53 protein-coding genes and 1 tRNA gene (2 of these 54 cut by a window edge) are annotated in these 57671 nt (G+C 39.7%); 26 read left to right on the forward strand and 28 right to left on the reverse strand.

Annotated features, from left to right (window positions below; translation table 11 throughout):
* The 9 genes from J2X77_RS17610 to J2X77_RS17650 form a co-directional block, all read right to left on the reverse strand.
* On the reverse strand, window positions 1-429 hold the 5' portion of the coding sequence (locus tag J2X77_RS17610) for a bifunctional 4-hydroxy-2-oxoglutarate aldolase/2-dehydro-3-deoxy-phosphogluconate aldolase (protein ID WP_209578347.1). It extends 219 nt beyond the left edge of the window; 429 of the gene's 648 nt are visible here — the first part of the coding sequence; it begins with the start codon at window positions 427-429; its stop codon lies off the left edge, out of view.
* A complete protein-coding gene (locus tag J2X77_RS17615; protein ID WP_310081830.1) occupies window positions 426-1451 on the reverse strand; it encodes a sugar kinase in 1026 nt (341 codons plus the stop codon). The genes J2X77_RS17610 and J2X77_RS17615 overlap by 4 nt, the downstream gene beginning before the upstream one ends.
* Window positions 1452-1456: 5 nt before the next feature.
* Window positions 1457-2857 carry a glucuronate isomerase gene (gene uxaC / locus J2X77_RS17620; RefSeq protein ID WP_209578351.1) on the reverse strand — a complete coding sequence of 467 codons (1401 nt, stop codon included), beginning with the start codon at window positions 2855-2857 and terminating at the stop codon, window positions 1457-1459.
* Window positions 2858-2870: 13 nt separating this feature from the next.
* The gene (locus J2X77_RS17625) at window positions 2871-4517 is read right to left on the reverse strand and encodes a UxaA family hydrolase (RefSeq protein ID WP_209578352.1); all 1647 of its coding nucleotides are present in this window, start codon (window positions 4515-4517) and stop codon (window positions 2871-2873) included.
* A 93-nt stretch (window positions 4518-4610) separates the two neighbouring features.
* Window positions 4611-6128, reverse strand: coding sequence for a tagaturonate reductase (locus J2X77_RS17630; protein WP_209578354.1), 1518 nt, complete (start codon window positions 6126-6128; stop codon window positions 4611-4613).
* Window positions 6129-6144: 16 nt separating this feature from the next.
* A complete protein-coding gene (gene pelA, locus J2X77_RS17635) occupies window positions 6145-7182 on the reverse strand; it encodes a pectate lyase (protein WP_209578356.1) in 1038 nt (345 codons plus the stop codon).
* Window positions 7183-7187: 5 nt separating this feature from the next.
* A complete protein-coding gene (locus J2X77_RS17640) occupies window positions 7188-9104 on the reverse strand; it encodes a glycoside hydrolase family 88 protein (RefSeq protein ID WP_209578358.1) in 1917 nt (638 codons plus the stop codon).
* Window positions 9105-9111: 7 nt separating this feature from the next.
* Window positions 9112-10782, reverse strand: coding sequence for a glycoside hydrolase family 28 protein (locus J2X77_RS17645; protein WP_209578360.1), 1671 nt, complete (start codon window positions 10780-10782; stop codon window positions 9112-9114).
* An 88-nt stretch (window positions 10783-10870) separates the two neighbouring features.
* Window positions 10871-11851, reverse strand: coding sequence for a pectinesterase family protein (locus J2X77_RS17650; protein ID WP_209578361.1), 981 nt, complete (start codon window positions 11849-11851; stop codon window positions 10871-10873).
* Between the two features lie 193 nt (window positions 11852-12044).
* On the opposite strand from J2X77_RS17650, the gene murF reads away from it, so the two are divergent.
* From murF to J2X77_RS17665, 3 genes are all read left to right on the forward strand, one after another.
* On the forward strand, window positions 12045-13346 hold the full coding sequence (gene murF / locus J2X77_RS17655) for a UDP-N-acetylmuramoyl-tripeptide--D-alanyl-D-alanine ligase (protein WP_209578363.1): 1302 nt from the start codon (window positions 12045-12047) through the stop codon (window positions 13344-13346).
* A gap of 331 nt (window positions 13347-13677) precedes the next feature.
* Window positions 13678-14433: a tRNA pseudouridine(38-40) synthase TruA gene (gene truA, locus J2X77_RS17660; RefSeq protein ID WP_209578365.1), complete on the forward strand. Its 756-nt coding sequence runs from the start codon at window positions 13678-13680 to the stop codon at window positions 14431-14433.
* 24 nt (window positions 14434-14457) lie between these two features.
* Window positions 14458-16221 carry an ABC transporter ATP-binding protein gene (locus J2X77_RS17665; RefSeq protein ID WP_209578367.1) on the forward strand — a complete coding sequence of 588 codons (1764 nt, stop codon included), beginning with the start codon at window positions 14458-14460 and terminating at the stop codon, window positions 16219-16221.
* Here the strand turns inward: J2X77_RS17665 and J2X77_RS17670 are convergent, their stop codons facing one another.
* The gene (locus tag J2X77_RS17670) at window positions 16222-16743 is read right to left on the reverse strand and encodes a hypothetical protein (protein ID WP_209578369.1); all 522 of its coding nucleotides are present in this window, start codon (window positions 16741-16743) and stop codon (window positions 16222-16224) included.
* A gap of 188 nt (window positions 16744-16931) precedes the next feature.
* Here J2X77_RS17670 and J2X77_RS17675 point away from each other — a divergent pair, with 188 nt between their 5' ends.
* Together J2X77_RS17675 and J2X77_RS17680 are read left to right on the forward strand one after the other, a co-directional pair.
* On the forward strand, window positions 16932-17414 hold the full coding sequence (locus J2X77_RS17675) for a DUF4293 domain-containing protein (protein ID WP_209578370.1): 483 nt from the start codon (window positions 16932-16934) through the stop codon (window positions 17412-17414).
* 66 nt (window positions 17415-17480) lie between these two features.
* Window positions 17481-17945 carry a hypothetical protein gene (locus J2X77_RS17680; RefSeq protein WP_209578371.1) on the forward strand — a complete coding sequence of 155 codons (465 nt, stop codon included), beginning with the start codon at window positions 17481-17483 and terminating at the stop codon, window positions 17943-17945.
* Between the two features lie 68 nt (window positions 17946-18013).
* On the opposite strand, the gene J2X77_RS17685 is transcribed toward J2X77_RS17680, so the two are convergent.
* Window positions 18014-18553 (reverse strand): DUF2892 domain-containing protein, encoded by a 540-nt coding sequence (locus J2X77_RS17685; protein ID WP_209578373.1) that lies wholly within the window; start codon window positions 18551-18553, stop codon window positions 18014-18016.
* A gap of 206 nt (window positions 18554-18759) precedes the next feature.
* On the opposite strand from J2X77_RS17685, the gene ung reads away from it, so the two are divergent.
* Entirely contained in the window at window positions 18760-19434 is a 675-nt protein-coding gene (ung, locus tag J2X77_RS17690) for a uracil-DNA glycosylase (RefSeq protein ID WP_209578374.1), read from the forward strand.
* A gap of 130 nt (window positions 19435-19564) precedes the next feature.
* On the opposite strand, the gene J2X77_RS17695 is transcribed toward ung, so the two are convergent.
* Window positions 19565-20035, reverse strand: a complete 471-nt coding sequence (locus J2X77_RS17695; RefSeq protein WP_046673117.1) for an Lrp/AsnC family transcriptional regulator — start codon at window positions 20033-20035, stop codon at window positions 19565-19567.
* A gap of 331 nt (window positions 20036-20366) precedes the next feature.
* On the opposite strand from J2X77_RS17695, the gene sufB reads away from it, so the two are divergent.
* The 3 genes from sufB (at window position 20367) to sufD (ending at window position 24007) form a co-directional block, all read left to right on the forward strand.
* Complete coding sequence (gene sufB, locus J2X77_RS17700; RefSeq protein WP_209578376.1) at window positions 20367-21818, forward strand: Fe-S cluster assembly protein SufB; 1452 nt, start codon at window positions 20367-20369, stop codon at window positions 21816-21818.
* Window positions 21819-21881: 63 nt separating this feature from the next.
* Window positions 21882-22640 (forward strand): Fe-S cluster assembly ATPase SufC, encoded by a 759-nt coding sequence (gene sufC / locus J2X77_RS17705; RefSeq protein WP_209578377.1) that lies wholly within the window; start codon window positions 21882-21884, stop codon window positions 22638-22640.
* A gap of 59 nt (window positions 22641-22699) precedes the next feature.
* A complete protein-coding gene (gene sufD / locus J2X77_RS17710; RefSeq protein ID WP_209578379.1) occupies window positions 22700-24007 on the forward strand; it encodes a Fe-S cluster assembly protein SufD in 1308 nt (435 codons plus the stop codon).
* 554 nt (window positions 24008-24561) lie between these two features.
* Here sufD and J2X77_RS17715 read toward each other — a convergent pair.
* Window positions 24562-24634 (reverse strand) — tRNA-Gly (locus tag J2X77_RS17715).
* A 58-nt stretch (window positions 24635-24692) separates the two neighbouring features.
* Window positions 24693-26237, reverse strand: a complete 1545-nt coding sequence (locus tag J2X77_RS17720) for an NAD(P)/FAD-dependent oxidoreductase (RefSeq protein WP_209578381.1) — start codon at window positions 26235-26237, stop codon at window positions 24693-24695.
* 166 nt (window positions 26238-26403) lie between these two features.
* On the opposite strand from J2X77_RS17720, the gene J2X77_RS17725 reads away from it, so the two are divergent.
* The 5 genes from J2X77_RS17725 (at window position 26404) to J2X77_RS17745 (ending at window position 30282) form a co-directional block, all read left to right on the forward strand.
* On the forward strand, window positions 26404-26982 hold the full coding sequence (locus tag J2X77_RS17725; RefSeq protein ID WP_209578555.1) for a LemA family protein: 579 nt from the start codon (window positions 26404-26406) through the stop codon (window positions 26980-26982).
* A 152-nt stretch (window positions 26983-27134) separates the two neighbouring features.
* A complete protein-coding gene (locus tag J2X77_RS17730; RefSeq protein WP_209578383.1) occupies window positions 27135-27563 on the forward strand; it encodes a TPM domain-containing protein in 429 nt (142 codons plus the stop codon).
* 140 nt (window positions 27564-27703) lie between these two features.
* The gene (locus tag J2X77_RS17735) at window positions 27704-28507 is read left to right on the forward strand and encodes a YgcG family protein (RefSeq protein ID WP_209578384.1); all 804 of its coding nucleotides are present in this window, start codon (window positions 27704-27706) and stop codon (window positions 28505-28507) included.
* A 74-nt stretch (window positions 28508-28581) separates the two neighbouring features.
* A complete protein-coding gene (locus tag J2X77_RS17740; RefSeq protein WP_209578386.1) occupies window positions 28582-29721 on the forward strand; it encodes a TlpA disulfide reductase family protein in 1140 nt (379 codons plus the stop codon).
* A gap of 114 nt (window positions 29722-29835) precedes the next feature.
* Window positions 29836-30282 carry a hypothetical protein gene (locus J2X77_RS17745; RefSeq protein WP_209578387.1) on the forward strand — a complete coding sequence of 149 codons (447 nt, stop codon included), beginning with the start codon at window positions 29836-29838 and terminating at the stop codon, window positions 30280-30282.
* A 193-nt stretch (window positions 30283-30475) separates the two neighbouring features.
* On the opposite strand, the gene pfkA is transcribed toward J2X77_RS17745, so the two are convergent.
* The 4 genes from pfkA to J2X77_RS17765 form a co-directional block, all read right to left on the reverse strand.
* Window positions 30476-31450 (reverse strand): 6-phosphofructokinase, encoded by a 975-nt coding sequence (pfkA, locus tag J2X77_RS17750; RefSeq protein WP_209578388.1) that lies wholly within the window; start codon window positions 31448-31450, stop codon window positions 30476-30478.
* Between the two features lie 201 nt (window positions 31451-31651).
* On the reverse strand, window positions 31652-33358 hold the full coding sequence (locus J2X77_RS17755) for a thioredoxin family protein (protein WP_310081840.1): 1707 nt from the start codon (window positions 33356-33358) through the stop codon (window positions 31652-31654).
* A gap of 86 nt (window positions 33359-33444) precedes the next feature.
* Window positions 33445-33894: a protein-disulfide reductase DsbD N-terminal domain-containing protein gene (locus J2X77_RS17760; protein ID WP_209578393.1), complete on the reverse strand. Its 450-nt coding sequence runs from the start codon at window positions 33892-33894 to the stop codon at window positions 33445-33447.
* Between the two features lie 157 nt (window positions 33895-34051).
* A complete protein-coding gene (locus J2X77_RS17765) occupies window positions 34052-34822 on the reverse strand; it encodes a biotin--[acetyl-CoA-carboxylase] ligase (protein ID WP_310081843.1) in 771 nt (256 codons plus the stop codon).
* 47 nt (window positions 34823-34869) lie between these two features.
* Between J2X77_RS17765 and rsfS the strand changes: the two genes are divergently transcribed.
* Genes rsfS through J2X77_RS17785 form a run of 4 tightly spaced genes read left to right on the forward strand, consistent with a single transcriptional unit; the run spans window position 34870 to window position 38703 of the window.
* Window positions 34870-35244 carry a ribosome silencing factor gene (gene rsfS, locus J2X77_RS17770; RefSeq protein WP_209578394.1) on the forward strand — a complete coding sequence of 125 codons (375 nt, stop codon included), beginning with the start codon at window positions 34870-34872 and terminating at the stop codon, window positions 35242-35244.
* A gap of 44 nt (window positions 35245-35288) precedes the next feature.
* Complete coding sequence (gene ftsH / locus J2X77_RS17775) at window positions 35289-37370, forward strand: ATP-dependent zinc metalloprotease FtsH (protein WP_209578395.1); 2082 nt, start codon at window positions 35289-35291, stop codon at window positions 37368-37370.
* Between the two features lie 53 nt (window positions 37371-37423).
* Window positions 37424-38071, forward strand: coding sequence for a lactate utilization protein (locus J2X77_RS17780; RefSeq protein WP_310081845.1), 648 nt, complete (start codon window positions 37424-37426; stop codon window positions 38069-38071).
* A gap of 8 nt (window positions 38072-38079) precedes the next feature.
* Window positions 38080-38703, forward strand: coding sequence for a rhomboid family intramembrane serine protease (locus tag J2X77_RS17785; RefSeq protein WP_209578397.1), 624 nt, complete (start codon window positions 38080-38082; stop codon window positions 38701-38703).
* Here J2X77_RS17785 and J2X77_RS17790 read toward each other — a convergent pair.
* The gene (locus J2X77_RS17790; RefSeq protein ID WP_209578557.1) at window positions 38700-40244 is read right to left on the reverse strand and encodes a YifB family Mg chelatase-like AAA ATPase; all 1545 of its coding nucleotides are present in this window, start codon (window positions 40242-40244) and stop codon (window positions 38700-38702) included. The two genes, J2X77_RS17785 and J2X77_RS17790, sit on opposite strands and share 4 nt — an antisense overlap.
* Before the next feature lie 235 nt (window positions 40245-40479).
* Between J2X77_RS17790 and J2X77_RS17795 the strand changes: the two genes are divergently transcribed.
* The 3 genes from J2X77_RS17795 to J2X77_RS17805 all read left to right on the forward strand — a co-directional run bounded on the left by J2X77_RS17795 (window position 40480) and on the right by J2X77_RS17805 (window position 41848).
* The gene (locus J2X77_RS17795; protein WP_070561440.1) at window positions 40480-40749 is read left to right on the forward strand and encodes a YtxH domain-containing protein; all 270 of its coding nucleotides are present in this window, start codon (window positions 40480-40482) and stop codon (window positions 40747-40749) included.
* A 186-nt stretch (window positions 40750-40935) separates the two neighbouring features.
* Window positions 40936-41355 carry a hypothetical protein gene (locus J2X77_RS17800; protein WP_209578398.1) on the forward strand — a complete coding sequence of 140 codons (420 nt, stop codon included), beginning with the start codon at window positions 40936-40938 and terminating at the stop codon, window positions 41353-41355.
* On the forward strand, window positions 41345-41848 hold the full coding sequence (locus J2X77_RS17805; RefSeq protein WP_209578399.1) for a hypothetical protein: 504 nt from the start codon (window positions 41345-41347) through the stop codon (window positions 41846-41848). The genes J2X77_RS17800 and J2X77_RS17805 overlap by 11 nt, the downstream gene beginning before the upstream one ends.
* Before the next feature lie 16 nt (window positions 41849-41864).
* Here the strand turns inward: J2X77_RS17805 and J2X77_RS17810 are convergent, their stop codons facing one another.
* Entirely contained in the window at window positions 41865-42800 is a 936-nt protein-coding gene (locus tag J2X77_RS17810) for a GDP-L-fucose synthase (RefSeq protein ID WP_209578400.1), read from the reverse strand.
* A gap of 203 nt (window positions 42801-43003) precedes the next feature.
* Between J2X77_RS17810 and trmB the strand changes: the two genes are divergently transcribed.
* The 5 genes from trmB (at window position 43004) to J2X77_RS17835 (ending at window position 51260) form a co-directional block, all read left to right on the forward strand.
* The gene (gene trmB / locus J2X77_RS17815; RefSeq protein WP_209578401.1) at window positions 43004-43660 is read left to right on the forward strand and encodes a tRNA (guanosine(46)-N7)-methyltransferase TrmB; all 657 of its coding nucleotides are present in this window, start codon (window positions 43004-43006) and stop codon (window positions 43658-43660) included.
* Between the two features lie 431 nt (window positions 43661-44091).
* Window positions 44092-47355 (forward strand): SusC/RagA family TonB-linked outer membrane protein, encoded by a 3264-nt coding sequence (locus tag J2X77_RS17820; protein WP_310081851.1) that lies wholly within the window; start codon window positions 44092-44094, stop codon window positions 47353-47355.
* A 12-nt stretch (window positions 47356-47367) separates the two neighbouring features.
* Window positions 47368-48900 (forward strand): SusD/RagB family nutrient-binding outer membrane lipoprotein, encoded by a 1533-nt coding sequence (locus J2X77_RS17825; protein WP_209578402.1) that lies wholly within the window; start codon window positions 47368-47370, stop codon window positions 48898-48900.
* 10 nt (window positions 48901-48910) lie between these two features.
* Window positions 48911-50437 carry a DUF5689 domain-containing protein gene (locus J2X77_RS17830; protein ID WP_209578403.1) on the forward strand — a complete coding sequence of 509 codons (1527 nt, stop codon included), beginning with the start codon at window positions 48911-48913 and terminating at the stop codon, window positions 50435-50437.
* 127 nt (window positions 50438-50564) lie between these two features.
* On the forward strand, window positions 50565-51260 hold the full coding sequence (locus J2X77_RS17835; protein ID WP_209578405.1) for a DUF937 domain-containing protein: 696 nt from the start codon (window positions 50565-50567) through the stop codon (window positions 51258-51260).
* A 127-nt stretch (window positions 51261-51387) separates the two neighbouring features.
* Here the strand turns inward: J2X77_RS17835 and J2X77_RS17840 are convergent, their stop codons facing one another.
* The 8 genes from J2X77_RS17840 to J2X77_RS17875 all read right to left on the reverse strand — a co-directional run.
* Window positions 51388-52374, reverse strand: coding sequence for a rhodanese-related sulfurtransferase (locus J2X77_RS17840; RefSeq protein ID WP_209578406.1), 987 nt, complete (start codon window positions 52372-52374; stop codon window positions 51388-51390).
* A gap of 95 nt (window positions 52375-52469) precedes the next feature.
* Window positions 52470-52685: a DUF3820 family protein gene (locus J2X77_RS17845; RefSeq protein WP_046673143.1), complete on the reverse strand. Its 216-nt coding sequence runs from the start codon at window positions 52683-52685 to the stop codon at window positions 52470-52472.
* Complete coding sequence (locus J2X77_RS17850) at window positions 52685-53440, reverse strand: glycosyltransferase family 2 protein (protein WP_209578407.1); 756 nt, start codon at window positions 53438-53440, stop codon at window positions 52685-52687. The genes J2X77_RS17845 and J2X77_RS17850 overlap by 1 nt, the downstream gene beginning before the upstream one ends.
* 6 nt (window positions 53441-53446) lie before the next feature.
* Window positions 53447-54361 (reverse strand): glycosyltransferase, encoded by a 915-nt coding sequence (locus J2X77_RS17855; protein WP_310081861.1) that lies wholly within the window; start codon window positions 54359-54361, stop codon window positions 53447-53449.
* A gap of 3 nt (window positions 54362-54364) precedes the next feature.
* The gene (locus tag J2X77_RS17860; protein WP_209578410.1) at window positions 54365-55237 is read right to left on the reverse strand and encodes a glycosyltransferase family 2 protein; all 873 of its coding nucleotides are present in this window, start codon (window positions 55235-55237) and stop codon (window positions 54365-54367) included.
* Window positions 55238-56698, reverse strand: coding sequence for a lipopolysaccharide biosynthesis protein (locus J2X77_RS17865; RefSeq protein ID WP_209578411.1), 1461 nt, complete (start codon window positions 56696-56698; stop codon window positions 55238-55240).
* A gap of 23 nt (window positions 56699-56721) precedes the next feature.
* Complete coding sequence (locus J2X77_RS17870) at window positions 56722-57465, reverse strand: DeoR/GlpR family DNA-binding transcription regulator (RefSeq protein WP_046673148.1); 744 nt, start codon at window positions 57463-57465, stop codon at window positions 56722-56724.
* A gap of 65 nt (window positions 57466-57530) precedes the next feature.
* Window positions 57531-57671, reverse strand: the final stretch of a protein-coding gene (locus tag J2X77_RS17875) for a hypothetical protein (protein ID WP_209578413.1). The gene runs 1170 nt beyond the window's last position; 141 of the gene's 1311 nt are visible here — the last part of the coding sequence; its start codon lies beyond the right edge, outside the window; its stop codon occupies window positions 57531-57533.

Raw genomic sequence — 57671 nt, forward strand, 5'->3', positions numbered from 1 at the left:
TAAAATATTTGCAGGAAACAATTTGATAAGTGCCGCCTCTTGTTCTTGAGCCGTATAGATTTCTGTCGGTGTCATACATCCGGGAATCCATAGCTTACGCTGTTCGTGCACTAACGAGCCAACCAACGGATTGACCAGTGGTGAAACGATAAAATCCGCACCAATTTGTAGAAATTGTTGTGCTTCGTTAACGGATTTAATCGTCCCAATACCTAAATAAAGATCTGGCATCTCCAGGTCTCTTGTGGCAACTAAGCGCTCGAAAACAGCCAAAGCTTCGGGACCTCGATTTGTAAATTCAAAAACACGTATTCCTGCTTGGTATAATGTGCGTAGAATCGCGATGCTTTCTGCTTTATCGTGATGGAAGAACAGGGGAAGCATCCCTTGTTCAATGATTTTATCTAATACAATCTCTTTTAAATTCATGCTGTCATTCTATTTTTTATATCGTCTACAGAACTCGTTGTTGCATCGCTTGCAATAAATAGTTTATCAAATGCGGCAAGTGTGGCAAACTCTATTGTCGCTTTTGGAGAAAGATTGGAGTATAGCCCATAAATCAGACCTGCCATAAAGCAGTCGCCGCTGCCTACTTTATCCAAAATCTCGTCCGCAATATATGGTGTTGATTTAATGAGGCTGTCTTTGTCAAACAGTGTTGTATAATACTTTATTCCTTTATTTTGATGGTCAAAACGAAAAGTATTGGCTACATATTGACATATCGGATTAGTGACAATGATTTCTCTGCTTGTACGATCCGCTTGCGCCAATAACTCTTCTTCTAAATAATCCGAAGAAGAGTTAAGAAACCTTTCATCTAGTGGGGTACCAAGCATTTGATGTGCTGCCCAGATATTTCCCATGATTAAATTGCAATACTTGGCAATCGCAGGCATAATCTCCTTCGGAGATTTTCCGTATTTCCAAAGCTTTGCACGATAATTCAGGTCTAGTGACACAAAAATACCCTTCTCTTGTGCTTTTGCTACAGCTTCTAAACAGAGGTCGGCAATATCTTGGTTGATTGCAGGGCATATCGCAGAAAAATGAAACCATTTGACGTCGACAAAAACTTCATCCCAATTGACACTGCCTACTTTAAGATTGGAAAACGATGAATTTGCACGATCATAAATTACTCCTGCATTTTTTAAATCCTTCCCTTTGGGAAGATAGTAGATGCCCAATCGTTCTCCACCCCATAGCATTGCTGATGTGTCGATATTTCTACGTTTTAGGTAGTTGTCAATACCCTCGCAGATGGCATTTTGGGGCACAGCAGAAAGATAGGCTGATGGCACATCCCACAATGCCAAAGCTGTGGCTACATTCAACTCTGCACCGCCCACATAGAACGGCAACTGATGTTGTTCGATCCAATCCTGTTCGATATCGGGGCAGATCCTTAGCAGCAATTCCCCAAAGCTTAAAACTTTACCCTGCATGTTCATTAAAATTCAAAATATTCTTTCGCATTATTATAGCTGATATCCTGTATGATTTTCCCTACCCATTGGATATCATTTGGTATTTCTCCCTTTTCGATGTCTTCCCCAAATATGTCACAGACTAATCTCCTGAAATATTCATGCCTAGGGAATGAAAGGAAACTTCTGGAATCGGTCAGCATACCCACAAGTCGGCTTAGTAGCCCCATATTTGATAGCGTATTGAGTTGTTTTGTCATGCCATCTTTTTGGTCCAAAAACCACCAAGCTGAGCCAAATTGAATCTTCCCTTTGATAGAACCGTCATTGAAATTACCGATCATGGTGGCAATAAGTTCGTTGTCTGCAGGATTGAGATTGTACAAGATGGTTTTGGTTAGCTTATCTTGATTGTCTAATTTATTCAAAAATTTTGACAATGCACGTGCCTGACTAAAATCTCCAATAGAATCCCATCCAGTATCTGGGCCTATCAAACGATGCATGCGCGCATTGTTATTGCGTAGTGCGCCCAGATGGTATTGCTGAACCCATCCTTTTTCATGGTCCCATTCGGCAAAATAAATCAGCATCGCAGATTTAAATTTTAAGCTTTCTGAGATAGAAATTTCCTTTTTTGTCCGAATCTTATCAAAGATCGCTACGATTTCTGCCTCGGTATAGTCTTCCGCGTAGATTTGTTCCAAACCATGGTCCGATACTTTACATCCATGGTCCGCAAAGAAATCATGTCTTGATTTTAATGCTTCTAAGTATGTTCCTAGGCTATTGATTTGAATGTCACTTACCTCTTCAAGTTTATCAATGTATTGATTTAAAGCAATAATATCGTCCGAGTTCATTGCTTTGTCGGGGCGAAATGCAGGTAGCATCTTGAACGATTCGTGTTCTTTTGCAAACTGTTGATGAAATGCTAGGCTATCGATCGGGTCGTCTGTTGTGCAGACAATTTCTACGTTCATCATTTTAAGCAGACCACGTACAGAATAGCTGTCTTGGCTCAATTTGGAAGCAGTATCTGCATATATTTTAGAAGCGGTTTTTGGCGATAAGATATCAGTAATTCCAAAATAACGCTGTAATTCAAGATGTGTCCAATGATAGAGTGGATTACGCAAAGTATAAGGTACTGTTTCTGCCCATTTCGCAAATTTTTCTTCATCTGGGGCATCGCCAGTGATAAAACGCTCATCGACCCCATTTGCGCGCATGGCCCGCCATTTATAATGATCACCATTTAACCAAACCTGGCTGATATTTTCAAATTTAACATCGTTTGCGATCTGCTCCGGAATCAAGTGATTATGGTAATCAATGATGGGCAGCTGTTTTGAATAATTGTGATACAGCTCAATCGCTGTATTCGTGTTCAATAAAAAATTGTCGTCTAAAAAAGTTTTCATGCTATATGCTGATTTATAAGCTTACACCTCTTTTCCAAGGTATAAAGTCATCCTGATTTAATAACACAGCTTTAGGAGTTACTTCCCCGCTGGCTGCCTTGATACAATATTCTAATATGTCTTCTCCCATCGTTTGGATCGATTTATCTCCATCTATAATAGGACCGGTATTGATATCGATAATGTCAGCCATTTTAGCTGCCAGGACATTATTTGTCGCCACTTTGATGACTGGGCATATCGGGTTACCAGTAGGAGTGCCCAAGCCTGTAGTAAACAGAATAAGTGTTGCACCTGCGGCAGCTTTTCCTGTAGTAGCTTCCACATCATTCCCTGGAGTGCAAACCAGATTAAGACCTGGCTTCGTCGCCTCTTCTGTATAGTCCAGAACATCAACCACGGGAGATGTCCCGCCCTTTTTTGCTGCACCATTGCTTTTGATCGCATCGGTAATAAGACCGTCACGAATATTTCCTGGAGAGGGATTCATGTAAAATCCAGAACCAACAGCTTCGGCGGCATGGCTATAGGCTGTCATCAGATCAATGAATTTATTCGCTGCTTTGGGGTCGATAGTACGGTCTATTAAATTCTGCTCGGCTCCGCATAATTCCGGAAATTCAGCTAAGAGAACTTTGCCGCCCAGCGCAACCAGAAGATCGGCTGTGTAACCAACGGCAGGGTTGGCAGAGATACCACTAAATCCGTCACTGCCTCCGCATTTTACCCCTAGGGTCAATTTACTCAATGGAACAGGCTGTCTTGAGAATTTATTGATTTCCGTCAGTCCAACAAAAGTCTGCAAGATCGCTTCTTTAATGAGCAGTTCTTCGCTTTTGGATTGTTGTTGTTCAAATACAAAGAGGGGTTTATCGAAGGCAGGATTGCGTAATTTGATATCCTTAACAAGGTCATTGAGTTGAAGGTTCTGACAACCCAAGCTCAAGATTGTCACACCGGCCACATTTGGATGATCAGCATAGGCAGCCAATAATTTGCTCAATATGGCTGCATCTTGGCGTATTCCACCACAACCACCTTGATGATTTAGGAATTTTATACCATCAACGTTTTTAAAAATGCGATCACTTTGATCTGTTGTACTATTTAGCCATTCCAGAGAGGCGACAGATAGCTCTTCTCCTTTTTCGTAGGCTGTTAATAACTGGTGAGTGAAGTTTTTATATTTTCCAGTCACAGAATACCCAAGTTCATTATACAGTGCTTCTTTGATCACATCAAGATTTCTATTTTCGCAGAAGACAGTCGGAATGAATAACCAGTAATTTGCAGTTCCGGCACGACCATCTGAACGTAAGTAGCCCTGGAAAGTTCGACCCTCGAACTTGGAAACATCTGGCTTTTCCCAATGATAATTTGAAGGTCTGAAATGATAGGGCTCCGCAGCATGTTTGGTATTGTCCGTATTCATGATACTTCCCTGCGGGATATCAAATTGCGCTTTCCCTACCAGTAAACCATACATGTAGATTTCATCACCAAAGTGCATGTCTTGCATAAAAAATTTATGCTTGGCAGGAATATCCTCCTGCAAAATATAATGATTTCCCTCAAACGAGATCGTATCACCCTTTTTAAGATCTTGTAAGGCAACTAAGACGTTGTCTTTGGGGTGTATTTTTAATACTTTATTTTTCATTAAAGCTTCTTTTTTTAAGTCCCCTTTGAAATACACGGTTGTTTTGAATAGCGTATTGGATTTTCAAGCGAGCGTATTTCATGGGGTAACTTGTTATACTTTCTTATTATCAAAGGCTAATGAAAGCTCAATTGCTTTTAATGCTCCTTTTTCAGCGATCAGTTGTAATTTTTCTTTAACTGTTTCTTCAAAACGTGCAAATTCCGTTAAATCTTCACCCCATAGGTCTATTGCAGAAAGTAGGGTATGCACAATCTGATCCTGATTCGCCCATGCGGCGTATATTTTTGGAGCCAACTCATCTTGAAGCTCGATGGTATGCCCATTGATTACACGGATATAATGATCATCTTTCTGCTCGGATTTTAACAAATAAAGATAGGCTGCAAAACCAAGCGCAAAAAGCTGCGGTGCTTCATGATGCTTCGCATACCATTTTTTTAATAAAGGGATATTCCGCATGGCCATTTTTGAACTGTAATTCAAAGCAATGGATTCCCATTTGTGTTCAAGATGTGGATTAGCGAAGCGATCAATCACTTTGGATGAAAAATCGTTAATATCTGAAACGGAGATAGTTTCGCTTACGATAGCTGGACCGATTTCATCGCGCATTAAGAAACTGACAAATTGATGGAAAGCGTAATTTTTCATCGCTTCTTTTACCGTATTGAAGCCTGAAAGAAGTGCAAGAGCACAACTCAATGTATGTGTCCCATTGAGCAGTCTAAGCTTGATTTCCTTGTATTTTTCAATCGACGGAACCAATAATACATTGGAGTCTGCTAAAGCGAAAGAAAGACGTTGATTCACACGCTCAGACAATGATTCGATTGCCCACAAGCGAAAGGGTTCTGCCATAATCATCAATTGATCCTCATAACCTAATAGCTCGCAGGTTTTCGCATACGCTGTTAAGGGGAGCGTTCCAGGAACGATACGGTCGACTAAGGTGTTGCAGAAATCGTTGGCGGTGTCAAGCCAATCCATAAATGAATCGGGTAACTCGTTAAGTTTCGCCAGCGCCGTGATAATAGATTTTAGTTTACTCCCGTTTTCGGTAATCAATTCGGTAGGAACTATAGTTAAACCCTTGTTTGTGTCGCCATTAAAATAGACAAATCTCCGGTATAGAACGGCGAGAAGTTTACCTGGAAAAGAGGGCGGCGGCATTGCATTGACGTTGTCGTCGCTCATGGTAATACCAACCTCCGTTGTGTTGGAAAAGACAATTTCAAGATCTGGATTTTCTGCGCTTTTCAATATTTCTTCCCAATGCTGATTTGCAGATAGCACTCGAGAAATAGCATTGTTGATTTCGTAATGAGCAACTTCCATCCCGTCTTCTATACCTTTGATACATAATGTATATAAACTATTCTGCTGTTCGAAGGCATCGGCGCCAGCGGATGCGGTCGACTTCACAACCAACACTCTTCCTTGGAACAAGTTCTGCTGATTGGCCTTATGAACAAAATAGTCAGGTAGACCCCTGAGCAATACACCCGTACCAAATTGTAGGATCTTTTCCGGATAGGAGAAAGAAATTGCTGTGGGCTTGTGCACCAGATCAGCATTAATCGTTTGTATAGTATGTTGCGTTAGTAACATGTGATGCTATTTTTATTTATTGAATGTGATGTTGTTTTTTCCACTTTGGATAATCTTTTTGTATAAGTTTTTCGGGCCAATTTCCAAACCATGCATATCCATTTCTCCGTTCTTCGGATACTTCATCGAAACGGTATTTGACCGTATTATCTCGATCACCAAAAAGTGGACGGTTGTCCTTTAGATGATAAAATCTGGCCCATATCGTGGACGAACTATCAGCGATAAGTTTACGTTCACTCTTGCCTGTCAACGTATTTTTAACGTGATCAAAACGGTAACCTTCGATATCATTTCGTTGAAACCAATTTATTGCCTGTTCAATGGCCTGTTGAATCTCGGGCGTTACAGGCTGCAGCATTAAAAAACGGACGATAGCAACCGATTCACTGGTACTCAATGAAGGGGGTTCGAATTTTCGGGCTTGGGCAGGTATTAATGTTTGCTCATCGTATTGGGCAGCCCATATACTCCGCTCTCCGTCTTGGATGACCTGAGTTTTTAGAATACATGCTATGCCCTTCGCTATGGCGTGTTGAGCTTTGGATATAAAGGTAGGATTAACAGCGTCAAAACCAGGCTGCTTATTGGCCACATGGTGTAGAACCATCAATGCATTGATCATCGCATTATCATTGTAGGTGATCTCAGCTCTATAAAGCGATTTATTGGGATAATACTGTGGGAACCCTCCGTTGTCATATTGAGCTGATAGGAGATATGAAATGCCTTTTTCAGCAGCCTTCAGGTAAACGTCGTTCCTTGTCTCCTTAAAAGCGTTTATTAACCCATTTATTTCCCGGGTTGTCGCACCATTGTCGAGCGTGGCATGATTAATATCCGTTTTTTTGATCTTTCGAAGCAGCTCTTTTGTAAGTGGAAGCTTATAGTCGACGACGCTTTTGTCGGCCAACTGCTTAGGCCAGGCACCATTTGTTAGCTGATATACAAGCATCTTCTCTGCAAGTGAATCTTTGGCAGCGAGGCCTTGTGCAACGTATGGGCTACCCAATAAGAAAGCCGCGATGGAACTTACAATAGCGATTCTTTTCATAGTCCTTATTTATTGACCTGTTTAAATAACCACTGTACTAAATCATTGGCCGCAGTAAAATTTTCGTATTCTTTCGGTAACTTCCGCCCGTCTGTATACTCGTTATACAACCAGGGATCTCCGATGGCAAATACCGTTCCTTTTCCATATTTTGCTGTAGCAATGATCGTGTCACCATGGTCTTGAATCAATGCCTGAGCGGGAGATTTTACCTGTAATGTTGAAATCTCCTTGATATATATTTTGGATGTATTTGGAAATACGATATTACCTTTCGGGATAGGTATTGCGCCTGTTTGAAATTCATTTCCTTTTACGCTATTACGGCTATCTTCATTGAATGTAATGCCGAACTTTTGCGCAAGCATATTGAATTTCTTAATCTCACAATTACCGCTATCATTTAAGAAAAGAACAAGTACGCCCCCCCTGTCCACCCATTGAGCAATCTGCTGTGCATGGGTTTCGTTCATAAAATGCGGCTTTTCGGTTTCTTTCTCTGTGTCAGGATCCACAATAATGTAAATATTGGATTTCAAGAGATTATTTAATGTAGGTGCTGTCTTTAAAGTATTTAACTTCCCTCCATTTTTTTCAAATATCCTGCCCAATAAGGAAAAACCGTTGTTGTCATCACCATCCCAAAGGTAGTGATAGGGTTTAAGCTCACCTGATGCCGTCTTTTTATACTCATTGTTGAAATAATTATCCAGTGTGACGACATGTTGTTTTTTGCCTTTTTTTCCCTGCGCAAATTCAACTTCTGATGCGGCAAGGATAAAGGCACCAATACCTTTTGGATCGTTAGTAACAACGGGTTCACTCATGTAATATGCAAAACTACCGTCGCGATATTTTTTTCCGCCTAAACCAGAAACCTGCACCGTTTTGTTGAGGTCTACACGGTTATCTCCAGCAACGCTAATAAATTCCTTTACGATCCCTTGATAGCCCCGATCCAAATACTTCTGAAACGATGTTCGAATATACCCCTTACGTAATGATTTCGCTAATCCAAATACGAACATACTGGAAGCTGAAGACTCTAAATAATTTCCCTTTCTCGTTCCCAAATCCACAATATCGTACCAAACACCAGTTTTGGTGTCCTGGTATTTAACAACGGCTGATAGGGTTCGATCTAAGATTGCGATCAGTTCCTGTCTGCGCGGGTGATCTTCCGGAAAATAATCCAATACGTCTACCAGAGCCATTACATACCAGCCCATACCGCGGGCCCAAAAATGTGGTGATAGACCTGTTTTTGGATCGGACCAGCGTTCCTTCTTTGATTCGTCCCAACCATGATACAAAAGCCCAGTTTTTGGATCACGGGCATTTTTTTCCATGTAAACAAATTGGTTTGCGATATCATCAAAAGCGGATGGAATATTCATAAGGCTAGCGTATTCAGCATAGAAGGGCTGGGCCATGTAAAGGCCATCTAACCACATCTGATAAGGATAAATCTTCTTATGCCAAAAACCGCCCTCGTGAGTACGTGGATGTTTTTGAAGTTGTGCATATAACCGATGGCATGCCTGAAGATATTTTTCTTTGCCTGTTACTTTATATAGCATTAATAGGGTTGTGCCGTTTTTGATATTGTCAATATTGAAGTCTTTGACATCATAATTTTTAATAGAATCAGGTATACTCAGGTAAGCATCCATGCGGGATTGCATATAGTTAAAATAATCTGCATTTCCTGTATTGCGCCATACCGCTGTTAAGCCTTCAAAAATAACCCCCATATCGTACGACCATTTTGGAAACTTGTCCGTCTTATTAAATAAAGAATCTGGATAGAGTTTTTCAAGTACTGTGTTGGCCATTTGTTCAGAAAGAGGTTTCTGTTGTCCAAATCCTGCGAATGGAATAAACATCGGCAGGACTAAAAAAAATAAAAATAACTTTCTCATCACATTCCTAATTTTTAATTGTTAAGGACTTTTCTGTACTTCCTGCAATAAATTGACTGACAACTTTAGCCGAGGAAGTATTGGATTTTGTTAGTCGTATATTGTCACTTTTATCGCCAGATACTTGGACATACAGCTCAGGAGCATCCAGTGCTTGGATATTGTCCAAATGTATGCCGCTGCTGTTTTCAATAATAATGAGAGGATTACTTTGCTGTGTTTTTAATACAATGTTTTTAAGATTGATTTGCGAAGCTTCAATGATTTCAATTCCTTTATTTGCCTGCAGTGTTGCATGCTCAATCCAGATATTCTGAATGTGCATTTCAGGAAGACCTCGGAAGAAAATACCTTTTGAAGCTCCCTTAGCTACAATATTTTTGATATAGAAATTCTTGAATTGTGGTGTCTCTTCTGTGACTGGAATGTTGACTGATTTTATCGCCGGTCTCTTTTCTCCAGCAAGCGGTACCGGATCTACAGCAGCATAATACATATCGAATAAAATCGCTTCACCAGGGATATCAACCATATTGATATTATTGATAAATATATTTTCAACAATTCCACCTCTGCCCCTTGTTGTTTTGAAACGAAGTCCAATGTCAGTACCAATAAATGAACAGTCTTCAACCCATATATTGCGAGCTCCGCCACTCATCTCACTGCCAATCACAAAGCCCCCATGAGCGTGATAAACAACACTGTTGCGGATAATGACATTTTCTGTTGGTTTACCCCGTTCTCGCCCCGCCTTATCGCGGCCGGACTTAATACAAATGCCGTCATCACCAACATCGAAAGTGCAATCTTCAATGAGGACGTTCTTACAAGATTCAACATCTACACCATCCCCATTCTGGCCATACCAAGGGTTGCGGACAGATACTTTACGTAAGGTAAGGTCTTCACATAAAAGGGGATGTATATTCCAGGCTGGGGAGTTTTGGATTGTAACCCCTTCTATTAATACTTTTTTACAATTTGTAAATACCAAAAGATTGGGACGTAAAAAATCTTTAACATCTTTGAAGTCTTCGGCGGTCGTACCCGGACGGATTACGCCCGCCTTCTTTTGTTTTGAACCTCTAAGAGAACTTTCCGAGGGGTACCATATTGCTGCATCGCTATCGACTGTCCCGCCAGATGCTACAAGGTTTTTCCATTGAGAGCTTGTGAGTTTGCTTTTTTTGACCATCCGCCAAGCATCGCCGCTTCCATCAATAATACCATCACCTGTAATAGCAATATTGCTTAGATTTTTACCCGATATTGGGTTTTGATTCCGCCATGCTGGCTCTCCTTCCCAATTTGATTCAACAAGTTTGTACTGATCAAAATCCTTTGTAAATAGCAAGACTGCATCTCGTTTAAGGTGTAGATTTACATTACTCTGCATCTCAATAGGGCCTGTTAGCCAAATCCCTGCAGGGATCAATACCACGCCCCCACCACGCTCACTACACGTGCGTATGGCTTGGTTAATAGTCGCCGTATTCAGAAATTGACCATTTCCTTTGGCTCCATAATTACTAATATTTAAAGTGTCTTTTTTAAATTCGACCTGCTGTATAATTGGACGAGCCGGTTCTTGTGACATGCCAATCTGTGGCAGCATAAGAAGCAAACCGAGTGCGAATTGTAATGTACGGGAATAGTACCTTTTAAACGGAGTCATTTTTTTACATTTTGGTTTAAAAACGGTTATTTGCAAAAGCAATTGTACATTCTTTGTTCGTAACTTAGATGAAAAACTTATGCAATCGTTACCGGCCATCACTTACGCTATCGAATGAGAGATTTGGCGTCCAATCCTTGAAAATATGCTGAATAGTAAAGTTTTTTACTTCTCCATCAGTTAGGATATGACTCCATTTGACACGACTTTGTGACATGGAACCTGCTCCTTTACTGTTATATTCTGCAAAATAGGCTGTCTTTTCGTTCGATTCCTTTCCCCAGTTGTGCCACCCTTTGCTTTCTATAAATTCTGGTAGGTTACAATTCATGAAGATTACTTTGGCATAAGGCCGCCAAGGCCGACCTAAGTAGAAACTCTTTGTGTCTTTATTTCCAGTTACCTTGCAGTTGTTAAAAATATAGCCAAAGTCTGCTTGCTCTGGAGTTGCGGCGGCGGTAATATATCCGCTGTTTTTGCAATGTAGTTCGCAGTCCTCGAACCAAGCTGTGGACGCGCCAAATATAAAATCCACCGTTCCTTCGATATAGCATTGAAAATAAAACTGCCTCGCACCTTTCCCATAGGTATACAAGGTGTCTTGAAAACCCAAGAAGCGACAATGGAGAAACAGGTTGCAATCGCCTGCTATCCAGGCTGCAACAGCCTGCCCCACCGGGCCAGATACGTTCTCAAAAGAAAGGTTTATAGCTGTAAAGTCATCGCCATAACAATAGAATGTTGCAGAGCCAGAGGTACCCATTTCTTCGCCAAAACGATTTTTCTTTTGTGCGTAATCATCATGACTGATAACCGTTCGAAATTTATCTTCACCAATCAAGGTGACAAACTGCTTACTTCCCGGCACAATGATTTTTTCGCGATAGGTTCCATTTTTGATAAATATTTTAGTCTCCTTTTTTCGAAAATCAGGGACAGCATTGATGGCGTCTTGAACCGTGGTGAAATCTCCAGTACCATCCGCGGCCACGGTAAAGTCATAACTCTTTACGTCCACAGCAAAAAGAAAAAAAGGGATAAAAAAAAGAGAAAGTATAGTTGCTCGCATTCCAGATTGTTTAATTGGTCAATGAAATTACCAATATTAAAGCCTTCGTTAAAGAAAATCCCTCAAAATAAATGCGCAAACGTTATCGGTCACGTTTGCGGAAAGGTGTTAGATGCTAAATTGTTTAGACGAAAGATAATTGTATTGCATATAAAAAGCAATTTCTCTAAGTTTGTTCAACAAATTGCTCAACATGGATATCCAATCACTCTATCAGATTTATAAACAGTATCCGAATATTACAACAGATACACGTAAAATTGGAAAAGATAGTATCTTTTTCGCTTTAAAAGGGGCTAATTTCAATGGCAATACTTTCGCAGAAAACGCGATTGAAATGGGCGCCAAATATGTTGTTATTGACGAAGATATTTACCAAAAAGATGAAAGTTATATTCTTGTTGATGATGTTCTTAGTACATTGCAGCAGCTTGCGAATTATCACCGGCATCAATTGCATATTCCCATTATTGGCGTGACTGGTACGAATGGAAAAACTACAACCAAAGAGCTGTTATATGCGGTGGTTTCACAAAAGTTCAAGGCATATGCAACGAAAGGAAATTTAAATAACCACATTGGAGTTCCGTTAACTTTATTAGCAATAGACGATTCGATCGAACTGGCAATTATAGAAATGGGAGCAAATCATTTGAAAGAAATTGCTTTTTTATGTGGAATTGCCGAACCGACACATGGTTTGATTTCTAACGTTGGTAAAGCACATCTCGAGGGTTTTGGATCTTTTGAAGGTGTAAAGACAACCAAAGGCGAACTGTACGACTGGTTGCAGGACCATCAAGGTGTATTATTTTTGCAGGCGGATAATCCACATCTCAAGGAAATGGCTGCCGCCCGCCAGATAACCGATATTGTTACTTATGGTTTTTCGGAAAATAATCAGGTCATAGGGAAGCTTCTTAAAGCAAATCCTCTGTTGCAAATTGAATGGCAAAAGAAGGGTACGACCAACTCTTATGTAGTAAATACCCAATTAACAGGATCTTATAATACCGAAAATTTTCTAGCTGCTATTGCTGTAGGGTTGCATTTTGACATTTCTGCTGCTGCCATCAATCGGGGGATTGAAGGGTACACCCCAACGAACAATCGTTCTCAGGTGATGAAAACTGCACACAATACACTGATCTGCGATTATTATAATGCAAATGCAACGAGCATGTCCGCTGCACTAGATAATATCCGTATTATTGATGCGGATAAGAAAGCAATTGTATTGGGAGATATGTTCGAATTGGGAGAAGAATCTTTTGAAGAGCATAAAAAAATTGTCGAAAACGTAAGATCTATCCCAGCTGATCGTAAGATCTTTGTTGGAAAAGAGTTTTTTGTGCATCAATACAAGGGGGGAGAGTTTTATGAAACTACTGCCGAAGCAAAACAAGCCATCCGTGACACGCCAGTAATGAACAGCACGGTTTTACTGAAAGCCTCAAGGGGCATGGCGTTTGAAAATTTAGTCGAATTACTATAGTCTTTTTAGCTTTGTGTTATGCACAACTAGGGGATAAGTTTGGCGTGCGACCATATTGCGACCATGGTGCTCCCGCATTGAATGTACTTTAAAAGGTGGACTCAACGTGGACTCACGGTGGACTTACCGTGGTCGCATGGCGAAGATAGTAGGTGTTTACTGTGGCTTTGGTGCCGCTGAATACCAAATTACCCATCAGGCAAATTTGAGTAAAAAGGAAGTGCAAAACAAACAGTTTTGTCATGTAAGAATTAAATAATGAGTAAAATGAGCAAATTCGTTCTACGGAGAAATGATGCTCATTTGGAAAAACGTACCTTTGTTACATATAATGGATAAAAGACGTTTTTTTTTAGAAATAGCCTATTTTGGGCAGGCTTATCATGGTTGGCAGATTCAGAATAATGCAATTTCCGTGCAAGAAGTACTGAATAATGCGCTTGAAATCCTATTGCGGGAACCCATCGAAACAACTGGTGCTGGCCGCACAGATACCGGTGTTCATGCGAAACAATTGTATGCACATTTTGATGCTGTTCCTGTAGGCATTTTGCAAAAAGCAGATCGATTTATTCATTCACTTAACGCCTTATTGCCTTTTGATGTGGCAGTAAAGCGCTTGATTGAAGTGGGGCCTGAAGCGCATGCACGCTTTGATGCGACACAAAGATCATATGAGTACCATCTTCATTTTCATAAAGATCCTTTCCTATATCCCTATTCATGTTTTATGCGCGATCGCCCGGATGTAGAAAAGATGAATGAAGCGGCACAATTCTTACTGGGTAAGCAAGATTTCGAATGCTTTAGTAAGTCTCATACGCAGGTGTTTACAAATATTTGCGATATTCGTAGAGCAGAGTGGGTATGGCATAGTGAGCAACAATTGGTTTTTCACATTGCAGCAGATCGTTTTTTGCGTAATATGGTACGTGCTATTGTGGGCACATCGTTGGAAATTGGAATAAAAGGCAAGCCAATTTCGTTTATGCAGGAGGTAATTCATAGCAAGAACCGAGGGAAAGCTGGCGTTTCCGTGCCGGCACATGGCTTGTATTTAACAGAAGTAGCATATCCTTATTTATAGTATTTAATAGATATAGAATTTAACGTGAGTCAAGATAAAATAACTGGTAAAACCTACGATATCAATTTGGTAAAGCGCATGAGTCGCTATATGCGGCCGTATCATGTCACATTTTGGATATCGGTCGTTCTAACGATATTGTTAGCCGCTGTGGCGCCCGCTTTGCCCATGCTAATTCAGCACACACTGGATAACTATATCTTAAACTTCGATACAAGCGGATTATCTTTTATGTTGATAGCGATGTTGGCCCTGGTCATCCTACAGACTTTGATCCGTTATTATCATACCCTAATGACGAATACCCTTGGGCAGTCCGTAATTCGCGATATTCGAATTCAGGTATTTAATCACATCGTACAACTCAGGCTGAAATATTTTGATCGTACGGCATTGGGAAAATTGATTACACGTACCATCTCTGATCTGGAAACCCTTTCAAATATTTTTTCTGAAGGGTTGATCCAGATTATTGGTGATTTATTGCAGCTGGTTGTTATTCTGGTTGTCATGTTTTACTCCGACTGGAAACTGACATTGATTGTTTTAATTCCAATGCCTTTGATGGTGGGCGCGACTTATGTGTTTAAAGAGGCAATGAAGTCTGCTTTTATTGATGTGAGAAAATGGGTTTCCAACTTAAATACTTTTCTACAAGAACACATTACGGGAGTCGGTATTATCCAGTATTTTGCGCGCGAAAAGCAAGAAATGGATAAGTTTAAGGAGATTAATGCACAACATCGAAATGCACATATCCGGACGAATTGGTACTTCTCCATCTTTTTTCCTGTTTTGGAAATTATCATGGCAATTGCCTTGGGGTTATTGGTCTGGTTCGGTTCCAAGCAGATTATGGGGGATGTGATCTCTCCTGGTGTCGTGGTCGCTTTTATCATGTATATCAATATGATCTTTAGACCCATTCGGGAGCTTATAGATAAGTTTAATACCCTTCAAATGGGGATGGTGAGTGCTGAACGCATCTTTGAAGTCCTGGACACTGACGAAAAGACACCAAATTTAGGAACCTTGAAACCCCGTCATATCAACGGGGAAATTGTTTTTAAGCACGTTTGGTTTGCCTATAATGAAGAAAACTGGGTGCTGAAAGATGTGAACTTCAATGTCAATCCAGGGGAGACTTTGGCTTTAGTGGGAGCTACTGGTGCCGGAAAGTCTTCGACGATCAACATTTTGAGCCGGTTTTATGAAATTAATAAAGGTGAAATTCTGTTGGACGGCCGTAATATCCGCGATTATGACCTTGATTATTTGAGAAATACAATAGCAACGGTATTGCAGGATGTATTCCTTTTTTCGGATAGTGTTCTCAACAATATTACGCTCGGTGATCCAACGATTTCTAGGGAGCAGGTAATCGCAGCCGCGAAGGAAGTAGGAGCGCATAATTTTATTATGCGGCTGCCCGGGGGCTATGATTATGATGTGAAAGAACGGGGTGCAACTTTGTCTGCTGGACAGGCACAGTTGATTTCTTTTATACGGGCGCTGGTGCACGATCCCCGGATTCTTATCTTGGATGAAGCGACCTCTTCGGTGGATACCGAAACGGAAGAGCTAATCCAGCATGCAATTGACAATTTAATGAAGGGAAGAACATCAATTGTCATTGCTCACCGCTTGTCCACCATTCAGAAGGCGGACAAGATTATTGTGTTGGATAAAGGCGAAATAAAAGAAATCGGAACACATCAGGAATTGTTATCTTTTGATGGTTACTATAAGAAACTATACGACTTGCAATTTCATTCCGCAGGAATTTAATTAAGCAATAATACTCTCTTTAGGAATAGTTTCTTCATCTTCAATACGTGTATTTGCTTTAATTTCGGAACCCCGTCCTACAAGAACATTTGATCCAATTGAAACATTTGGTCCGATATTAACGAAATCTTCAATAATGGTATTACATTCGATAACAGCAGAGCCCGAGATAACGCAGTGGTCGCCTATCTGCACATCAGGGGCGACAGAAGCGCCAGGAAGGATAATGGTACCTTCTCCAATTTCTGCCCTCTTCGATACGAAAGCTTTCGGATGGATGAGCGTCTTGTAGTTCCATCCAGCATTTTCCGATACAATCCGTTGGCGAAGACCCGGATTTTTGACTGCAATAAAGAACTCTTCTTCCGTTTCTTTAACTTGATGATGAAGTTGAACCTCATAATCGAATACATCTTCAATGAGCAGCGATTTGTCGATAAGGCCACCAATATCAATCGAGAGGTCTTCTGCTACATCGACTGCAGTTTTTGCGTGGGCAGTTGCACCGTATATATATAACATGTTTTTTTTCGCAAAGATAAAGCTTTCTAAAAAGATGCTCTTTGGTATCCGGTAAAAAATTGCAACAAAATGTTGGTTTGATTGTTTTTCTATTTAAAGAGCTATAAAGTTGATTGTTTTTTCGGAAGCAATTATATTGCATATAAAGATCAATTTATCTAAGTTTGTTGCTGTACAAAAATTAAACTATGATTCAACGTATCCAAACTGTTTATTTGCTGATAGCAGGATTAGTCATATTTGGCTTGTTTCTATTTCCCTATGTTAATTATAGCGATTTAGTGGGGTTAGGGAAAAATGTAAAAGTAACTGGCGTGTATGGTGTGGCTGCAGGCCAGTCTGTACATGAAGGGGGATTTGGGTATATCCTTCAGACTGTAGCAACCGTTTTATTAGGAGGGCTTCCGATATTTACGATATTTAAGTTTAAAAAACGTAAAGTTCAACTTTTGCTTATCTGGGTAGAGATCGTGGCGATTATATTATTTGCAATATGGTTATATTCATCTGCAAGTACCCATTTAGCTACAGTAAGCCAATTTTTGGGTGCTGGAAATATCGGAGTAGGATTCTTTTTATTGCCAATTTCGATTATTTTCTGTGCGTTAGCCATGGGAGGCGTGCGAAAAGATGAAAAGTTAATCCGATCTGCGGATCGCTTACGGGCATAATTTTAAAATAATAATACAATAATTGTCAAAGCTACGGTTTTCGTGGCTTTTTTAAGTATATATGATATGAATGTTTTTGTTCGATATATGTCCATCTTCATACTTTTCCTTGGTGGCACAATAGTACATGCGCAGTCTGCAGATTCGTTGCTGGTTGTTGACGATATTCAGTTTGATGTCAAGGGGTATTATGTAGATGAATCTAAGAAAGAATTGGTGGTTAATCTATTTGCTATATCGTACAGTACTGATCCGAGGGAATATAAAATGAATACCTTTTCCACGCAAGTGTTGGATCAGAAAAAACAGTCCCATTTTTTTTCAAGGATCCAAATGGGCAATGTTTTAGTTAAGTTCGAGGATAGACAGAATTATCTGCATTATTTATTAGAAGAAGATAAGCCTGTGGATATACAGGTGGTTGTTAAGGATTGGAAGAAAACGGATAAGCCGCTTATGATCAAGCTGGTGTTAGAGAGCAGTACAGAAGAAGGCGAGTTTTTGGATGTTCCTATTCCATTAAAGAATTAGTTGATTGAGGTATCGTTTAAAAAAAAGCTTCGAAGTTATAACTTTGAAGCTTTTTTATTTGGTCAATATTATCGATTATATCGGATCTGCTGCCTGTCCATCATGCCCATCTGATCTTTCATCATTTTGATCTGGTCCGCCAATAATTTGTTTTTATCTGCTTTTTTCGCTTCTTGAAGAAGTTTTTCTGCTTCACGCTTATTGCGTTTTGCCATTGCTACCCCGGCTAGGCTTAATTTTGCTAAAGCAATATTATGGTCCATATGTAAACCCAGAGCCAATGCTTTCTTAAAATATTTTTCAGATTGCATGGGTGCACGTTGTGATTCGATCAGCCCAATCAGCATATTGTAGTAACCGTGCTGTTGTGGAATCAATTGCTTTTCGTAGTTGGTGATTTTTCCTAGCCATTTTTCTGCTGCGACCATATTTTGTTTACGCATATGCCATTGCGCAATCAGCATATATTCATGGAAAAATACAGTAACGAAGCCTAAAATCGTGACGAAAATACCTAATATTCCCCAGCCCCAGTTCCCAGTCCAGAATAAGGCAACTGTTCCGATAAGCAATGCACTGCAAATAATGATTCTAACGAGATTTGACATAAATCTTTGTTTAAAATATTTTTATTCAATTTAATCTTGCAAATATCCGTTAATTTCACCGTTTAAGCAACTTGTTCAGGTGGTTATTTTGTAAAAATGTATTTTTATAGAAGTCAGCGGCCCTTAAACTAGTTTCGCATATCGAAAGAGAAAGGAGGGGGGCGGATAAATTTGCCTTTGTATTGAACTTTATCTATGTTTGAATTATGGAAAAGCAATATGATGATTCTTGGGCGCCTGTGTTAAAGCCGTTGTTCGCCCAACCCTATATGAAACAGTTGTCTACTTTTGTACAAGGGGAGCGTCGACAAAAGAAAGTGTTTCCACCGGCAGGTCTTGTCATGAATGCTTTTAAACTCACACCACTGGATCAAGTGAAAGTTGTCATTTTAGGACAGGATCCTTACCATAATGACGGACAGGCGCATGGTCTATCTTTTTCTGTTCCGGAAGGAATTGCGGTGCCGCCGTCCTTAAAAAATATTTTCAAGGAATTGCAAGATGACATACCTGGTTTTGTTGAGCCACAATCTGGCAATTTGACTTCTTGGGCCAAACAAGGAGTGCTGCTATTGAATGCGACATTGACCGTAGAAGCACATCGCGCAGCATCCCATCAAAAGAAAGGTTGGGAGATTTTTACAGACAGCATTATTCACGCCATTTCGGAGCATTGCGATCACGTAGTATTTCTATTATGGGGAAGTTATGCCCAAAAGAAAAATGTGCTTATTGATGCGAAAAAACACCTTATCCTAACGGCGGTACACCCCTCACCCTTATCTGTTTATCGCGGTTTTTTTGGCAGCAAACACTTTTCAAAAGCAAACCAATACTTGGTTGCGCAGGGTAAAACTCCAATTGATTGGCGCCTGGTTTAAATTTTGCGAGAAGTTTATTATACCATCGCCGGCGTTCGCCGGAAAGAGTAAATGTTCTCTAAAGGTAAGCTGCCGGTAAAGATGTTTTTGATAGAGACTAGGTGTATTTGCCTAATAATTCATATACCACTTAATATTCCAAAGGAATAATAGGCTCTTTTTTGCTTGTAGACATAATCATCATGGTTTGGAATGTCTTTACAAAAGGTATTTTGGATATTTTTTCCATAATAACACCTTCGTAAGCTTTGATATCTTTCACGTAAACTTTGAGAATGAAATCGCAATTTCCTGTAACGTGGTGGCACTCGGTTACTTCAGGTATCATTTTTACTGCGGCAACAAATTCCGGTATCGCATTGTGCGTATGGAAGTCGAGTGAAATTTGGATGAACGATTTGATTCCAAGACCTAGCTTCTCTTCGTCTACAAATGCATGATAACTTTTGATGAAGCCTGAATTTTCCAGCTTTCGCACACGTTCTAATGTTGGAGCGGGAGAAAGTCCAATGCTGGAAGCGAGCTGCAAATTAGTTATACGACCATTCTCTTGTAATAGTTTAAGAATTTTTAAATCTGTTTTGTCCGGTGCAAAGGGCATATCTTAAGTCTTAATAATCAATACTATTTGTAAATATACAAAATTAAATTTGGAAATTTAAAAATATACGAAATTATTGACGATTAATAGATTTTAGCTATATCATTGATGTGTATTTATAGCTTTAATTGATGAAAAATCATTTGACTGTCATAATCGTTTGAAATGTGTTCATTTTAATTAAATAGAGTGACAAATATCATTTTTTATTAAAAATACCAGCGTATAGCCGTATAAAATGCTGTTTTATTGGCTTTGAAATTGTAACTTTGCAGTTCGATAGGTGGGGAGGTGAAGCCCTCCCAAATTAGTTAAACCGTGAGAGCGCAATATGAGTACTAAAGACGACGATTTGTTAAAAGAGCTAGAGCTCGAAGAATATAAATACGGGTTCACGACAGATATCGAAATGGAAATTGCAGCCAAAGGCCTTAGTGAGGATACGGTGCGTTTTATTTCGGCAAAAAAGAATGAGCCTGAATGGTTATTGGAGTGGCGATTAAAAGCTTTCCGTCATTTTTTGACGTTGAAAATGCCTACTTGGCAGAACTTTAAAGCTCCTGAAATTGATTTTCAAGAGATTTCTTACTACGCCGCTCCTAAAGCAAAACCACAGCTGAATTCAATAGATGAAGTTGATCCTGAGTTGATTGCTACTTTTGAAAAATTAGGGATTCCTTTGGACGAGCAGAAAATATTAGCTGGTGTTGTTGCCGTAGATGCTGTCTTTGACTCCGTTTCCGTCAAAACAACATTTCGTGAGAAGTTAAAAGAACAAGGGGTCATCTTTTGTTCGTTTGGTGAAGCTGTGCAAGAGCATCCAGAGTTGGTGAAAAAATATTTAGGCACAGTTGTCCCGCAGACCGATAATATCTATGCGGCCTTGAATTCTGCTGTTTTCTCCGATGGTTCATTTGTTTATGTCCCAAAAGGAGTGAGATGTCCGATGGAATTATCGACCTATTTCCGTATCAATGCACAAAATACGGGACAATTTGAGCGTACGTTGATCGTTGCAGATGAAGGAGCTTATGTGTCTTATTTGGAGGGGTGTACAGCGCCTATGCGTGATGAAAATCAACTGCATGCTGCGGTCGTTGAACTGATTGCAGAACGCGATGCCGAGATTAAATATTCAACAGTACAGAACTGGTATCCTGGTGATAAAGATGGAAAAGGCGGGATTTATAATTTTGTGACTAAACGTGGAATCTGTAAAGGGGACAACAGTAAAATTTCCTGGACTCAGGTGGAAACTGGTTCTGCAATTACATGGAAATATCCGGGGGTGATTTTAAAAGGTAATAATTCGATTGGCGAATTTTACTCTGTGGCCATGACGCGCAATTATCAGGTGGCCGATACAGGTACGAAAATGATTCATTTGGGTAAGAACACAAAATCTAAAATTGTCTCTAAAGGTATCTCTGCCGGTAAGAGCCACAACAGTTATAGAGGTTTGGTAAAGATCGGGCCGAATGCAGACAACTCGCGTAATTTTACACAATGTGATTCCTTATTGATTGGTGATAAATGCGGAGCGCATACGTTCCCTTATATCGAAAATAGAAATAAGACGGCTAAGTTAGAGCATGAAGCGACTACTTCTAAAATTGGTGAAGACCAAGTATTCTATTTGAATCAGCGTGGTATAGATTCAGAAAAAGCTGTTGGTCTAATTGTCAATGGTTATGCGAAGGAAGTATTAAATCAGTTGCCGATGGAGTTTGCGGTAGAGGCTCAGAAATTATTGGCAATTTCATTAGAAGGTTCAGTAGGATAGATAAAAAATCATTGGAAATGTAGTTTTATAACACTGCATTGCACCATACTCAATACGAATAAAATGTTAAGCATTAAAAATTTACATGCGTCTGTAGAAGACAAACAAATATTAAAAGGGTTAAACCTAGAAGTAAAAGCGGGAGAAATTCACGCGATTATGGGGCCTAATGGTGCTGGTAAAAGTACTTTGGGCAATGTATTGGCGGGACGTGAATCGTATGAAGTAAGTGAAGGCTCGGCATTATTGGATGGTATAGATTTATTGGATCTTTCACCCGAGGATCGTGCACGTGAAGGGCTGTTCTTGGCTTTTCAATACCCTATTGAAATTCCGGGTGTATCGAATATCAATTTCTTGAAAACAGCTGTAAATGATATCCGCGAATACAAAGGGCTTCCTCCTATGGAAGCAAAGGAATTTTTACAGCTGGTTAAAGACAAGCAAAAATTAGTAGAGTTTTCAGCTAATTTAGCTAACCGTTCTTTAAACGAAGGGTTTTCCGGCGGTGAGAAAAAGCGTAACGAGATTTTTCAATTGGCCATGTTAAATCCAAAATTGTCTATTTTGGATGAGACCGATTCTGGTTTGGATATCGATGCACTTCGTATCGTTGCAAATGGGGTGAATCAATTGCGCTCCAAAGACAATGCTTTCATTGTTATTACACACTACCAACGTTTGTTGGATTATATCGTTCCAGATTTTGTTCACGTACTGTATAATGGGCGCATTGTGAAATCAGGACCTAAAGAATTGGCTTTGGAACTTGAAGAAAAAGGATACGATTGGTTAAAAGAATATGATGCACAAAACGCCTAATCTTTTACCTGAATTATTAGGATTAGAAGAGAATTTTGGCGATTTGATTAAAATATAACATGAGTACATTAGTTTCAGAATCATTACTTCAACAAGTGTTGGGAGCATACAAGGAGCAAGGCGTTTCGGACGAACCTTCGTTTTTTGTACAAGCCCGTCAACTTGCATTCGAACGTTTCGAAGCAGCAGGCTTTCCCACCGTTAAGAATGAAGAATGGAAATATACAAACATCCACAGTATTATCAATAAGACCTATGCGCTTGATGTTGATGTGGATATCGAAGGCTTAGATTTTGGTGCTGGTGAGATCCCTAAGCTGGATGCCTATCGCATTATCTTGGTAAATGGCCAATATGTATTGGCAGTAAGCGAACTAGAAAGTGTGAAAGGACTTTCGGTTGTTCCTATGGATGAAGCCGTGTCGGACCCTGCTTTTGAAGCGCATTTTGCCAAATATGCCGATAAGTCAGACAATATTATGGTTGCGTTAAATACCGCTGCTTTCACGAATGGTGTTTTTATCCATGTAAAGAAAGGCGCCATAATTGATAAACCAATTCAGATTATTCATGTCGCAACAGGCAAGGAGGATTTCTTTGCACAAACGCGTAATTTGATTGTTGTCGAACCAAATGCAGAGCTAGAGTTGATCGAAAGCTTCATCACTGCAGAAGGTACTGCAAATAACGTTCAAAACAAGGTTTCTGAGATTATCGTCAAAGAGAATGCAAAGATGCAGCATTATTATTTGCAACTCGCTGGATCTGTAAGCCGGTACTTTAATCATACAGAAGTACACCAAGAAAAATATAGCCTTTATAATAATTACAATTGTAATTTCCCCGGAGCACCATTTATTCGTAACAATATCAATGTACGTTTGGATGCAGAAAATGTGGAAAGCCATTTATATGGCATTAACTTAACTGCTGGAGATCAATTGGTCGATAATCATACCGTTGTAGATCATCTTAAGCCGCACTGCGAGTCTTACGAATGGTATAAGAATATTACGCAGGATAAATCCGTTGCGGTTTTCAATGGGAAAATTTTTGTTCGCGAAGATGCTCAAAAAACCAATGCTTTTCAACAAAACAATAACATGTTGATGTCAGATAATTCAGCGGTGTACACTAAACCACAATTGGAGATCTTTGCAGATGACGTAAAATGTTCGCATGGATGTACGATTGGTCAGTTTGACAACGAAGCACTTTTTTATCTAAGAGCAAGAGGTATTGGTGAAGAATCTGCGCGTATCCTGTTGGTTCATGCCTTTGCATTTGATGTAACCACACGTTTCTCTAACGAAGTTGTTCGGAAATATGTTGAAGAGCTTGTAGAGGAAAGCCTGAGAACAAATTAAATCCATATTGGATTATATCGCTTTTAAAATATGGCGTTTACTAATGAAGTAGACGCCATGTTTTTTCTATGCGACCGATGGAATCATAGTCATTATATCAATAGACATTTTTCTTTTTGTTGCTCTTAGTTGGATGGAAGAGCTTCTAATTGTATTGGGAAGAAATGCCCGAAAGATGTTGTACATCGCGGGGTATATATGGTAGGATGCATGGGAACCAAATTCGCCCTTCTCACGGTGTTACAACGGATCTTAGTCGGAGCTTTAACGTTAGTTGTTCGCTTGTAACCGAAGAAGCACCGAGCAAGTACCGAAGAAGCACCGAGGAAGTGTAGAACCTGATCCCCTTTAGGTCTTTCTTCCCTAAATAGAATCATAATTGAAATTTATACTTTCTTTGGTATCTGGTCGAAGTTGTGCTAATACTTCTTTCGTAAATTTTAAACTCAAATTTGGCAAGGAGAGAAACGATAAAGCGTTACCGGATGTAAATAGAAGGGAAAGGAGACTATTATTAAATGCAAAAAGCTTCCAAATTTTGGAAGCTTTTTTAGAGCGAAAGACGAGATTCGAACTCGCGACCCCAACCTTGGCAAGGTTGTGCTCTACCAACTGAGCTACTTTCGCGTTGATGCTACAAAAATAACGCATTCATTCGTATTCTGCAAGAGAAAAAGCAAAAATGTTAACTTAAATCGATCGCATCAACGCAATTAATTCCATCTATTGCAGCGGAAATGATACCTCCGGCATAACCAGCACCCTCACCACACGGATAAAGTCCCTTGACCTGAGGATGTTGTAAATCTTCTTTATTTCTAGGAATACGGATCGGTGAAGACGTACGGGATTCGACCCCAACTAAAATAGCTTCATTGGTGTAATAACCTTTCATCTTTTTGCCAAAGATAGGCAAGGCACCTTGTAATGCTTTGTGAACAAAAGACGGCAATACTTCGGTTAGGTCTGCAGAGGCTGTTCCGGGTTTGTAAGAATTCTCTGGTAGGTCGAAAGACACTCGTCCTTCGACGAAATCAACCATGCGTTGTGCTGGAGCGACCAGATTCCCACCGCCTATCGAAAAAGCTTTTCGTTCAATCTCCTTCTGAAAATTGAGTAATGCAAACGGATCCGTTTGTGCGTCGGCAACATCCGCTAGGTTTATCTGGATAACAGTGCCTGAATTAGCGTGCGGGTTATTTCGTTTAGATGGTGACCATCCATTGACAACAATTTCGTTTAAATCAGTTGCACAGGGAGCAATGACCCCTCCAGGGCACATGCAGAAAGAAAATACACCACGATCATTAACCTGTTCCACCAAGCTGTAATAGGCGGGCGGCAAATGCTCGCTTCTAACCTGACAGTGGTACTGTGCCTGATCAATAATTGTCTGTGGATGCTCGATGCGCACTCCTAAAGCAAATGGTTTTGCTTCAATCAGCCAATTATTACGGTAGAAAAGCTCGAAAATATCGCGAGCAGAGTGCCCTGTCGCTACGATAACGTGATTGGCTTTGATGTGTTCGCCACTGGCTAACTTGACGCCACGAACTTGCCCAAAAGATTCTAAAATGTCGTCCACGCGCTGGTCAAAGTGAAATTCACCACCAAACTCAAGGATACTGTCGCGCATGGCTTCAATAATATGCGGTAGTTTGTTTGTGCCAATGTGTGGTCGGGCATTGACCAGAATATCTGTGGTGGCACCATGAGAGACGAAAAGCTTAAGCACTTTGTCTACATCCCCCCTTTTATTGGAACGTGTATATAGTTTTCCATCCGAGTATGTCCCTGCGCCACCTTCACCAAAGCAGTAATTCGATTCGGGATTCACAATGCCTTCACGGTTCAGCTTCGCAAGATCACGTCTACGGTCCTGTACTTTCTTACCACGCTCAATGACAATTGGTTTGAGGCCACGTTCGATGCAACGGATCGCAGCAAATATACCAGCAGGCCCTGCGCCTACAATGATAACCGATTTTCCATCTTTGACCGACTTGAAATTATTTTCGTAGATTTCAGGGATAGGCAGTTCATCGATGTAGTAAATAATGCGGGTCCGGTAGACTACCTGCCTACTGCGGGCATCAATTGAACGTTTTCTGATTTTGTATCCTTTGATTTGCTGGGGTTGAACGCGTAGGGTTTTTATACCTTGTTGTAGAATATAGTGTTCATCCTCCATTTTTTCAGGTGGTATCGCAATTTCGATTTCTTTTTGCATAGTATAAGGGGCTGGGTTTTTATCCCAAAACCGATACAAAGTTAATGAATATTGACTATTTGAAGATTTGGAAATAAAAATATTCTTATCTTAGTAAGAGCTTGGTATATGCTTTGATAGTGTAACCGTATAATTTGAATAGTATTTAATTCTTTGAACAATGAAAATTAAAAGATTTTTGGTCGCCCTATGTGGTTTATTTGCATTAGTATCCTTAAACTCCTGCGGCTATAATACAATGGTCTCGCAGGATGAGAATGTTAAAGGAAAATGGGCGCAAGTTGAAAATGCGTATCAACGTCGTGCGGATCTTGTTCCGAATTTGGTCAATACCGTAAAAGGGGCAGCAAAGCATGAAGAAAGTACCTTGACCGCAGTTGTCGAGGCAAGAGCTAAAGCAACCTCTGTAACGATTAATGCTGATGATCTGTCTGAAGAAAATATCGCTAAATTTCAAAAAGTTCAAGACGAGTTCAGTGGCTCATTGAGTCGCCTTTTGGCTTCTGTTGAAGCTTATCCTGACTTGAAGGCGAACCAAAACTTTTTGGAACTTCAAGCGCAATTAGAAGGTACTGAAAATCGTATTTCGACAGAACGTAGAGCCTATAATGAAGCTGTACAGCAATATAACACAACAGTACGTAGCTTTCCCAACAATTTAATGGCCGGCATGTTTGGATTTAAGGCAAAAGGTACATTTACTGCTGCCCCAGGTTCGGATAAAGCACCAACGGTATCATTCTAAGCAAATTGACAGCAATGAATGGGATGATGGATGATGCGGCTTTCGTAGAAGCTCATCATCCATTTTTTTTCGTTTTTTAATTAAGAAATATTTTTTGGACATTGATCAACCCTTTGGTGACTCGTCAAAGAATACACATATATATATAGATTATGGCTTTAAATTCTGAAGAACAAGACAAAATCGTCCACGCCATTAATGTGGCCGAAAATGAGACTTCCGGTGAAATTCGTGTGGTAGTAGAAAATCATTGCCCCGATGAGGTACATGATCGCGCAACTTATTATTTTTCCAAATTAGGCATGCATAAAACAGTATTGAAAAACGGTGTCCTTATTTATATCGCGTTGGAAGATCACAAGTTTTCCATTATTGGAGATAAAGGAATCCACCAGCGCGTGGAAAGTGATTTTTGGAACAGTACCAAAGATCTGATGGTGGCTGAGTTTAGGGAGGATCGTATTGTTGAGGGCTTGGTTAGAGGGATCGAACATGCGGGCAAACAGTTGGCAAAATTCTTCCCCCGAGAGCATGATGATATCAATGAACTGCCCAATGATGTCGTGTTTGGGGATCGTTAATCGTCAATTAGCAGGCAACAGCAACGCAGCTACTGCTTGTGGAATAAATGAATAAATATAAATAGCCGCGAAACTTCGAGGTTTACCGATTGCCTATAGAAGCACGAAGAATTGCTTAAGGCGGACAAAAAAATAATAGGATGAAATTTGTATTGAAATTATTTTCCCTGATTCGAATACCTGCTATGGCAATATTGCTTTGCACGTTGTCGATAGCCTCAGTATTGGGCCAAGATTTCCCAGAAGCATCAAACAGACTTGTCAATGATTATACCAATACGTTGACAGCGAATCAAAAGCAATTACTGGAACAAAAGCTACTGGCCTTTGAGGATTCTACATCCACGCAAATCGCGGTAGTTATGATGAATTCTACGGGAGGCTATGATATTTCTGATTACGCAGTACAATTAGCGAAGAAATGGGGAATTGGCAATAAAAAATATAACAACGGTATTTTATTGTTGGTCGCACTTGGGGATCGCGCAGTGACCATTCAGACTGGATATGGGATAGAGGGAGCTGTTCCCGACGCGATTGCCTATCGCATTATCGAGAATGATATTAAGCCTGCATTTCGTCAAAGAGATTATTACAAGGGAGTGGATGACGCGACCAGTTCCTTAATATCCTATACCAAGGGTGAATACAAAGCTGATCCAAAGCAACCAAAAGGAAAGGGCTCGGGATCTGTTATGTTTGTGATCATTATTGTGATTATCTTGATCGTTATTTTCTCGAATCGCGGCGGCGGTGGTGGCGGTGGCCGGCGTGTCATGAATGGGCGCGGTGCTTCTGATGTGTTTTGGTGGACATTGCTGAGTGGCCTTGGCGGCGGTGGCGGGCGAAGTGGTGGCGGCGGATTCGGTGGTGGATCGGGCGGTGGATTTGGCGGTTTCGGCGGTGGTGATTTTGGTGGTGGCGGTGCATCTGGCCGTTGGTAACATCTTTGCTAAAAAATGTTAAATAGCGCTTCCATGAACTGGAAATGTTTTACATTTATGTGGAGTATATAATTATGAAAAAGAGAATATTAATGGGTTTAAGCTTTTTACCAGCCTTATTAATGGCGCAAGAAAGCTACACCGTGACAGGGAAAGTAAATGCTACGTCGGACAAAGCGAAGGTGTTTATGCAATACATTACCAATGCAACCCGGCAGACAGATTCTGCGATGGTCGTAAAAGGTGAGTTTAAGTTCAATGGGCAGGTGGCCTCACCAACCAAAGGTATGATGATCTATTCACCAGAAGGCTTATCTTTCGCTGAACTTAGAAATAGTCAAAAGCAGCCTGAAACGGCACAGCTATATCTTTCTAAGGGAGTTATCAAAGTCGATGCAACCAAAGGGTTTAAAGATGCAACTATTTCGGGTACAACGCTTAACGACGATCTTATGCAGTATAAGGCTTTTGTAAAACCTTATTCGGACGCATTCGAAGCGTTGAATCAACAATATTACGCTGCTTCTGATACTCAAAAACAGGATCCTAGTTTCATCGAAGGTTTGCAAAAGCAAGCTGGTGAGATTTCTGAAAAAATGGAAAAATCAGATGCAGAATTTATAAACAAAAATCCGAAGAGCTGGTATACATTGGATTTATTGTCTGACAATCTCAATGGAGAGAATGTTACTGAATATGTAACTTCTTTCGAGAAATTGTCTCCTGAATTGAAAAGTTCCGAAAAAGGGAAGGAGTTGGCTGATCGCATTCAGAAATTGAAAGCCGTGGCTGTTGGTGCAATAGCACCGGACTTTACGTTGCCGGATACCACAGGAAAAAATATTTCCTTATCATCTTTAAGAGGTAAATATGTCTTGTTGGACTTTTGGGCGAGCTGGTGCGGTCCTTGCCGTCACGAGAACCCGAACGTGGTCGCAGCCTTCAATAAGTTTAAAGATAAAGGGTTTACGGTATTTGGTGTATCTTTAGATAATCCTGGTAAAAAGGATGCATGGGTGAAAGCCATCCATGATGATAATTTACAGCAATGGCCACATGTTTCAGACTTACAGGGCTGGAAATCTGCTCCGGTCAAATTATATGAAGTGCGAGGTATTCCACAAAACTTTCTGATCGATCCGTCGGGCAAAATTGTCGCATCAAATCTAAGAGGTGAAGCTTTGGAAGCGAAGCTGGCTGAATTGCTGAAATAACTCAATTCGTTTTCGGCTGCCATTAGGCCTTTAATAGCCCCTAATTGTTAAAATCATGTGATATGAGGATGCAATTAGGGGTTTCTTCTTAAGGGACCAAAAAAAATTATAATAATGAATAAAATAGTATTTCTGAGTATATTTTTGTGGAGTGTGATTGCCTCGTGTAGTGGTGATGAAGATAAGGGTATTCCTGTTGTGAACTTAGAAGCACTTCATGCCATTCCCCTGGATCATTCTATTGATCAATTGGCGAAGGACACTACCTTTATTGACGTTACGCTTCCGCCAAATGCCAGAATCGATCAGCTCTCCCAAAAAGAACTGGGAAAACTAAAAGCTGCTGCCTATCGCTTTTATCAGCATGTCACCTTAGAAGATAATCAATATCGCGTTAACCTTAAAAGCCCTGAGGTTTTACACTTATCTGATCAGGTGGTTAGAGCCTATGAACAGGCTATCAGTAATACGAATCATTTCGCTGACTCGATGGCAAAAGCAGGTCAGGCAATACAATTGCCCCCTGTGTCAGAGCAATACCTAAATAATTTGCTTAAGTAGTAATTTTTATGAGATCGTGTGCTATAGTTCGTTTTGTGCTAATAAAGCGAAGAGTTTAAAAGTCAAGTAAGTTTCCTTTATAGCTGCAATAGTGTTTTGGGGAGATCTGTATAAAGTCAAAAAAAAACGTGGCTGTCCAAAAGGTTGGACAAGCCACATTTTTTTATATGAAGTTGAGACTAAACGATATCTTTTACAGCGAAAGGATCTCGATGATACGAAGCAAATCTTCGTTCATTTTTACATGGTGTTTAATGGCGCTTTTAAAAGGAGTAAATCTTACCTCACTGCAGATTAGTCCGGCCATTTCACCTCTGCGGCCTTGTAGTAAAGCCTCTACGGCAGCTACGCCAAGCCTGCTTGCTAAGACACGATCCATACATGTCGGACTTCCACCACGTTGAATATGTCCTAAAATAGAAAGCCTAACATCGTAATGTGGGAAATTTTCCTTGATTTTTTCTGATACAACCATACCCCCTTCTTTATCACCTTCAGCAACGATAATGATACGGGATGATTTATTTTTACGCGTCTTGTCGAGCCTTTTCATGATTGCGTCATAGTCCACTTCAAACTCAGGAACCAAGACTGCTTCTGCGCCGGTACTGATTCCTGAACGGACGGCAATAAGACCTGAATCGCGTCCCATTACTTCTATCACAAATAGCCTATCGTGAGACTCGGCAGTATCGCGAATTTTGTCTACAGCTTGGATAACAGTATTAATGGCTGTATCATAGCCAATAGTAAAGTCTGTGCCGGCCAAATCGTTGTCGATTGTACCTGGAAGGCCAATAATAGGAAAATCGAATTCTTCAATAAATTTGGATGCGCCCGTAAATGTACCATCCCCGCCGATAACCACCATGGCATCAATACCGTGGCTGCGTAAGTTTTCATAAGCCTGTTTACGTCCTTCTATCGTTTTAAAGGCTTCGCTACGGGCAGTTTTAAGGATAGTGCCGCCACGTTGTATGATATTCGCTACAGATTTGGCATCCATAGGGACAATCTCTCCATTAACAAGACCATCATAACCTCTTCTTACACCAAATACTTCAAGATTATTGTAGATTCCCGCCCTAACAACAGCGCGGATACCAGCATTCATTCCTGGAGCATCTCCTCCAGATGTCAGAACAGCAATTTTTTTAATGTTACTCATACGTACTCAAACTTAGCTTTTTTCAAGCGTATATACAATTATATTTCCTTTATTAGCTATCGCCAATAATGCTATTGGCAACTGGTAATGGCTTTTTTACTCCACTTTATTTCAGGTTAAGCTAAAGATAATGCAAACTTAATAATTACCTATATTGTTCATGTATGCTATTCTTGTCGAATGTCTCCAATCGTATACGGACTATTTCTTTGCCTTAAAAGCGTCAATTCCACTCTGAAGGAAAGCAATATATTCTGTAACGTTATAGTTTGCACCTGTTTTCGGGACCAATACGGTTCCGGATGAATCGACGATCACGTATAGTGGTTGCGAATTGCTGTCGAAAGTCGAGGCTTGGAAATCACTGTTTTTATTTCCTATCGTTTTTATCTTTTTCCCACTGTATTTTGAAATAAACTGCTCACTTTCCGGTAATTTGGTTTTGTCATCGACAAATAATTCAGCCATAATAAACTCTTCCTTCAATAGTTTGGCAACTGCGGGATCAGTCCATACATTGGCTTCCATTTTCCGGCAATTGACACAATTCCAGCCTGTGAAATCAATGAGTACCGGCTTATTTTGCTCTTTTGAAGCTGCTAGAGCTTCCTCATAATCGTAATAAGGATCAAATCCTTTTGGCGTGCCCCGTTCATGAAAGATTTCAGCGTATTTTTTGACCTTACCATCGCTATGCGCTGGTGAACCGCCTACTCCAGTAGACAGGTCAAAATCCTGAGTTGCTGTAGGGGGAAGGAATGCCGAAATGGACTTCAATGGCGCACCCCATAATCCGGGTACCATATAAATGACGAATGCGAATACAATGACAGCCAAGATAGTTCTCGGTACAGAAAGAAATTTTAGTTCACTGTCGTGGGAAAACTTAATTTTTCCAATAAGATATAATCCCATCAGGCCAAAGATAGCAATCCATAGTGATAAGAATATTTCTCTATCTAGCCAATTCCAATGGTAAGCCAGATCTACATTTGAAAGGAACTTTAATGCTAGTGCGAGTTCTAAGAAGCCGAGTACGACCTTTACCGAATTTAGCCACCCGCCCGATTTGGGGAGGGATTTTAGCATCGATGGGAACATCGCAAATAAACCAAAAGGAATGGCAAGCGCTATGGAGAAACCGAGCATACCGATTGCGGGAGCTAGGCGCTCTCCTTTTGAGGCAGCTTCTACCAATAACGTTCCAATAATGGGGCCGGTACAGGAGAACGATACCAGCGAAAGGCTAAAGGCCATAAAGAAGAGGCCTATTAGGCCGCCTTTATCGGATTTGGCATCCATTTTATTGACGAAAGAGCTCGGTAAAGTGATCTCAAAGGCACCAAAAAAAGACGCGGCAAAAACAACCAATAACAGGAAGAATAAGAAATTAAATATCCCATCTGTTGATAAAGCATTTAACGCGTCGGAACCGAAGGAAATGGTGATGACCATTCCTAAAGCGACATAGATGACAATGATGAAGAGGCCATAAAGTAGTGCCTTGCTGATACCGCTAGTCCGACTTCCTGCTTGTTTCGTAAAATAACTCACCGTTAGGGGCAACATTGGAAATATACAGGGCATAAGTAGTGCTGCAAAACCACCTACTAATCCGGCAATAAATATGCTCCAAAGTGATTTCTTTCCCGTTTCTGGATTGCCTGAGGAGGCGTTTATTTTAGCTGGAGCGGTTTTACTGCTATCCTGGCTAACCGTCGTGTCGGGTGAGGCTGTAAAATTAAGGTCTTCCGGTACTGCTTCAACTGCATTAGATGTGTCCGGTGATGATTCAAATTGAAGTCCTTCTGTACTCGCTAAGCTATCTTGTGTCGATGCAAGCGTCGCTGTTGTTAACGAAAGACTGAAAAAAGCAATCAGAAGTAAAATGAATGTATTTTTTAACATGCGTATGTATTTCAGATGTTAGGTTCAAAAATAAAAAAAGGCGATGAGAATCGCCTTATTAATTTATCCGTATAGAATCATTTTTACTATTTGATTGTCACAGCAAAAGCATATTCATCTGGAGGAAGACATTGTGAAGCATCACATGCTTGCCACTCGACTGTACCTTTAACTGTTGCAGTACCTTTGTTTAACGTTACTTTTTGTTGAAATATCACTTCATTTGTAAAGTAACCTACATCCATTTTAAATACGTCTTCATGTTTCACTTTTGGTTTTGGCTCAGCAGTTTTACCAACCACGGTATAATCAGCCGCTTTAGCAAAGGTGAAAGAAGTTGGGATAGGTCCACCATCTTTTATATTTTGTGAATAAATGTGCCATCCATTTTGGATGGTTGCTTTTACATATACGACAGCTTCTTTGTTATTTAACTTTTTGCTGGCCACTGTCCATTTTACTGGTTTGTGAATTTGAGCGAATGCTCCCGTAACTGCAAACATCACTGCAGTCATTAACAGTATTAATTTTTTCATCAGACTTTAATTTGTTCTTTCTTTTTCCGCTACAATTATTGCAGTGTGTTATTTTTATTAGATACGCTGGGTGAATAAAGGTTTAATCACGCTTTTGACAAAGTTAGAACAAAGCTTTGATATTTCTAAAAATGGGTTCTGCTTTTTTTTGTAAAGATCAAGAGATAAGATGCGTAATCTCTTTGATATCAAATTCTTGTAATCGGTTATCTAATAAAATCTTTAGTTTACCTTCGGCAGATACCTGCTGAATAATGCCCGTTTGCTTGGTGCCTGCGATTAAAAATGGTTTTTCTTCGCCTTTCCAGAATAATAATTCGTTGTATTTGTTTAGCTGATAGTGGGATCCCTTGTGAAAGAGGTTCAAATATTCCAGTTGTATCCTTTGATACAGCTCATTCGCTAAATCCTTTATGTCGTAATCGGTTTGATCGGTTAGGCATGCTAAAGAGGTTATTGTTGACGTTGTGTCAAAATTAGTTTGATTGATATTTATACCGATTCCTATGATAGCGCTATTGATATTATGGCCTTTTAATGTATTTTCTATTAAAATACCGGCTATTTTCTTTGAATTGACGTAGATATCATTGGGCCATTTTACGGCAACAGGCTGCTCAACTTTGGTTTTCAACCAGTTGGCGGTGGCAATGGCGATGGTAGCCGAAAGAGAGAATTGTTGCGCTATTGGTAAGAAATAGGGCCTCAAAAGGACAGATGTCGTGAGATTTTTCCCCGGTTCACTTATCCATGAGCTTCCTCGCTGGCCTTTACCTTGGAACTGTTCTTCTGCTAAAATGGCAGTCCCTTCCGCTAGTGGCTTGAATTTTGACAATAATTCCCTGAGATAATCGTTTGTAGAGGCGACTTTGTCAAGATATATTGTATTTTGGCCGATGATAAGTCCCGAAATATTGTTATTTTGCAAACTGAAAGTATTAAATAAATATTAAGTCAAAACTATCATATTTTTTAATGAGTAAAAATAAAAGTACAGAATTGTCCCAACGTCTATCAGAAATTATCGTTTACGGTATGCAAGAAAAGAAAGCAAACGAGATTGTTCGTTTGGATTTAAGAGATCTTCACAGTTCTGTTTCTGATTATTTTGTTATTTGTCATGCTGATTCCAACATTCAGGTCAATGCGATAGCAAAAAGTGTCGAAGACGAAGTTTACAAGACATTTGGTCAAGAACCCCAATATAAAGAAGGACAATCCAATGGTGAGTGGTTGATTTTGGATTTTGTGGATGTGGTTGTACATATCTTTAAGACCGAAAAACGAGCGCATTATGGTATCGAAGATTTATGGGGAGATGCAGAGATTCAGCATTTCCAGAGCGCCTAATTGTCTTCAATTAAAATTTATCAAGAAAATATAATTACGATATAATGAAAAAAATCCCGAGTAGTAAGGTAAGCCCAAAACCGCCAAAATTTAATTTTGTGTGGCTTATGATTGCCATGTTTTTAGGTTTTTTTGCCTTACAGTACGTTTTTGGAGAAAACCCAGCTAAGGAAGTTAGCTATAGCGATTTTGAGACACGCATGTTGAACACAGGCTCTGTAGAGCGCCTTGTCGCTTATAAGAAGAATGATCTTGTAGAGGTTGAGGTGTATCTGAAGAAGGGCTGGAAAGATAACCCTAGTTTTAAGGATGCTGTAAAGACCTCCGATCCTTTACCAAGTTTATCTGGGCAAGAGGACAAAGGACCACAATATATTTTTAAAGACGCTTCTCCCGATGTTTTGGAGAAAAAGTTAGCTGCTTCGCAAGCTGAGTTAGCGCCTGGTACACCAAAGGTACAATTAACGTATGATGACCGTTCTAATCCATGGGCGAGCTGGTTTATCACCTTTATGTTGCCATTATTAGTGTTGGCTGCGATCTGGATTTTCTTGATGCGCCGTATGGGCGGCGGTGCCGGCGGTGGTGGCGGTGCTATCTTCAATATTGGTAAGTCGAAAGCTCAATTATTTGATAAAGAGGCTCAGATCAATATTACATTTAACGATGTGGCTGGTCTTGAAGAGGCGAAGCAGGAAGTTATGGAAATTGTGGATTTCTTGAAAAATCCGCGTAAGTATACAAATCTTGGAGGTAAAATTCCAAAGGGAGCATTGCTTGTAGGGCCTCCAGGAACAGGTAAGACATTGCTAGCAAAAGCTGTGGCTGGTGAAGCTCAAGTGCCATTCTTTTCACTATCGGGATCCGACTTTGTGGAAATGTTTGTGGGGGTAGGTGCATCTCGTGTTCGTGATTTGTTTAAACAAGCTAAAGAGAAAGCGCCTTGTATCATTTTCATTGATGAGATTGACGCAATTGGTCGTGCCCGGGGCAAGAATTCAATGATGGGTGGAAATGACGAGCGTGAAAATACGTTGAATCAATTGTTAGTGGAGATGGATGGTTTTGGCACGGATTCGGGTGTTATTATTTTAGCAGCTACTAACCGTATCGACGTATTGGATACGGCATTGCTGCGTCCGGGACGTTTCGACCGCCAAATTTCGATTGATAAGCCAGATTTGATCGGCCGTGAGCAAATTTTTAAAGTGCATCTTAAGCCTCTGAAATTGTCGGCTGAGGTTGATGCAAAAAAATTATCTGCACAGACTCCTGGTTTTGCAGGCGCAGAAATCGCCAATGTATGTAATGAGGCCGCACTTATTGCTGCCCGTAAAAATAAACCGGAAATTGATATGCAAGATTTTCAGGATGCAGTTGATCGCGTGATCGGTGGTCTTGAGAAAAAGAATAAAATTATCTCTCCGGAAGAGAAACGTATTGTCGCTTATCATGAAGCTGGGCATGCTATTGCTGGCTGGTTTTTGGAACATGCAGATCCTTTGGTTAAAGTATCTATTGTGCCCCGCGGTGTGGCTGCTTTGGGATACGCACAGTATCTTCCCCGCGAGCAGTTTTTATATACGACAGAGCAGCTTATCGATAGCTTATGTATGACCATGGGTGGTCGTGTAGCTGAAGATATTACTTTTGGAAGAATTTCAACTGGTGCTCAAAACGATTTGGAGCGTATTACGCAGCTTTCGTATGCAATGATTGCGATATACGGTATGAATGACAAAGTGGGAAATGTTTCTTTCAGAGACAGCTCGGAGGCATCGTTCCAAAAGCCATATTCTGACAAAACGGCAGAGTTGATTGATGCAGAGGTTCGTAACTTGATCAGCGATGTTTATGCACGTACTAAACAGTTATTGCTGGATAAACGTGAAGGACTGATCAAAATAGCGGAGAAGCTATTGGAAAAGGAAATCCTCTTTCAATCGGATTTAGAAGAGATACTAGGGAAGCGTCCATTTGAAACCAAGACTACTTACGAGGAGTTTGTGAATGGTGCCGATGGTGGGGGTGTACCACAAACAGATTTACCCTTAGATATTCATCCGGACGAAGCGCGATCCAGCGATGGTCCGAGTTCAGACAATCCGTCAAATAATTTGAATTAATTTGAATGTTGCAGCGCTAGAATCATCTAGCGCTGCATTTATATATTTGCGCCATGAACGTGAAGAACGCAACTGCGAAGGAGATAATGTTAAAACGGGTACGTCAGGCATTACTACAAAAACATGATAATCCCCATCCGAACTTTAAGGAAACTGCTCTTTACCGTGAAGAGGATGAATTGGTGGATCTTGTTTTTGTACGTGAATTGACCGCTGCGGGAGGCAAATTTCTATATTGTGATGGCGAGATCGGTCTGATTGAAAATTTGATTTCGTTGACCGAAGTAAATAGTATTAAAAATATCTATGCTTGGGAACAAGGTATTCAAAACTTACTCAGTCCCTATGGTTTTCCCTTTTTGAAAACAGAGAAGGATTTTGAATTGGCAAATGCCAGTATCACCTCTTGTGAGGCTTTAATAGCTCGTAATGGAAGTGTTATGGTGAGTAATGCAAATGCTTCCGGACGGCGGTTGAGTATATATCCCCCTATTCATATTGTCGTTGCCAAGGCTTCGCAATTGGTCTGGGATTTGAAAGATGCTTTGGCTTATATGCAGAAACGTTACGGTCAGGAGATTCCGACGATGATTTCCACCATTACAGGCCCGTCCAGAACGGCTGATATTGAGAAGAGGTTGGTTTTGGGAGCACATGGGCCAAAAGAACTTTATGTTTTACTTTTAGAGGATCGATTTTAGAAATTATTATGCTATTAACTTATTTAACCGAAACGCCTGTTGCGAGTATTATCTTCTTTTTTACGATCGCCGTCAGCGTCTATACTTTTTCACATGAACAACTTTTCGGCAAACTGATGTTGCATCCCTACAGTATTGCACGCAACCGCAATGTCTTTACGATCCTGACAAGTGGTTTTGTGCACAAGGATTGGGGACATCTGCTGTTTAATATGCTTACCTTTTACTATTTTGGGTTTGGTTTAGAAGGTATACTTGCTGCTGCAAGTCCCTATGGCCATATCTTATTTGCTGTTATTTATGTAGGCAGCTTGATCCTGAGCGATATTCCAACCATCGTACAGCAGAAAAATAATCCAGGTTACTATAGTTTGGGTGCTTCAGGTGCCATCTGTGCGGTGCTGTTTAGTTATATTCTTTTCGACCCTAAAGTGACCATTGGGGTAATGATGATTATTCCCATGCCAGCTTACTTATTTGCATTTCTGTTTTTAGGTTATTGTGTATGGGCGTCCAAAAAGGGACAGGACGGTATTAATCACGATGCCCATTTCTTTGGTGCGCTGTCGGGACTAATCCTGACGATCATCTGTTTTCCATGGGTTATCAAACATTGTCTGGCACAATTCTAAAATTTTCCGTTCCAGGTTTCCCGATCTAAATTTCTGTATTGGATTGCTTCAGCGATATGGTGGTTATCAATTGTAGGGCTATTTTCCATATCAGCGATTGTGCGGGCAACCTTTAGTATTCTATCGTATGCTCTTGCGGATAGGCTGAGACGCTCGATTGCAGTTTTGAGCAATTTCCTTCCGGCTTCGTCAATCTGGCATATTTCTCGCGTTAATCGGGTACTCATTTGTGCATTACAATGTACGTCTGGGAAGGATTTAAAACGTTCTTTCTGGATTTCGCGTGTCTGAATGACCCGACGGCGTACCGTGCGGCTATCATCTACAGAGCGTGTCGTACTCAATTCGTCAAATAGCACGGGGGTGACTTCGATGTGCAGGTCTATACGGTCTAAAAGTGGTCCTGATATTTTGCTTAGATAACGCTGGACGGTGTTAGTGCCGCAGATGCATTCTTTCTCGGGGTGATTGAAATAGCCACAGGGGCAGGGGTTCATGGCAGCAATGAGCATAAAACTTGCGGGGTACTCGACGGTAAGTTTAGCTCTTGATATCGTAATTTGACGCGATTCCAGCGGCTGACGCATGACTTCGAGGACGCTCCGTTTAAATTCTGGCAATTCGTCAAGGAATAATACGCCATGATGGGATAAAGAAATTTCACCCGGCAATGGATTTGAGCCGCCGCCTACCATGGCTACATCGGATATTGTATGATGTGGAGAACGAAAGGGCCGTGCAGTGACGAGGGAATCTTTCGCCTTTAGATTTCCAGACACAGAGTGTATTTTGGTTGTTTCCAGCGATTCGGTCATATTGAGCGGGGGAAGGATCGTTGGTAGTCTTTTTGCCAACATGGTTTTTCCTGCGCCTGGCGGACCTATTAAAATAAGGTTATGTCCACCAGCTGCTGCGATTTCCAGCGCTCGTTTGATATTCTCCTGTCCTTGTACATCAGAGAAATCGACGTCATAAATGGCTGTATCATCCTGAAAAAACGTTTGTATGTTAACTTTTGTAGGCTCGATTGTTACTGTATTGTTGAGGAATTCCACCACTTGGGTCAGATTTTCTACACCAATAACATCGATTTCGGTGACGATAGCTGCCTCTTTTGCATTGGCTTCAGGTAATATTATTCCTTTAAATCCTTCTTTGCGCGCCTGTAATGCAATTGGTAGAACACCACGTATGGGCTTAATACTTCCGTCTAATGATAGCTCGCCTAAGATAAGATAGTTTTCCAGACGGATATTTGTGATCTGCCCGGAAGATGCTAATATGCCTATTGCGATTGATAGGTCATAACTTGAACCTTCTTTACGAATATCTGCGGGTGCCAAGTTGACAACGATCTTTTGGCGCGGCATGTGAAGTTGACAGGAATTAATGGCACTTTCGATACGTCTTAAGCTTTCTTTAACGGCATTGTCAGGCAGGCCGACGATATAATAATGGAGGCCAGTAGATACGATTACCTCGACGGTAATTGTGCAGGCATTTATCCCATAGACGGCGCTGCAATAGGTTTTATTTAGCATAATTTTCATAATCGATTGATTTAAAGATACTAAAAAATTGAGTAAGTTAATAATTGTTGGGTGAGATATTGAAGGCGGATCCAGGATTATCGAAAAAAATGATTATATTGTTAATATAGTTCTTTATTAATAATGGATAAAAAGCATTGTTTGGCAAACGATTTGCTTTGGTAATTGTATTATTAACGAGGACTAGATTCGTCGTAATAGATTTAGAACTTTAAAAGAAAAAGAAATGAATGACACAAGTAAAGTAGCTTTGGCGTTATTGGCCGGTCTTGCCGCGGGTGCAGCTTTGGGAGTTTTGTTTGCTCCAGATAAAGGGTCGGATACAAGAGATAAAATAAATGATTCACTAAGCGATTTGAGTGATGCTATTCGGGAAAGAGCGGAGGAGCAATTTGATCAGTTGAATGATTTCAAAGAGAAAATTGTTTCTACATTGAAGGGTAAGTTAAATCAGGCAGAAGAAGTGCTGGATGATGATATCATCGAACATGCATAGTTCGCAGATTATTCAAAAGAATAATTGGTGTAGAGTACATATTATCAGGCTATTTCGCGAGATAGCTGTTTTACGATAGCTGCGCGCTCTTCATGTGTGTAGAGTAGTGCTGTGTTGCGATTATAAGATACAGCGTTTTCGTTTTTTTAGTTATGGGCTGAAATAGCCTGAATAAATTTTAGATGCATGGAAGAAGAAAAATTTTCACTAAGTGGTACGTTTCAAAAGACTAAGGAGTATATTGACTCCCAATTTAAACTTGTCAAATTAAAAACCATTGAACGGTCTTCTCGTTTAATTGCAAGCTTAGTGGTAGATGCAACTAAGCTTATTTTTACCTTATTTGTTCTGTTTTTCTTATGTTTAGCTCTAGGTTTTTGGCTAGGAGAGTTATTGGGCAGTTATTCATTGGGTTTTTTGGCAACAGCAGGTATCTTTTTAGTGATAATTATCTTAATACGCGTTTTTGAGCCTATACTGGAAGCAAAATTTATGGATCTTTCCATTCGACGTTTTTTGGCTAAATGGAACGATGAAATTGAGGAAGAAGAGGAAGAACTGCATAAAGAAAAACTTGATAGAGAAAGGGCTACAAATGAACAATAAACAGACCAAAATACGGAATTTACAAGAGCTTAAAGCTGAAATATTGCGCTTAAAAACGCTAAAGAATGAGCAGGAGCTATACCTAAAGGCTCAATTTACGTTGCTTAATAATAAAATAGAGGCCCCCATTCGTTTTTTCAATACCTTAAAAAATAATATCCCAGGAGCGAATATTATACAGCAGATGTTTGCCAAGAGTAATAATCCAGATTCTGATTGGTTAACAAAGACTTTACGTATTGGCGTACCGTTTATAATGAACAGATTGTTTCTGAAAAATACAGGGGTTTTTAAAAAGGCGCTCATGCTGCTGTTATCAGAACGGGCGGTTGGGCAAATCAATCAAGATAAAATCAGCGGTCTTATTGGAAAGTTAACGAGTTTTATTCGACCTAAGAAGAAGAAGAAAAATAAATTTGCCCAAACGGAAAATGCTGCTATAAAGGACGAAGTAAATGAATACGGCATCCCTTCTTACAGCGAGACATATTAATGTGATATTGTTTTCGCTATTCGGCTGCTTCTTTTTTCAAAAAATCAGTATAAGCGAGTTGAATGCCCTCCCGAAGGTTAACTTTGTGCTTCCATCCGAGTGCATGTATCTTTGATACATCCATGAGTTTGCGTGGTGTGCCATCGGGTTTGGAACTGTCAAAAGTAATATTACCTGTGTAACCAATTACATCTTTAATCAATTCTGCGAGATCCTTTATGCTTAGATCTTTACCTATACCGATATTGACAAATTGCTTTTCATTGTAATGATTCATTAAAAAGACACAAGCGTCTGCTAGGTCATCAGAGAAAAGAAATTCTCTTAAAGGAGTCCCCGTACCCCAGATAACAACATCATCTCGCTTATTGACTTTTGCTTCGTGGAATCTACGGATCAAAGCTGGTAAGACGTGTGAATTTTGAGGATGATAATTATCGTTGATGCCATATAGATTTGTTGGCATTACGGATATATAATTGCAACCATATTGGTCCCGGAACGCTTCTGCCATTTTTATACCTGCAATTTTGGCGATTGCATAGGGTTCATTCGTTGGTTCTAGGGTGCCCGTCAGTAACATGTCTTCATTTAAAGGCTGGGGAGCCATTTTCGGATAGATGCAGCTAGATCCTAAGAACATTAACTTTTTAATGTTATTGTCGTAGGATGATTTGATGACATTATTTTGGATGGCTATATTTTCATAGATAAAATCTGCGCGATAGGTATTGTTTGCCATAATCCCACCAACCTTAGCGGCAGCGAGAAAAACATATTCAGGTTTTTCTTCGTTGAAAAAGTCAGCTACTGCTTGTTGATTCCGCAGATCTAATTCTTGAGATGTCCTGGTCACGATGTTGCTGTATCCAAGTTCTATTAATTTGCGATGTATTGCTGATCCGACCATTCCTCGATGGCCTGCTATGTAAATTTTAGCGCCTTTTTCCACGATAAGTTATTGAGTCCTGCAAACTTAGATAAATTGCTTTTTATATGCAATATAAATCGCCCGTATGAAAGTGATTTATTGATCGCTCTCTCTTTAGTCTATTCGCTTCATGATTATTCGCCAATCAATGGTATATTTCCTAGGATAAGATTTATTTTTTTAAGCGGGAATATAAGGTTATTTTTGCGGGATATTTATTGAAAATGGGAAAGGACAAACTACGTAAATTTGCTGAAGTTGCTACTTTTGAAAATGTAATCCAACTTGACGCAGGCAAAGAATATAAAGGGAAATGGGCAGAGAAACAGTTTGGTAATAATAATCCGGTTGTTTTGGAACTTGCTTGTGGCAAAGGAGAATATACTGTTAATCTGGCGAGACTGTTTCCGGAGAAAAATTTCATTGGTATTGATTTTAAAGGTAATCGTATTTGGCGTGGTGCTAAAACAGCTTTGGAGGATGGCATTCGGAATGTTGCTTTTCTTCGGATACAGATTGAAACAATCCTTGAATATTTTGCCGAAAATGAAGTTGATGAAATCTGGATTACCTTTCCTGACCCTCAGCCTCAGGATAGCAGAGAGAAAAAGCGGCTGACAGGACCAAAGTTTTTGGAGCGTTATAAATTCATTATGAAACCTGATGGGATGATGAATCTGAAAACAGATAACGACGGCTTTTATGCGTATACGCTGGAGCAGATCGATTTACAGAATCTAAAAAAATATAAAGAGACTACCGATCTTTATCATTCGGATTTAGTGGATAATGTTCTATCAATCAAAACTTACTATGAAAAAAAGTATTTAGCTGATGATAAGAATATCAATTATGTGAAATGGAGTTTCGAAAAAAGCTAATGAACGAATTTATTACATAATAGAAAGTCTAAACGAAAGTTTGGGCTTTTTTTGTTTAGTGGCGATATGACTTATTGCTGTGTTTGTTGGTTGTAAATTGATTTATAGGGCTTTTTGGAGGCCCTTTTTTTGTTCGATGGCAACTTAAATAATTTCGATTTATTTCGTTTTCTAAATATTATTAATTATTTTCGATTTGAAAATTAAAAATAACCAACGAAATATCGCATTAAAGCGAGCCTAATGCATGATAATTCCTTCAAAGTGGATCTCAAAGCATTTTAATTACAATTGAAACCATAATAGTGTGATGAAAAGAAATGCTATTCGAAATAATTGTTAACAAAAAGAAAACATTAAGTTAAAGCAAACTTTTTGTTAGGGATATATTTTTGTGCCAAATTGAAAATTAACAATTTACACCAATAACTATGTTTAGTATTAACCCTATCCAAATTAATCTGCGGCACGCCTCCTCGAAAGTGCTATTTGCGGCTTTAGCAATTGCGTGCAATATGGATGTAGCTAAGGCGATGGTTCCATTAGAACGAGGCCATTGTGTTTTTCATGATTTTAATCAAGGGAAGATTAAGATTAAAGGAAAAGTTGTCGATAATCAAACGAAGGAGCCACTAGCATCTGTATCGATACTTTCAGGTGGAGTGACGAAGGGGTCTACGGATCGTAACGGAAATTTTGAGGTAGATATTGAAGTAGGGGGAAAGATCCGTTTTCAGATGATCGGTTATGAGGCTCAAACGCGAACTTACGAGGCTGCTCAAGGTAATGTCCATATTGGGTTAAACCCAACATCTGAAGCAATTGATGAGGTTGTTGTCACTGCTTTGGGGATTAAACGTGAAGAAAGAGCCTTGGGATACTCAGCAACAGTACTAAAAGGCGATGACTTGACAGGAGCGCTTTCTAACAATTGGATGGATGCATTGTCAGGTAAAGTTGCAGGTGTTAATCTAATGCGATCTAATGCAGGACCAGTAGGTTCGACAAAAATTATCTTGCGTGGGGAAGCAAATCTAAATGGTGATGCTGGAGCGTTAATTGTTGTAGATGGAATTGTGATAAATGGGGGAAGTGGTAGACGTGTAGGAGGATCTTCAGGCTCTGTTTACGGCACAGGTTCAGATAACATGCCCGCCGACTACGGGTCAGGTATGGATGACATAAATCCGGAAGATATTGAAAATATTACCGTTCTGAAAGGTCCGGGCGCTGCGGCACTTTACGGTCAGCGTGGGGCGAATGGAGCAATTATTATAACTACGAAGTCTGGAAAGAAGGGAAAGGGATTAGGTATTACTCTTAATAGTAATACAGCATTTGAATCGGTCAACCGCTGGCCAGATTTTCAGTATGAATATGGGCAAGGGACTGGCGGAGCTAATTATTATTCCTTCGGAAGTTCAGCTGATGGAAATAGTACGGGGGGGACTAGCTCCGCTTATGGTCCAAAATTTGATGGGCAATATTTTTTTCAGTATGATCCGCTAACGCAAGGCCAGGGTACCGAACGTACGTTATGGCAACCCTATTCAAATAGTAAAGAATTCTTCCAAACAGGAAGAACATTTACAAATTCACTAACAATAGACGGAGGTTCGGAAAAAACATCTGCACGGTTTTCTTATACTGATGTTCGAAATAAATGGATCACTCCAAATACGGGTTTCGATAAGACTGCATTCGCACTGTCGGCAACTTCAAAAATTTCAGACAAGTTAACCATAAATGCAAAGATTAATTACAATAGACGGTGGTCTGATAATTTGCCTGGAGCTGGATATGGCAATCAATCACTGATGTATTGGTTTATTTTTTGGCAACCTAATGCTGACTATAACTGGCTGCGCAATTATTGGAAGCAGGGATTGGAAGACAAAGCCATCCAATATCCATTTAGTTCATATCCTGAAAATCCATTTGCAATATCTCATGAGTTTATTAACAGGAATGATCGTAATACATTTACGGGTAATGCATCGGCCAACTATCAATTTAACAAAGAGCTCAGTTTAATGGTGCGTTCATCATTAGATTTCTTTGTTGAAGATCGTGCGCAAGAAAGACCATATGATTCTGGGACGAAGCTACCTGAAGGTAGTTATCGTTCGCAATCTTTGTTCTCAAAGGAAACAGTATTGGACTTTCTATTAAAGTATGAAAAGGATCTAAAAAGAGATATTAAATTCTCAGCTACGCTTGGCGGGAGTACACTACACAATCATTATAAAAGGGAGGCATATACTGCAGATGGCCTGACCTACCCAGGGGTATATAATTTGGCCAATAGCAAGTATGGCGTAATCTCCGATCAAAAGTTTTATAAGTTTGTCACTAATAGTGCGTATGGAATGGTCACAGCTTCTTATAAGAATTTTCTTTACTTAGATGCGACTGGACGGATGGATTGGAATAGTACTATGGCTACACCGGTTAACTCGCAAAAAAAATTGGGATTAATCTATCCTGCATTAAATGGTAGTTTTATTCTTTCTGAAGTTGTGAAATTGCCCAAAGTCATTAATTATGCAAAATTGAGAATTTCAGTTGCTGAAGTTGGAAACGGAGGTCAAGATCCTTATATGCTACAGCAATTGTATGAACGAGGTAATGGATTATTACCTGGTTCTGTTACCGCGTCAAGTCTATTGAAGAATCCCAATTTACAACCATTAAAAACGAGGTCTTATGAGGTTGGGACTGAAGCAAAGCTTTTCAAGAATAAATTAAACTTTGATCTAGCATTATATAGTTCAAAAACCTTTAATCAGCAACTAAATCGTTCATTAGATCCGTCATCCGGTTACAGGACGTTTAAGACTAATATGGGGGCGGTTCGAAATCAAGGTATTGAAGTGTCGGTGAATACCAATCAGATTAATCAAAAAGATGGTTTCAGGTGGTCAAGTTTAGTTACCTATACAGCGAATCAAAACAAAATAGTTGATTTACCGGATTCGTCATTGGTATTACAATATCGGTCTGTAGGTTCAGGGCAGATCGTTGCAAAACAAGGTGGAAGTATGGGGGATCTTTATGGGATAGGCTACGAGAGAGCTCCCGATGGTCAGGTTATCTACGATCCATCGACGGGATATGCCAAATTAACGAGTAATATTATTTATTTAGGTAACACACTACCCAAAGGTAAAATTAGTTTTGGTAATACTTTTGGCTATAAAAACTTCAATTTAAATGTTCTTTTTGACACGCAATGGGGGGGTGTGGGACATTCACTTACCCACTACAAATTAGCAGAACAGGGTAAAACCAAGAATACCTTGCCAGGTCGTTATAGTGGGATAATTGGCAATGGCGTTATTGATAACGGCGATGGAACATATCGAAAAAATGATGTTATTGCCACTAATATTGACGAGTATTATCGCTCTCACTTTGGGCAGGATAATGCAGAAGGAAGTACCTATCCAACTGACTTTATTAAATTCAGAGAAGCGAGGCTAGATTATTCTTTCAACAAGAAAATTATATCAAAATATGGCTTACAGCGCGTGACAGTAGGATTGTATGGTCGTAACTTATTTATATGGTCTAAGTGGCCCGCTTTTGATCCTGAATTTGGAACCTTGGATAATGGGGATATCGTCAAAGGATTTGAGATTGCTCAATTTCCTTCCACCAGAACTTATGGGTTTAACTTAATTGTTGGTTTTTAACATCTGATAGTCATGAAGAATTTTAAAATAATATTAATTGCAATTCTTGTAGTAGGATTAATGCAATCCTGTACAAAGAATTTCATAGAGACCAATACGAACCCGAATGAAACAGAAAATGCATATCCTTACCAATTTATGGCAAGCGCATTTATTAATTCGGTTTCTGCAAATATGAGCAGAAATAGGTCATTTAATAACGAATTAATGCAGGTTACTGTTTCAATTGGGGATGGGGATGGAAAAGTATTTCGCTATGACTTTAGAAGGAGTTGGGCAGACTACATCTGGGGCGCACATTATTCGGAGATTACAAACTTCAAGGAAATGTATAAAAAGGCGATAGAGCCGGTCACTTTCAATAGATCCTATCAGGCTATCGCTATTATTGGTCAAGTATGGCTTTATTCTATTTTGACAGATATGTATGGGGATATCCCTTATTCGCAGTCTAACTTGGCGGGAGATTCACTGATAGTAGAGCCGAAATTTGACAAACAAGAAGATATTTATTTTGATATGTTGCAAAGGTTGGACTCTGCAAATACGTTACTTCAAATAAAAGCGACTACCGAAACAATTGATGCGACTAATGACCCAATTTATAGAGGTGATTTGGTTAAATGGAGGAAGTTTAATAACTCTTTGTTTTTAAGGTTGTTATTGCGTGTCGCTGATAAAAAAAGCCTTCATCAGGAATATGTGTTGGACAAAATTAAAACGATTCTTTCGACTGAAAAAGATCGTTATCCCATCATGGCTAGCAACGATGACTCTGCAATTTTACGATGGACGAACGATGGAGCATATGTCTCGCCTTTCAAGTCAACCCGCGCACAGGATTTTAGAGCAGTTGCGTTGTGCTCTTTTTTCTTAGATTATTTAAGGGATACAAACGATCCTCGTATTGATATTCCAACCTATGGAACAGCAGGAATTAATCGAATGGGAATTGCTCCTGTCTCAGGTAATTATGTGGGTGTTCCTAGTGGATATGCAGCTGGATCAGAAGATTATTCTAAAATGTCCTATTTCTATTCTTTTGATCAAAACAATGGGGTTAATAGTTTGCAGACGGAGCCAATAACTGGTATGATCATGCCTTTTGCTGAATTGCAATTTATCAAAGCAGAAGCGGTATTAAAGGGATGGATTGAAGGGAATATAGAAGATTATTTTTACAGTGGAGTTGAAAATAATATAAAATTATGGATACCAACTTGGACAGTAACTGCGAAAGAGCATTTAGAGAAATCAGATAGAGAATGGAAAGATAACGTACCGTTTGCTGAAAAGATGGAACAAATTCACTTTCAAAAATACCAAGCATTATTTATGGCTGATATGCAACAGTGGTATGAATATCGCAGAACAGGACATCCTATATTGCCAAAAGGTAAGGGGTTACAAAATAATGGAGAAATGCCAGCAAGGATGTATTATCCAGTGATTGTGCAATCGGCTAATCCGACGAATTATAAACTTGCTGTCCAGCAACAAGGACCAGACGAAATTAATACCAAAGTTTGGTGGCAAAAACCTTAATTAAGAAGACATGACAAAGCATATATTTTTTTTAATAATAGTAGTTTTTGGAGTATTCAGCTTCAGTTCCTGTAAAAAAGACAGTCCTAGTTACCCTGGAGGTGAAGTTAGCGCTTACATTGGGATTTATGACGTGCGTACACTATTCAAGGGAACTCCAATTGAGTTGAATTTAGAGACTCTGGGTGGATCTTCAAAAATAACAGGGATTGTTACTTCAGATCATAGCGCAGGTAATTTACCGCATGGTGTGTTAGTGCTTCAGGATCGTAGGAGATTGGATTTATTGCGCGGAATTTCAATTCAAATGGGAGAAAAAGCCAACGAGTATTCTCCAGGCGATTCTATTGTAGTAGATTTGATAGGAGGAAAATTGCAGCGGTTAAATGGAATATTGCAGATAACAGATATTTCCAGTAATAAAATTGAAAAAATTTCTGATGGAAATCGCTATCAGGCGCTCCGCGTTACCGCTGATCAAATTTTGAAAGAGCCAACAAAATATGAAAGTACTTTAATTGTTCTTGTTAAGGGGGGATTTAGTTATACCCCAAGGGAAGGTCAAATACTTTCTGGTGATCAAAAAATAAATGACGGTTTCGGTTTTATTACGGTAAGAACTAATCCCGAATCTGAATTGGCGAATTTGCCTCAATATAAAATGGCGAACTATCTGGGAATATTATTTAACGAGGTATCAGGAGATAGTCTTATTCCTTATCAGTCCCTTAGAACAAAATCTGATCTTGTACAGATTAGGTCGGAATACAAAACACCTAAGGTGGTTGTAACGGGGCTTCTGAATGATCCTAGCGGCTCAACAGATGCAAACTATGAGTATATGCAGTTTTTAGCAACGGAGGATATTGATTTTTCCAAAACACCGTTCAGTGTTGTTACAACAAATAATGCAAATGCATCAACTCCTACCGGTATACCAATTAACGGTTGGGCCACAGGTGGCTTAAGGACTTACAAAATTAATCTGATAGTTGGTTCTGTAAAAAAAGGACAGTTTTTCTATGTAGGTGGCACAAATAAGTTAATTGCTGGTGAGAAATCTACGAGTATATCCGACGCACATTGGGTTGCCAATTACGATTATGCTAACAAAGCGGGATATGACTTCGGGACGAAAACTGGCAATTTACTCGCCAACAGCGGAAATGCTTTTGGAGTAGCTGTTTTTTCAACAATTCAAGTAACAGCTACAACTATTCCAGAGGATTTGGTATTTGTGAGTACAGGAGGGTCTCTAGTAAGTGCCAATGCTGGGTATCGTATCGCTAACACTGATTTTTATGATATTGTTAACCCGGTTACCTTAACTAATCAGCCATTCTATAGAAATGGAGATAATACCAAGGCATTTGTGTACGCATCTCCGTCGGCGGATACCTTTATTCAATTTAATGGGGAATTTAATATGACACTAGGAAGGTGGACAAAATCCCGCGTGCAAAATAATGTTTTGTTAACAAAAGAGTCTAAACTACAGGAGGTTGAAAATGAGTTGTCGACAAAGCTAGTTGAATAATTCGATTTGTAATAAAATACATTTAAAGCCGTTAATAGTTATTGTTAGCGGCTTTCTTATCATCATGCATTTTCTTAACTCACCGAAAAAATCGTTATCTTCATTATATAACTATAAACGAAGACTTATGAATTTAACAGATTTAGTTACAGGTGGAGTAGGTTCCAAAGTGATAGAGACTATTTCAAAAATAACTGGTGTCAGTGAATCTAAAGCAAAATGGATTGTAGCGGCAGCAGTTCCCTTGATGATTGCAGCACTGAATTACAACGCGAAAAACAAAGGGCAGGCAGAAAATATTGACAATGCTATTGATCAGCATAGCAATAGCGGGATACTCGATAAAATTGGCGATCTATTTGGACAAGGAGGAGCGGAGCAGAATGGTTCTGAAGATGGCAATAAAATTGTTAACCATATGTTTGGTCAAAATACCGAAGTAGTAACCCAGAATATTGCGGATAAAGCAGGCTTGAGTTCCTCACAGGTAACAGGGGTACTGGCCACGCTGGCCCCTATCGTAATGGGATATTTAGGGCAACAAAAGCAGGCTTCAAGTGGCGGTGGTATTGGCGATCTGATCGGTTCTGTGCTAGGAGGTGGAACACAACAGAATGCAGGTGGCGGTATGTTGGGGGGTATTTTGGGCTCTTTTCTAGGCGGTGGTCAAGAAGAACAAGCGCAAACAACGGAGCAGCCCACAGCGGGCGGTAGCATTACGGACATGTTGGGTGGACTAGCAGGCAGTTTTTTTGATAAAAATAACGATGGACAGGCGAAGGGCAATATTCTTGATTCAATCGCCGGTATGTTTGGAAAATAAGCTGTGTTAAGCTATTATTTTGTTTTGGAAAAGCGAGCATGAGCTTAAGCGGAGATGATACAGATCTTAAAAAGGATGAGGTCGGAAGTTACATACTTCCGACCTCATCACTTCTGTCCAATTCGTTTTAATCTTCAACCGATACTTTCGGAGGAAAATTTTTATGTTTTCTTTTGCTGATTTTATCAATATTGACGGGTTGAGGTACCTTGACATAATATCCTGTTCCGTCATATTCACGTTTATTTGGGTTCTCTTTACATGCTGTCGAGCAGCATCCGTCCATCTCCCAGCCGCACTCATCACACTGGGTGAAATGCTCATTACAAGTCGGGTTGGCACAGTTAATCATCTTCGTTGTATGCTTGCCACAATTAAAGCAAGTCGATACAACCGATGGGTTGACAGAGTTGATATCCACTGTAACACGGTTGTCGAAGACGTAGCATTGGCCCTCGAAATCCTCGCCACCAGCTTCTTTTCCATATTTAATAATACCACCATGTAATTGATAAACATCCTCGAATCCTTCTTTTAATAAAAGAGCAGATGCTTTTTCACATTTAATTCCTCCTGTGCAGTAGGTTAATATTTTTTTGCCTTTATACTTTTCAAGCTCTTTGATTTTTTCCGGGAACTCGCGGAAGTTTTCAATATCTAAAGTAACAGCATTTTTAAAATGACCAACATTGTGCTCGTAATTTGAACGTACATCCAAGACAACAACATCCTCTTGATCTTTCATCGCCAAGAAATCCTTGGGTTCGAGGTGAACACCTGTTTGACGGTTGGGGTCAATTTCTTTCGGATCACGCAACCCAGAGTGAACAATCTCGGCTTTATAACGGCAGTGCATTTTAATGAATGACGGTTCTTCGACATCGTCAATTTTAAATTCCGTTTTGTTAAAACGTCCATCCGCATAAATTGCATCCATGTAGCTTTTACACGCTTCAATAGTGCCGGAAACAGTTCCATTAAGACCCTCATCAGCGACAATGATACGACCGACTAGGCCCAGTGATTTACAAAATTCTAAGTGATCTGATGCAAATTTTTCGGCATCCTCGATAGGGCTGTAGCAATAGTACAGCAAAGTTTGATATTGTGTCATGATATTCATTGATACCGCTGCAAACGGCGTTTAATGCTAAAAATAAATTCTATGCAAAGCTACGAAAAATAATAAATGGAATAAAATGACCCTCGTCACCTTTTCTTCAAAGGTTCGAGGAGATACTCCAGACCGTTGAGTTTTATTTCATAGAGTGTCGCTAACTGTTGACCTAGTTTTCCCTTCGGAAAACCTTTTTGGTTGTACCAGACCAAATATGGCTCAGGAAGATTACATAAGGTGTATCCCTGGTATTTGCCAAACGGCATCTTGACTGTAACAAGCTCGGTTAAAATTTCAGGATTTAACATTAGTCTTGAGGTTTTCCATAATTAAGACGGTGCCATATGGCTTTTAGTGCAATAATCCCATGGTTGAATAGATTAGGAATAGCCCCATAGTAGTGTTTGAAAATAGCAAAACGCTCTTTCAAAGATTCCTTATGTTTTTGCTTTGACATTCCACCAACAAGATAGCGGGCCACATATTGCTGTGCATTAACTGATTTTTTTGACTTTTTGGCACAGCGAATAACCCAGTCAATATCGGCGCATAATTTATAATTGAGATCGTATGGCTCGGCTATGTCACGCTTGATATAGATGGCCTGATGGCATATATTCATACCATAGCGAAAGCTTTTCCAGTTAAAATAAGCTGGGACTTTATGTCTCCGTTCACCAACAATATTTCGATGTTCGTCTACAAGTATAGTTTCGCCATAAAGAATATCGGCGTTGTCACTCAGTTTAGCAAGGTTCTCAATGCTGTTGAGATCATATATTTCATCACCGGAATTTAGAAAAAGAACATAATCACCTGTTGCTAGGGCCAACCCTTTATTCATCGCATCATAGATGCCCTTATCTTTCTCGGATAACACGACAGAGATCTTATTGCTATATTTTTGGATGACATCTAATGTACCATCGGTTGATTGTCCGTCTATCACAATATACTCTATATTGTCATAGCTTTGATTAACAACAGATTTAAGGGTGTATTCTATGTCACGCACATTGTTGTAAACGACAGTTATAATCGAAAATTTAGGATGAGCAGACATGTTTCTTTATTTATTGAATGTGTTTATTTTCTTTTTAAAGAATCGGATGGCACGGTTGAACAACGATCCTTTGCGATGTGCATAAAAATGCTTGATGGCTTCGTAAGCTTGTTTGTTTTCTGAAATTTCCGTTGGAAAATACGCTACAGGATGTTCAGCTAGTGAAACCTGATAAGTTGATTCAGAAGCTGTATGTGTGCCCGAACCGTCGTTCCCAATATTCTGGGTCATCGAATTCCTAGGATACAAAACTAACCCATTTTTTCTGAATATGGAAGCATACCAGCGGATCGCCCAGGAGTTGATCTTTCCCGCCTTCAATTCCCGTACTTGTTTCCAAAAGTTTTCTTTACCCTCTATACTAAACTGATGGATCTGCGCTGCTGTAAAATCCGATACAATTTCATCAATGTTTGGGTTGAAATATTGCCAGGCGCGATCCCAGGTTGCCCAACCCCAACTGTTTGCCACTCGGAAAAAGAACGTCTCTGGCAGCTTATTTAAATCCTTTACCGGATAACTGTAGCCACTGATTTCCATGACCTGTTCTTGATCTTTATACCGCTCCAATGCTTTGTTAAAATAATCCAGGGCAAAAACTGAAGTTTCTAGATCGTCTTCTAAGACAATAATCTTTCCATGCGTATTGACCACTTTCGTAACACCGTCAATTACATTCGCTGCCAGACCCCAATTTTCTTTTCGTTCTACGATAATCACCTCTTTAAATTTCCAGGCCCTATTGATAATTTTTCGCACTTCATCAACTGCTTGAACAGATTTTTCATTTTTTGCAGCATCCGAATAGATGTAAAGTATAGTTTGGTCTGCCTGTTTATTTTTTTCTAATGCTGTAAGCGTTCTTATCGTATGATCAGGACGATTATAGACAAAAAGTATGACTGGAGCAATACTGTTCATGTGTCAAAAGATTGTGTTGAATGCTTTCTTGTTGGCCTGACGAGTCCGATAAACAGCACTCGTTTTTCCAAGTAATCTAAAAACAATAGTTAAATAGCTCTTTGCTTCAAAAAGATCTCCTTTAAAAAATGAAGATGCCATTTTCTTCAGGCTTGCCAATACCGCCATCGAAAAAGCTTTTACAAAAGTATAATTGATATTGCAATATTCAGTCAGATGATAGACAAATTCGCTTTTCATAAAAGCTTTGCGGTCTGTTTTGCGTTGCTGCCTATCGTGATAAGCCTTGGCTTCTTCAGCCAGAACAATGTTTAATCCGTAGTAATTGATGCGGTTGGCATAATCCTTATCTTCCCCATAATGAAAAAAGATCGGTGCGAAACCACCGACTTTTCTGATAACTGTGTTGGGGATCAACCAAAAGGCGGCATTGACAAAAGGACAGATCCGATAGGAATTTTTGGTGATGGCATCTTTTGTGTACTCAGCAAAGCCATGGTCCAGTGTAGCTTCTGTACCGTCGTGGTGAATCGGTGAAATAATGCCGATATTGTCTGTATTTACCTTGATTAAATTGGCGATACAGTTCCGATCCACCCAGGCATCCTGGTTGACCAAAAAAGCATAATCATATTCTTCTTTCAAAATAATTTCGAGGCCTATGTTGTTAGCTTTTCCAAACCCTAAATTTTCAGTACTTTCTATTAACCTTACTGTTGGATAATTTTCTTTGATGATCTGTGTTGTATTATCTGCAGAATTATTATCGATAACCAGAATATCTGTTGGATAAGTCGATGCCACAAGGCTAGGTAAGCACTTGTGGATCCAGGGCTCAAAATTATAAGAAACGATAATCGAGAGTATCTTAGCCATTTATTTTTTTCGGATAACTTTGATGAAATAGTGAGAGAGCTCTAATAGAATACCTGGTTTAAAGATTCTATTAACGATGATGTAGATGCATACAGCAGCTCCAATTGTACTGACAAACCGAAGATAGAGGTTAGGAATAGCGGCGGTGGCGTAATGAGCTGCTAGGCAGCTGATGGTTGCCAATAGTGCATAAGCAAAAATATCCCCTAGAAGGTAACGGAATGAATAGTTCATATACGGTTTGGCTGATGCATACCAAACGAATATCCAAAGCGCGTTTAATCCCGAGGTTAATCCAATGAGCAGTTCTAAACCTAATGATTTGCCAAAGAAGAGAATAGCGATTTGGAGCAAACCAAAAATGACTATATTCCGCATATAAACTTGAGGTTTTCCCTTGCTAATGATGAGGTTAGAAAAAACGTTGCTAACAGAATCAAATGCCGCTCCAATACAAAATATTTGAAGAAATATGGCACTTTGCGCCCATTTGTCGGTGATTGCAATCGAAATGAAATCCTGTGCTACAGTGGTTAAACCCAATAACATGGGAAATGCCAAAAAAGCAGTAAAAGAAATCAGTTTGCGAAACACCCTTACTTGCCTGTCTTTATCATCTTCTATCTCCTTTAAAATGGGCTGGGTCACATTATTGACCATATTGGTTAATATATTCTGGGCCATGATGCTCCAGCGATTTGGATTAACCGTGTAACCTAATTCTCCTGCAGTATAATGGCGTCCTAAGATTGCCGCATAGATATTTTTATTCAGGTTGATAAAGATGTTGGTAACCAGTATTTTACTGCTAAATCCTAAAATGTCACGAATGGGTCGGAAATCGAATTGAAAAGTTGGCCTAAATTTGGAAAAATACCAGAATCCGAGCATATTAAAGCCACTGTAGGATACAATTTGAATAGCGTACGCCCAATAAGCATAATCTTTATAAGCAAGATAAACCCCGACCACATTGGATACAATAAGTGCAAAAGTGCCCGTAACAACGCGTTCTTTTATTTTTAGATTCCTAAAGAGGTAGGCGTTATGGGCGATACCAAAACTTCCTAGCCAAAAGGACAAAAAGGTAAACCTGCTTAGTTCTATAAGTACTGGTTGGTTATAATATAGAGCGATAAGGGGAGCTGCGAAAAATAAAACAATATAGATGAATGTTCCAATCCCTACACTTGTCCAGAATACAGCGTTATAATCCTTATGTTCGACCTGCTTTTTATTGACGATACCGTAAACAAACCCACTTTCTTGAAAGGCAGAAGCGAGAACGGAAAAGATAGTGATCATCGCTACTAAACCGTAATCTTCCGCTGTTAGTTTACGATTTAGTAGGATACCGAAACCAAATCCCAAAAACTGCTGTATGATGCTGGCCATGCCACCCCATAAGAGTCCTTTTGTCGTTTTTGATTTTAAAGAGTCATTTTCCTGATGAGATGACATGCTAAATTAAATGAGCGGCAATATTAAAGTATTGCAATTGTATTCGCAAATTCTTTTAGGGAAACATCAGTCGGATTGACATCGGTAATCAAATAAGAGATATCCCTTAAAGGGACGACTTTCATTTTCTGAACAGAATTTAATTTTTCAGCGATACTCAGAATAGCTACCTTTTTTGAACATTTAATCATGGCGCGTTTGATTTGTACCACTTCCCAGTCCGAGTCAGTAACCCCGTCTTCTACGGAAAGAGAATTTGTTCCCAACAAACAAAGATCGACTTTAAGATCGGCCAATTCATTGGCCACTTGAGCTCCAGAAACAATGTTTGTGTTGCGTGAAAGCTTTCCGCCGACCAAAATGACTTCCAGGTTTGGTTTTTCTGCCAGTTCTAATGCAACTAACGGGCTTATGGTGAAAAATGTACACTGAAGGTGATCGGGTATTGTTCTTGCCAATTCAATTAAGGTTGTCCCGCCGCCGACTAAGACTGTCATGCCATTTGAGATTAATGTGCTTGCTTTCTTGGCAATTTCTTTTTTTGCTTCCTTGGCATACACATTCCCATCCTGGAAGGGAAATTGAAAAGATTTGGATAATGCTCCACCATAGACTTTTAAAACTTTACCGTTCTCGGCGAGTTCGTTTAAGTCTCGTCTGATTGTATCCTCAGATACATTCAGCTGGACACTTAGATCTGAAGATAAAACTTTGTTATGTAGGTTAATCTGATGTATAATGAATGCTTGTCTTTCTTCCTTTAACATTGGTCTGTGGTTTTTAATCGGAATTTAAAAATTAATTGAAAAAATCACTCTAAATGTAGTGAAAATTATTCTTCCTTTTTGTCAATTTTTGTTAAGCCAGCTTTAAACCGTGGTTTGAAGCCCGTGGGTTTACTGGTTGCAGTTTGCTGTTCTTCAGTGCTACGGTTTTCGGGCGCTTCGGGCGCTATTGCCGGAGTCTGCTGTGT

It is taken from the genome of Sphingobacterium sp. 2149, from assembly GCF_031455655.1.
Lineage (GTDB): Bacteria > Bacteroidota > Bacteroidia > Sphingobacteriales > Sphingobacteriaceae > Sphingobacterium.

Excerpts from the sequence above, each read along its gene's own strand:
- J2X77_RS17780 (WP_310081845.1), top strand. The coding sequence starts at position 37,424 with ATGAACGTGAAGAACGCAACTGCGAAGGAGATAATGTTAAAACGGGTA.
- J2X77_RS17680 (WP_209578371.1), top strand. The coding sequence starts at position 17,481 with ATGAATGTTTTTGTTCGATATATGTCCATCTTCATACTTTTCCTTGGT.
- J2X77_RS17760 (WP_209578393.1), bottom strand. The coding sequence starts at position 33,894 with ATGAAAAAATTAATACTGTTAATGACTGCAGTGATGTTTGCAGTTACG.
- J2X77_RS17730 (WP_209578383.1), top strand. The coding sequence starts at position 27,135 with ATGGCTTTAAATTCTGAAGAACAAGACAAAATCGTCCACGCCATTAAT.
- J2X77_RS17785 (WP_209578397.1), top strand. The coding sequence starts at position 38,080 with ATGCTATTAACTTATTTAACCGAAACGCCTGTTGCGAGTATTATCTTC.
- J2X77_RS17685 (WP_209578373.1), bottom strand. The coding sequence starts at position 18,553 with ATGTCAAATCTCGTTAGAATCATTATTTGCAGTGCATTGCTTATCGGA.
- J2X77_RS17615 (WP_310081830.1), bottom strand. The coding sequence starts at position 1,451 with ATGCAGGGTAAAGTTTTAAGCTTTGGGGAATTGCTGCTAAGGATCTGC.
- J2X77_RS17640 (WP_209578358.1), bottom strand. The coding sequence starts at position 9,104 with ATGAGAAAGTTATTTTTATTTTTTTTAGTCCTGCCGATGTTTATTCCA.
- sufD (WP_209578379.1), top strand. The coding sequence starts at position 22,700 with ATGAGTACATTAGTTTCAGAATCATTACTTCAACAAGTGTTGGGAGCA.
- sufC (WP_209578377.1), top strand. The coding sequence starts at position 21,882 with ATGTTAAGCATTAAAAATTTACATGCGTCTGTAGAAGACAAACAAATA.
- J2X77_RS17820 (WP_310081851.1), top strand. The coding sequence starts at position 44,092 with ATGTTTAGTATTAACCCTATCCAAATTAATCTGCGGCACGCCTCCTCG.
- J2X77_RS17630 (WP_209578354.1), bottom strand. The coding sequence starts at position 6,128 with ATGTTACTAACGCAACATACTATACAAACGATTAATGCTGATCTGGTG.
- J2X77_RS17745 (WP_209578387.1), top strand. The coding sequence starts at position 29,836 with ATGAATAAAATAGTATTTCTGAGTATATTTTTGTGGAGTGTGATTGCC.
- ftsH (WP_209578395.1), top strand. The coding sequence starts at position 35,289 with ATGAAAAAAATCCCGAGTAGTAAGGTAAGCCCAAAACCGCCAAAATTT.
- J2X77_RS17865 (WP_209578411.1), bottom strand. The coding sequence starts at position 56,698 with ATGTCATCTCATCAGGAAAATGACTCTTTAAAATCAAAAACGACAAAA.
- J2X77_RS17735 (WP_209578384.1), top strand. The coding sequence starts at position 27,704 with ATGAAATTTGTATTGAAATTATTTTCCCTGATTCGAATACCTGCTATG.
- truA (WP_209578365.1), top strand. The coding sequence starts at position 13,678 with ATGGATAAAAGACGTTTTTTTTTAGAAATAGCCTATTTTGGGCAGGCT.
- J2X77_RS17805 (WP_209578399.1), top strand. The coding sequence starts at position 41,345 with ATGAACAATAAACAGACCAAAATACGGAATTTACAAGAGCTTAAAGCT.
- J2X77_RS17835 (WP_209578405.1), top strand. The coding sequence starts at position 50,565 with ATGAATTTAACAGATTTAGTTACAGGTGGAGTAGGTTCCAAAGTGATA.
- J2X77_RS17755 (WP_310081840.1), bottom strand. The coding sequence starts at position 33,358 with ATGTTAAAAAATACATTCATTTTACTTCTGATTGCTTTTTTCAGTCTT.
- ung (WP_209578374.1), top strand. The coding sequence starts at position 18,760 with ATGGAAAAGCAATATGATGATTCTTGGGCGCCTGTGTTAAAGCCGTTG.
- J2X77_RS17740 (WP_209578386.1), top strand. The coding sequence starts at position 28,582 with ATGAAAAAGAGAATATTAATGGGTTTAAGCTTTTTACCAGCCTTATTA.
- rsfS (WP_209578394.1), top strand. The coding sequence starts at position 34,870 with ATGAGTAAAAATAAAAGTACAGAATTGTCCCAACGTCTATCAGAAATT.
- J2X77_RS17790 (WP_209578557.1), bottom strand. The coding sequence starts at position 40,244 with ATGCTAAATAAAACCTATTGCAGCGCCGTCTATGGGATAAATGCCTGC.
- trmB (WP_209578401.1), top strand. The coding sequence starts at position 43,004 with ATGGGAAAGGACAAACTACGTAAATTTGCTGAAGTTGCTACTTTTGAA.
- J2X77_RS17795 (WP_070561440.1), top strand. The coding sequence starts at position 40,480 with ATGAATGACACAAGTAAAGTAGCTTTGGCGTTATTGGCCGGTCTTGCC.
- J2X77_RS17845 (WP_046673143.1), bottom strand. The coding sequence starts at position 52,685 with ATGTTAAATCCTGAAATTTTAACCGAGCTTGTTACAGTCAAGATGCCG.
- J2X77_RS17850 (WP_209578407.1), bottom strand. The coding sequence starts at position 53,440 with ATGTCTGCTCATCCTAAATTTTCGATTATAACTGTCGTTTACAACAAT.
- J2X77_RS17830 (WP_209578403.1), top strand. The coding sequence starts at position 48,911 with ATGACAAAGCATATATTTTTTTTAATAATAGTAGTTTTTGGAGTATTC.
- J2X77_RS17625 (WP_209578352.1), bottom strand. The coding sequence starts at position 4,517 with ATGAAAAATAAAGTATTAAAAATACACCCCAAAGACAACGTCTTAGTT.
- J2X77_RS17870 (WP_046673148.1), bottom strand. The coding sequence starts at position 57,465 with ATGTTAAAGGAAGAAAGACAAGCATTCATTATACATCAGATTAACCTA.
- J2X77_RS17855 (WP_310081861.1), bottom strand. The coding sequence starts at position 54,361 with ATGAACAGTATTGCTCCAGTCATACTTTTTGTCTATAATCGTCCTGAT.
- J2X77_RS17695 (WP_046673117.1), bottom strand. The coding sequence starts at position 20,035 with ATGCCCTTTGCACCGGACAAAACAGATTTAAAAATTCTTAAACTATTA.
- sufB (WP_209578376.1), top strand. The coding sequence starts at position 20,367 with ATGAGTACTAAAGACGACGATTTGTTAAAAGAGCTAGAGCTCGAAGAA.
- J2X77_RS17860 (WP_209578410.1), bottom strand. The coding sequence starts at position 55,237 with ATGGCTAAGATACTCTCGATTATCGTTTCTTATAATTTTGAGCCCTGG.
- J2X77_RS17800 (WP_209578398.1), top strand. The coding sequence starts at position 40,936 with ATGGAAGAAGAAAAATTTTCACTAAGTGGTACGTTTCAAAAGACTAAG.
- J2X77_RS17670 (WP_209578369.1), bottom strand. The coding sequence starts at position 16,743 with ATGTTATATATATACGGTGCAACTGCCCACGCAAAAACTGCAGTCGAT.
- pelA (WP_209578356.1), bottom strand. The coding sequence starts at position 7,182 with ATGAAAAGAATCGCTATTGTAAGTTCCATCGCGGCTTTCTTATTGGGT.
- murF (WP_209578363.1), top strand. The coding sequence starts at position 12,045 with ATGGATATCCAATCACTCTATCAGATTTATAAACAGTATCCGAATATT.
- J2X77_RS17720 (WP_209578381.1), bottom strand. The coding sequence starts at position 26,237 with ATGCAAAAAGAAATCGAAATTGCGATACCACCTGAAAAAATGGAGGAT.
- J2X77_RS17645 (WP_209578360.1), bottom strand. The coding sequence starts at position 10,782 with ATGACTCCGTTTAAAAGGTACTATTCCCGTACATTACAATTCGCACTC.
- J2X77_RS17650 (WP_209578361.1), bottom strand. The coding sequence starts at position 11,851 with ATGCGAGCAACTATACTTTCTCTTTTTTTTATCCCTTTTTTTCTTTTT.
- pfkA (WP_209578388.1), bottom strand. The coding sequence starts at position 31,450 with ATGAGTAACATTAAAAAAATTGCTGTTCTGACATCTGGAGGAGATGCT.
- J2X77_RS17840 (WP_209578406.1), bottom strand. The coding sequence starts at position 52,374 with ATGACACAATATCAAACTTTGCTGTACTATTGCTACAGCCCTATCGAG.
- J2X77_RS17825 (WP_209578402.1), top strand. The coding sequence starts at position 47,368 with ATGAAGAATTTTAAAATAATATTAATTGCAATTCTTGTAGTAGGATTA.
- uxaC (WP_209578351.1), bottom strand. The coding sequence starts at position 2,857 with ATGAAAACTTTTTTAGACGACAATTTTTTATTGAACACGAATACAGCG.
- J2X77_RS17675 (WP_209578370.1), top strand. The coding sequence starts at position 16,932 with ATGATTCAACGTATCCAAACTGTTTATTTGCTGATAGCAGGATTAGTC.